This window comes from Staphylococcus borealis (genome assembly GCF_001224225.1).
Classification (GTDB): Bacteria; Bacillota; Bacilli; order Staphylococcales; family Staphylococcaceae; genus Staphylococcus; species Staphylococcus borealis.
The window spans coordinates 288357-346027 of the sequence record NZ_CUEE01000001.1 but is presented as its reverse complement, the minus strand read 5'-3'; the positions used below and the strand labels follow the sequence as shown (position 1 = coordinate 346027).

General features: G+C 34.9%; 53 protein-coding genes, 2 pseudogenes and 1 riboswitch (2 of these 56 cut by a window edge). Of the genes and pseudogenes, 40 read left to right on the top strand and 15 right to left on the bottom strand.

Going from position 1 to position 57671, the window contains the following annotated elements; genetic code table 11:
• Positions 1 to 27, top strand: partial view of an alpha/beta hydrolase fold domain-containing protein gene (locus AK212_RS01725; protein WP_053028831.1) — the 3' end only. The gene continues 945 nt to the left of window position 1, outside the view; 27 of the gene's 972 nt are visible here — the last part of the coding sequence; its start codon lies beyond the left edge, outside the window; the stop codon is at positions 25 to 27.
• Between the two features lie 108 nt (positions 28 to 135).
• On the opposite strand, the gene AK212_RS01720 is transcribed toward AK212_RS01725, so the two are convergent.
• Entirely contained in the window at positions 136 to 1050 is a 915-nt protein-coding gene (locus tag AK212_RS01720) for an EamA family transporter (RefSeq protein WP_231119745.1), read from the bottom strand.
• A 114-nt stretch (positions 1051 to 1164) separates the two neighbouring features.
• Between AK212_RS01720 and AK212_RS01715 the strand changes: the two genes are divergently transcribed.
• Positions 1165 to 2049 (top strand): AraC family transcriptional regulator, encoded by an 885-nt coding sequence (locus AK212_RS01715; RefSeq protein ID WP_053028829.1) that lies wholly within the window; start codon positions 1165 to 1167, stop codon positions 2047 to 2049.
• A gap of 17 nt (positions 2050 to 2066) precedes the next feature.
• Here the strand turns inward: AK212_RS01715 and AK212_RS01710 are convergent, their stop codons facing one another.
• On the bottom strand, positions 2067 to 2375 hold the full coding sequence (locus AK212_RS01710) for a hypothetical protein (RefSeq protein ID WP_231119793.1): 309 nt from the start codon (positions 2373 to 2375) through the stop codon (positions 2067 to 2069).
• 439 nt (positions 2376 to 2814) lie between these two features.
• Between AK212_RS01710 and pgsB the strand changes: the two genes are divergently transcribed.
• The 10 genes and pseudogenes from pgsB to AK212_RS13740 all read left to right on the top strand — a co-directional run.
• A complete protein-coding gene (gene pgsB / locus AK212_RS01705) occupies positions 2815 to 3972 on the top strand; it encodes a poly-gamma-glutamate synthase PgsB (protein ID WP_053028827.1) in 1158 nt (385 codons plus the stop codon).
• A gap of 1 nt (position 3973) precedes the next feature.
• A complete protein-coding gene (gene pgsC / locus AK212_RS01700) occupies positions 3974 to 4426 on the top strand; it encodes a poly-gamma-glutamate biosynthesis protein PgsC (protein ID WP_053028826.1) in 453 nt (150 codons plus the stop codon).
• A gap of 23 nt (positions 4427 to 4449) precedes the next feature.
• Entirely contained in the window at positions 4450 to 5523 is a 1074-nt protein-coding gene (locus tag AK212_RS01695) for a CapA family protein (RefSeq protein WP_053028825.1), read from the top strand.
• Entirely contained in the window at positions 5513 to 5674 is a 162-nt protein-coding gene (locus AK212_RS13560; protein ID WP_174841346.1) for a hypothetical protein, read from the top strand. The genes AK212_RS01695 and AK212_RS13560 overlap by 11 nt, the downstream gene beginning before the upstream one ends.
• Position 5675: 1 nt before the next feature.
• The gene (locus tag AK212_RS01690; protein WP_053028824.1) at positions 5676 to 7271 is read left to right on the top strand and encodes a gamma-glutamyltransferase; all 1596 of its coding nucleotides are present in this window, start codon (positions 5676 to 5678) and stop codon (positions 7269 to 7271) included.
• A gap of 357 nt (positions 7272 to 7628) precedes the next feature.
• Positions 7629 to 9122 (top strand): xylulokinase, encoded by a 1494-nt coding sequence (gene xylB / locus AK212_RS01685; protein ID WP_156304893.1) that lies wholly within the window; start codon positions 7629 to 7631, stop codon positions 9120 to 9122.
• A 519-nt stretch (positions 9123 to 9641) separates the two neighbouring features.
• Entirely contained in the window at positions 9642 to 10688 is a 1047-nt protein-coding gene (locus tag AK212_RS01680; protein WP_053028818.1) for a PTS sugar transporter subunit IIC, read from the top strand.
• Positions 10689 to 10690: 2 nt separating this feature from the next.
• On the top strand, positions 10691 to 11377 hold the full coding sequence (locus AK212_RS01675; protein WP_053028817.1) for a serine dehydratase beta chain: 687 nt from the start codon (positions 10691 to 10693) through the stop codon (positions 11375 to 11377).
• 13 nt (positions 11378 to 11390) lie between these two features.
• The gene (gene sdaAA, locus AK212_RS01670; RefSeq protein WP_053028816.1) at positions 11391 to 12287 is read left to right on the top strand and encodes an L-serine ammonia-lyase, iron-sulfur-dependent, subunit alpha; all 897 of its coding nucleotides are present in this window, start codon (positions 11391 to 11393) and stop codon (positions 12285 to 12287) included.
• A 179-nt stretch (positions 12288 to 12466) separates the two neighbouring features.
• Positions 12467 to 12634, top strand: a pseudogene (locus AK212_RS13740) (hypothetical protein); the annotation flags it as partial.
• Between the two features lie 232 nt (positions 12635 to 12866).
• On the opposite strand, the gene AK212_RS01660 reads toward AK212_RS13740, so the two are convergent.
• Positions 12867 to 13361 carry a GNAT family N-acetyltransferase gene (locus AK212_RS01660; protein WP_053028812.1) on the bottom strand — a complete coding sequence of 165 codons (495 nt, stop codon included), beginning with the start codon at positions 13359 to 13361 and terminating at the stop codon, positions 12867 to 12869.
• A 157-nt stretch (positions 13362 to 13518) separates the two neighbouring features.
• Here AK212_RS01660 and srtA point away from each other — a divergent pair, with 157 nt between their 5' ends.
• Both srtA and AK212_RS01650 read left to right on the top strand, forming a co-directional pair.
• Positions 13519 to 14121, top strand: a complete 603-nt coding sequence (gene srtA / locus AK212_RS01655) for a class A sortase SrtA (protein ID WP_053028810.1) — start codon at positions 13519 to 13521, stop codon at positions 14119 to 14121.
• A gap of 270 nt (positions 14122 to 14391) precedes the next feature.
• Positions 14392 to 15189 (top strand): Cof-type HAD-IIB family hydrolase, encoded by a 798-nt coding sequence (locus AK212_RS01650; protein ID WP_053028808.1) that lies wholly within the window; start codon positions 14392 to 14394, stop codon positions 15187 to 15189.
• Positions 15190 to 15255: 66 nt separating this feature from the next.
• Here AK212_RS01650 and AK212_RS01645 read toward each other — a convergent pair whose 3' ends face one another.
• Positions 15256 to 16248 carry a D-lactate dehydrogenase gene (locus AK212_RS01645; protein ID WP_053028806.1) on the bottom strand — a complete coding sequence of 331 codons (993 nt, stop codon included), beginning with the start codon at positions 16246 to 16248 and terminating at the stop codon, positions 15256 to 15258.
• A 318-nt stretch (positions 16249 to 16566) separates the two neighbouring features.
• Here AK212_RS01645 and AK212_RS01640 point away from each other — a divergent pair, with 318 nt between their 5' ends.
• The 3 genes from AK212_RS01640 (at position 16567) to AK212_RS01630 (ending at position 20004) form a co-directional block, all read left to right on the top strand.
• Positions 16567 to 17223, top strand: a complete 657-nt coding sequence (locus AK212_RS01640; protein WP_053028804.1) for an NAD(P)H-dependent oxidoreductase — start codon at positions 16567 to 16569, stop codon at positions 17221 to 17223.
• 222 nt (positions 17224 to 17445) lie between these two features.
• The gene (locus tag AK212_RS01635; RefSeq protein ID WP_053028802.1) at positions 17446 to 18939 is read left to right on the top strand and encodes an aldehyde dehydrogenase family protein; all 1494 of its coding nucleotides are present in this window, start codon (positions 17446 to 17448) and stop codon (positions 18937 to 18939) included.
• A 156-nt stretch (positions 18940 to 19095) separates the two neighbouring features.
• A complete protein-coding gene (locus tag AK212_RS01630) occupies positions 19096 to 20004 on the top strand; it encodes a phosphate/phosphite/phosphonate ABC transporter substrate-binding protein (RefSeq protein WP_053028801.1) in 909 nt (302 codons plus the stop codon).
• Between the two features lie 211 nt (positions 20005 to 20215).
• On the opposite strand, the gene AK212_RS01625 is transcribed toward AK212_RS01630, so the two are convergent.
• Together AK212_RS01625 and AK212_RS01620 are read right to left on the bottom strand one after the other, a co-directional pair.
• Complete coding sequence (locus tag AK212_RS01625) at positions 20216 to 21022, bottom strand: VOC family protein (RefSeq protein ID WP_053028799.1); 807 nt, start codon at positions 21020 to 21022, stop codon at positions 20216 to 20218.
• A gap of 421 nt (positions 21023 to 21443) precedes the next feature.
• Positions 21444 to 21726 (bottom strand): annotated as a pseudogene (locus tag AK212_RS01620) (GNAT family N-acetyltransferase).
• A 173-nt stretch (positions 21727 to 21899) separates the two neighbouring features.
• Here AK212_RS01620 and AK212_RS01615 point away from each other — a divergent pair.
• The 5 genes from AK212_RS01615 to mhqD all read left to right on the top strand — a co-directional run bounded on the left by AK212_RS01615 (position 21900) and on the right by mhqD (position 26025).
• Positions 21900 to 22862, top strand: coding sequence for a metal ABC transporter solute-binding protein, Zn/Mn family (locus tag AK212_RS01615; protein WP_053028797.1), 963 nt, complete (start codon positions 21900 to 21902; stop codon positions 22860 to 22862).
• A gap of 168 nt (positions 22863 to 23030) precedes the next feature.
• Complete coding sequence (gene mhqR, locus AK212_RS01610) at positions 23031 to 23465, top strand: MarR family transcriptional regulator MhqR (RefSeq protein ID WP_053028795.1); 435 nt, start codon at positions 23031 to 23033, stop codon at positions 23463 to 23465.
• A gap of 63 nt (positions 23466 to 23528) precedes the next feature.
• A complete protein-coding gene (mhqE, locus tag AK212_RS01605; protein WP_053028794.1) occupies positions 23529 to 24497 on the top strand; it encodes a ring-cleaving dioxygenase MhqE in 969 nt (322 codons plus the stop codon).
• Between the two features lie 15 nt (positions 24498 to 24512).
• The gene (locus tag AK212_RS01600) at positions 24513 to 25418 is read left to right on the top strand and encodes a VOC family protein (protein ID WP_053028792.1); all 906 of its coding nucleotides are present in this window, start codon (positions 24513 to 24515) and stop codon (positions 25416 to 25418) included.
• A 13-nt stretch (positions 25419 to 25431) separates the two neighbouring features.
• On the top strand, positions 25432 to 26025 hold the full coding sequence (gene mhqD, locus AK212_RS01595) for a methylhydroquinone degradation carboxylesterase MhqD (RefSeq protein ID WP_053028791.1): 594 nt from the start codon (positions 25432 to 25434) through the stop codon (positions 26023 to 26025).
• A gap of 60 nt (positions 26026 to 26085) precedes the next feature.
• Here the strand turns inward: mhqD and AK212_RS01590 are convergent, their stop codons facing one another.
• Complete coding sequence (locus tag AK212_RS01590) at positions 26086 to 27120, bottom strand: YkvI family membrane protein (protein WP_156304881.1); 1035 nt, start codon at positions 27118 to 27120, stop codon at positions 26086 to 26088.
• Positions 27121 to 27376: 256 nt separating this feature from the next.
• Here AK212_RS01590 and AK212_RS01585 point away from each other — a divergent pair, with 256 nt between their 5' ends.
• Entirely contained in the window at positions 27377 to 29158 is a 1782-nt protein-coding gene (locus tag AK212_RS01585) for a cation:proton antiporter (protein WP_053028789.1), read from the top strand.
• 109 nt (positions 29159 to 29267) lie between these two features.
• On the opposite strand, the gene AK212_RS01580 is transcribed toward AK212_RS01585, so the two are convergent.
• The 7 genes from AK212_RS01580 to AK212_RS01550 form a co-directional block, all read right to left on the bottom strand.
• Positions 29268 to 31232 (bottom strand): fructose-bisphosphatase class III, encoded by a 1965-nt coding sequence (locus AK212_RS01580; protein WP_053028788.1) that lies wholly within the window; start codon positions 31230 to 31232, stop codon positions 29268 to 29270.
• A gap of 184 nt (positions 31233 to 31416) precedes the next feature.
• Positions 31417 to 32031, bottom strand: coding sequence for an undecaprenyl phosphate transporter UptA (gene uptA / locus AK212_RS01575; protein WP_053028787.1), 615 nt, complete (start codon positions 32029 to 32031; stop codon positions 31417 to 31419).
• Between the two features lie 189 nt (positions 32032 to 32220).
• Positions 32221 to 33219, bottom strand: a complete 999-nt coding sequence (locus AK212_RS01570) for a ThiF family adenylyltransferase (RefSeq protein ID WP_053028786.1) — start codon at positions 33217 to 33219, stop codon at positions 32221 to 32223.
• On the bottom strand, positions 33219 to 33986 hold the full coding sequence (locus AK212_RS01565; RefSeq protein WP_053028785.1) for a thiazole synthase: 768 nt from the start codon (positions 33984 to 33986) through the stop codon (positions 33219 to 33221). The genes AK212_RS01570 and AK212_RS01565 overlap by 1 nt, the downstream gene beginning before the upstream one ends.
• Position 33987: 1 nt before the next feature.
• Positions 33988 to 34188 (bottom strand): sulfur carrier protein ThiS, encoded by a 201-nt coding sequence (gene thiS / locus AK212_RS01560; protein ID WP_053028784.1) that lies wholly within the window; start codon positions 34186 to 34188, stop codon positions 33988 to 33990.
• The gene (gene thiO / locus AK212_RS01555) at positions 34172 to 35287 is read right to left on the bottom strand and encodes a glycine oxidase ThiO (RefSeq protein WP_053028783.1); all 1116 of its coding nucleotides are present in this window, start codon (positions 35285 to 35287) and stop codon (positions 34172 to 34174) included. The genes thiS and thiO overlap by 17 nt, the downstream gene beginning before the upstream one ends.
• Entirely contained in the window at positions 35280 to 35870 is a 591-nt protein-coding gene (locus AK212_RS01550; protein ID WP_174841358.1) for a thiamine phosphate synthase, read from the bottom strand. The genes thiO and AK212_RS01550 overlap by 8 nt, the downstream gene beginning before the upstream one ends.
• Before the next feature lie 269 nt (positions 35871 to 36139).
• Positions 36140 to 36249, bottom strand: a riboswitch (TPP riboswitch).
• Between the two features lie 647 nt (positions 36250 to 36896).
• Here AK212_RS01550 and AK212_RS01545 point away from each other — a divergent pair.
• From AK212_RS01545 to AK212_RS01470, 15 genes are all read left to right on the top strand, one after another.
• Complete coding sequence (locus AK212_RS01545; RefSeq protein WP_053028781.1) at positions 36897 to 38177, top strand: pyruvate MFS transporter; 1281 nt, start codon at positions 36897 to 36899, stop codon at positions 38175 to 38177.
• Positions 38178 to 38486: 309 nt separating this feature from the next.
• Entirely contained in the window at positions 38487 to 38771 is a 285-nt protein-coding gene (locus AK212_RS01540; RefSeq protein WP_053028780.1) for a putative quinol monooxygenase, read from the top strand.
• A gap of 166 nt (positions 38772 to 38937) precedes the next feature.
• The gene (locus AK212_RS01535) at positions 38938 to 40875 is read left to right on the top strand and encodes an FUSC family protein (protein ID WP_053028779.1); all 1938 of its coding nucleotides are present in this window, start codon (positions 38938 to 38940) and stop codon (positions 40873 to 40875) included.
• Between the two features lie 69 nt (positions 40876 to 40944).
• Positions 40945 to 41367, top strand: a complete 423-nt coding sequence (locus AK212_RS01530; RefSeq protein ID WP_053028778.1) for a DUF2188 domain-containing protein — start codon at positions 40945 to 40947, stop codon at positions 41365 to 41367.
• 168 nt (positions 41368 to 41535) lie between these two features.
• Entirely contained in the window at positions 41536 to 42237 is a 702-nt protein-coding gene (locus tag AK212_RS01525) for a GTP pyrophosphokinase (RefSeq protein WP_053028777.1), read from the top strand.
• A gap of 141 nt (positions 42238 to 42378) precedes the next feature.
• Positions 42379 to 43254, top strand: coding sequence for an alpha/beta fold hydrolase (locus AK212_RS01520; RefSeq protein ID WP_053028776.1), 876 nt, complete (start codon positions 42379 to 42381; stop codon positions 43252 to 43254).
• 92 nt (positions 43255 to 43346) lie between these two features.
• The gene (locus tag AK212_RS01515; RefSeq protein WP_053028775.1) at positions 43347 to 44069 is read left to right on the top strand and encodes a MerR family transcriptional regulator; all 723 of its coding nucleotides are present in this window, start codon (positions 43347 to 43349) and stop codon (positions 44067 to 44069) included.
• Between the two features lie 173 nt (positions 44070 to 44242).
• On the top strand, positions 44243 to 44887 hold the full coding sequence (locus AK212_RS01510; RefSeq protein ID WP_231119792.1) for a GntR family transcriptional regulator: 645 nt from the start codon (positions 44243 to 44245) through the stop codon (positions 44885 to 44887).
• A 21-nt stretch (positions 44888 to 44908) separates the two neighbouring features.
• Positions 44909 to 46447 (top strand): gluconokinase, encoded by a 1539-nt coding sequence (gene gntK / locus AK212_RS01505; RefSeq protein WP_053028773.1) that lies wholly within the window; start codon positions 44909 to 44911, stop codon positions 46445 to 46447.
• A 40-nt stretch (positions 46448 to 46487) separates the two neighbouring features.
• Positions 46488 to 47846 carry a gluconate:H+ symporter gene (locus AK212_RS01500; RefSeq protein ID WP_053028772.1) on the top strand — a complete coding sequence of 453 codons (1359 nt, stop codon included), beginning with the start codon at positions 46488 to 46490 and terminating at the stop codon, positions 47844 to 47846.
• Between the two features lie 386 nt (positions 47847 to 48232).
• Positions 48233 to 49099 (top strand): UTP--glucose-1-phosphate uridylyltransferase GalU, encoded by an 867-nt coding sequence (gene galU / locus AK212_RS01495; RefSeq protein ID WP_053028771.1) that lies wholly within the window; start codon positions 48233 to 48235, stop codon positions 49097 to 49099.
• Positions 49100 to 49964: 865 nt separating this feature from the next.
• Positions 49965 to 50366 carry a (deoxy)nucleoside triphosphate pyrophosphohydrolase gene (locus tag AK212_RS01485; protein ID WP_053028769.1) on the top strand — a complete coding sequence of 134 codons (402 nt, stop codon included), beginning with the start codon at positions 49965 to 49967 and terminating at the stop codon, positions 50364 to 50366.
• Positions 50359 to 53223: a DEAD/DEAH box helicase gene (locus AK212_RS01480; protein WP_053028768.1), complete on the top strand. Its 2865-nt coding sequence runs from the start codon at positions 50359 to 50361 to the stop codon at positions 53221 to 53223. The genes AK212_RS01485 and AK212_RS01480 overlap by 8 nt, the downstream gene beginning before the upstream one ends.
• A 115-nt stretch (positions 53224 to 53338) precedes the next feature.
• Entirely contained in the window at positions 53339 to 54607 is a 1269-nt protein-coding gene (locus AK212_RS01475; protein ID WP_154392005.1) for an MrcB family domain-containing protein, read from the top strand.
• 478 nt (positions 54608 to 55085) lie between these two features.
• Positions 55086 to 55277: a hypothetical protein gene (locus AK212_RS01470; protein ID WP_053028767.1), complete on the top strand. Its 192-nt coding sequence runs from the start codon at positions 55086 to 55088 to the stop codon at positions 55275 to 55277.
• A gap of 151 nt (positions 55278 to 55428) precedes the next feature.
• On the opposite strand, the gene AK212_RS01465 is transcribed toward AK212_RS01470, so the two are convergent.
• A complete protein-coding gene (locus tag AK212_RS01465; protein WP_053028766.1) occupies positions 55429 to 55695 on the bottom strand; it encodes a DUF1413 domain-containing protein in 267 nt (88 codons plus the stop codon).
• A gap of 189 nt (positions 55696 to 55884) precedes the next feature.
• On the opposite strand from AK212_RS01465, the gene AK212_RS01460 reads away from it, so the two are divergent.
• Complete coding sequence (locus tag AK212_RS01460) at positions 55885 to 56580, top strand: SDR family oxidoreductase (RefSeq protein WP_053028765.1); 696 nt, start codon at positions 55885 to 55887, stop codon at positions 56578 to 56580.
• 114 nt (positions 56581 to 56694) lie between these two features.
• A protein-coding gene (locus AK212_RS01455; protein WP_053028764.1) for an acetylornithine deacetylase crosses the window boundary here: on the top strand, positions 56695 to 57671 show its 5' portion. The gene runs 256 nt beyond the window's last position; 977 of the gene's 1233 nt are visible here — the first part of the coding sequence; the start codon lies at positions 56695 to 56697; its stop codon lies beyond the right edge, outside the window.

The window sequence follows — 57671 nt, the reverse complement described above, 5'->3', positions numbered from 1 at the left end:
ACACAACTTAAATCTATTATTCTATAAAAGAAAGCGCCTAGGACGAAATGATTCACCGCGTGGACAAATCAATGCATCGTAAATGCTATCCCACTTGTGTTAATCATGGTAAACGTCTTAGGCGCTTTTCGTTGGTTATATCTCTTCAGGTTGTTTCTTAAGTGATAACATTAAAATTAAGATCAGAATTAATACAATGCCGACCACTTGTATCGATTGAAACGTAACATCAAGCCATAAGGCACTTGTTACAACTGCAATGACTGGTTCGATGGTACCTAATAATGTTGTCTCTTTAGGTGATAGGTATTTGAGACTATCGATAAATAAATAGAATGCTAAAGCAGTCCCAGCAATAATACCAAATATCAAATAAACGATTGTAGACGCGCTCATAGTATTAAAGCTAACATCCCAAATAGGTTGTTTAAAGTTCATGGCACAACCAGAAATGATCATTGCCCATCCAACGATTAAAATAGATGGAAACTTATCAAGCAAACCTGTGGCATAGATCGTGTAAAACGCAAGTGCTAAACCTGCGATAATGCCCCAGAATAAACTTGTAGGAGATACAACTAAATGAGAAATCGATCCATTTGTTAAAAGTAAAAATGTTCCAATTAATGTCATTGCAATGGCTAAAATATCAAATGGACGGAATACATCGAGACCACGTATAACGAACCAAATGATAATATACACAGGTGCAATGTATTGTAAAAGGGTAGCTACAGCAACATTACCAGTTGCGATCGATGCCATATAGGCGTATTGAACAAATAGCATACCGATTAAACTATAAACAAACAAACTAACGATTGTTCTAGGATTTCGAAAAACAATAAAAATAGATTGTTTAGGGCGTCGTATTTTATAAAGACTGAGTAAGAAGACGCCGCTGATTAATAGGCGTGCAGTGACATACCAATCAACATCTAAACCGCGTTGATTGAACAGTAGATCTGAAACCGTTCCGCCTAATCCCCACAAAGTAGCACCTATAATTGCAAATAACACACCTTTTAGTCTATGTTGTGTGTGAGTCATACAATGCACCTCCATCTGTATTTTGTTTTATTATAAATCTCATAATATAATGTTTATGAAATGGATAATACTCAAATAATGAGTAAAAGTATCAAAATATTGAGGTGATTACAGATGACGTCTGAAATGACTGTAAATGCAAATTTAGAAGAAAAGATTAATTATCCTGATCGTCGTTGGCCACATGTTATTTTACATACGACGCTAAATAAGACATTACTCGGCTATATACCGCTACATTGGCATTATGCATTACAATTTATGTATGTGACAGATGGGATAATTCAGGTGAAGTTAGCAGAAAATACACTAGTGATTCATGAGGGTGAAGGATTATTTATTAACTCCAACGTTGTACATGAAATTCATGATGTAGATGAAGGGGCACGTTTTTATTGCTGGAATATTGGATTACCTAATGTTACAGAATATATTAACTTTACGTATGTTAGTCATATTGTAGATCAAGCGCAGTCTATTCCGTTTATTAAATTAAGTCCAAATGATGAAGAGAGCATCCATTTATTGAAACGGATTGAGAAAGTAGGGCAAATTTATATCGCTCAAAAAGGTTATTTTCAACTACAAATTCTTAGTGAATTTTATCAATGTTTAAATCACCTGTTAAATATCTTTGATCAGTATCAACAAGTCACTCAATATTTCTTTGATCCAAGAGTGAAGCAATGTATTCAATACTTACAAAGTCATTATTATAAAAAAGTTAAACTTAGCGAATTAAGTCGTATGGTTCATATGAGTGAGGCGGAAACAATCAAGTTATTTAAACGATTTGCAGGGGACACACCATTGAACTTTTTACAAAACTATCGCCTAGAGCAAAGTGCAAAGCAGCTGATGTATCATCATCGAAATGTGACTGAAGTAGCGATGGACTGTGGTTTTTCAACAACAAGTTATTTTATACAAAGTTTTAAACATAAATATTCGCTTACACCGAAGCAATTCCAAATCAAATATGCGAAACACTTAAAATAAAGTAGGTGCAATGTTCATCAATCTGATGAATGTGCGCCTACTTTTTCGGTATCTGTATTTAAAATTGTATCATTTGAATTTAAAGTCATTTCTTCTTTTGCAACATCATCACGCGTTGCAGATACTTTGTTTAACTTTGTATCATCAATGCCTTCGTTAGAATCTTTAGTAACACTATTAATGTGTTGATGGTCTGTGTCTAAAACTGAATTACTCATATCGTTTCCTTGTAAGCTACCTACAAGAATAAATACTAAATAGCTAGAACAAACGAATAATACCATTGCTAAATAGATGCCAATTGCTATTTTCACAGGTTTAGTCAAAGGTTTACCCATCAGTATCCTCCTAAAGTTGTATCTTTATTTAACTTTAAAGTAACATCAGAATTTTAATCTAATGTAAATATGGCGTAAATATTTAATGATTTATCAGATAACACATAGTAAATATTAAATTTAGAAAAATATTTTTAAAATTAGTCTTTATTTGTAATTTTAAATTATTGAACATTTCTAAAAAAATTAATCTTTGTTAATATAATTTTACATTAGATTTACAATATTAAAACTGACTAAATACGTAAATGATAGCATACCCTTATTAGAAGTAATAATTCGTTTAAGGTGTTCATGATAGAAAAGACGTTTTATTAATTAACAACTTCTATAGAAAGTGTTGAAACATCACTTTTGATATACATATTAACGCAATACGTGTTTAGACAACTTAATATTAAAAACAATCAAAGAGAGGGACTATACTGTGATTCTCATTATAATTTGTATCGCATTGATTTTATGGCTCGGTATTAAAGAGAAAAAGCGTCATACAAATCGACTTAATAAGATTCCGATTAGAATCAACATTAACGGTATTCGAGGTAAATCAACTATCACTAGAATGATTTATAGCATTCTAAGAGAGGATCATTATCATGTGATAGGTAAAACGACAGGAACAGATGCCCGAATGTTATATTGGTTTACTGACAAAGAATATCCAGTCATTAGGAAACCCCAAGGTGCTAATATTGGGGAACAACGTGACATCGTGCGCAAAGTGGTTAAACAAAGAGCCGAGGCGCTAGTGAACGAATGTATGGCAGTTAATCCAGATTATCAGATTACCTTTCAACAGGACTTAGTCAAAGCCAATATTGGCGTTATCGTCAATGTTATGGAAGATCACATGGATGTGCTTGGACCTACGCTTCAAGATGTTGCACAAGCGTTTACTGCAACAATTCCATACAAAGGGACATTAGTTGTGATGAAAGATGATTATACTAAATTTTTCGCAAAAGAAGCTAAAAAACGAAAAACGAAGTTAATCGTTGTCGATAAAGATAAAATTCCTGAATCCTATTTAAGAAAGTTCCCTTATCTTGTCTTTCCAGATAACGTTGCGATCGCATTAGGCGTTGCGCAAGCTGTTGGGATAGATAAGGATACTGCATTAAGAGGTATGTTAAATGCACCACCAGATCCTGGCGCAGTAGAAATTAAATATTTTAATGCAAATCGCACACGAAATGTATTTGTTAATGCATTTGCTGCCAATGAACCACAATCGACGAAAGCGATTTTGAACAAAGTTGAATCTTACAACTATCCATATACTAAAAAAGTAGTTATTTTAAATTGTCGTTCAGACAGGGTAGATAGAACACGTCAATTTGTTGAAAACTTTATTGACGATGTAGACTTTGACACACTGATTTGTACCGGTAAAAGTACGCAAATGGTGACAGACTTAATGCAACACTTACCTGACAAAAAATATCTTAATTTTGAAAACCGTGAGTTCCCAGAAATTGAAAAAGCCATCATGCAAGAATCACACAATGCACTCATTTTCTGTGTAGGTAATATTCATGGTCCAGGTGGTAGAATAGCAGAATTTATAGAAGGGATAGAATAAAATGATAGGTTCAGAATTATACTTCTCCCTATTTGTCGGTATCGTATTAAGTTTAATATTTGCCGAGAAATTTGGGATTAATCCAGCAGGGCTCGTTGTACCAGGCTATTTAGCACTTATATTCGATCAGCCCATCATGTTATTATCTGTGTTAATCATTAGTTGTTTAACATTTTTCATCGTTACATATGGTATTAGTAGATGGGTTATTTTGTACGGAAGAAGAAAATTTGCGGCGATGATTTTAACTGGGATGGTTCTTAAATTCCTATTCGACTTGATTTATCCATTGACGCCATTTGAAATGGTTCAAGTGTCTGGTATTGGTGTCGTTATTCCAGGAATCATTGCGAATACAATTCAAAAACAAGGTGTCGTGATTACGTTGTCAACAACGATGTTACTTACTTGTATCACGTATGTCATCTTATTCTTATATAGCTTTATTAATTAATCGCGAGCAAGGAGCGCAGAGTAATGAAAAAGAAAAAACGGTTATCAGCGAGCGAATGGTTACTTAAGCAATCTAAACGACACAAACGCCTTAACTTCATTTATACACTTATCGTTTTAATTGTTGCACTTGTACTTCTGGTATTCGCTATTAGAGCTGTGAAAGTTGAGCCAGTTGAGGCTATGCCAAGCTCAGGTAATGATTATATTCGTAGTACATATTTAGGTAATATCACATTGAATAAACATTTTAGACAAATGGATCTTAACGATGTGTTTAATGGCTTGAAACAACCACTTCAACACAGTGACTTCTCAACGGCGTCACTCTTAGTAAGCCATTTCTCAAATGATCCGAAAACGAATATTAAGAAAAATATTGAGAATATTATGTTCTTGAAAAAGCAAAATATTAAAAGTGTCAATTTAATCAATAACACGATTGATAATGTGCAAGCCCAAGATTTGAGTAAACAAGTGGAAGCGCAAACCGATTATAACTTTATGACTGGCAACGGTTCGAATCCAATTAACAGTAAAACGGTACAACAAACGGTAAAAGGCAAAAAAATAGCCAATGTGTCATTTACGGATGTAGGTTCGAATTATGAAGATCCACTTAAAAATACAACATCTATTAGTTTAGATCCTAAAATCTTTGTTCCGCTGATCAAAAATTTAAAGGAAAATAATGATTTAGTTGTTGTTAACGTGGATTGGGGTATTACGAATGAACGTAGTGTAACGGATCGTCAAAAAGAGTATGCACATGCTTTAGTGCAATCTGGCGCAGATGTCATCATCGGCCATAATTCGGTCGTTCAAAAAGTTGAAAAATATAAAAATGCGAGTATCTTTTATAGTTTAGGTAATTTAACGTCAGATTCATTCCTATCTAAAAATCAAAAAGGGATGGTCGTTCAACACGATTGGAATGGACAACATCATAAATTCAGCATTACGCCAGTACGTGGCGCAGATGGCAAGATAACAAAAGACAACATGAACAAGGTAGAGGCACAACGTTATTACAATAATATTAACGACAAATCAATTCACCTTAAAAAGGAGAATGGAGGATATACCTTTGAATATTAAAAAGCATTGGTTAGGTATTGTAACAACGCTCATTATAATTGCAATTCTGTTAATGGTAACGTTTGCCAAAGCGAACGAAGGCCTTGATAATTTTGAGAAAAATGAATTAAAAGATGCAACGGAGCAATATTTATCTAAAGGGGCCAGTTAGTATGAATATTTATAGTAAAGTGACATTATCAGTCATTTTAGTTATCACCATTTTGATATCCTTTGTCTTTTACTATTTCAATAAAGAAGACAATCCTGATAAAGATACACTATTCGAAAATAAAATTGCAGATCATAAATCCTCTGGCAGTAGTAAAAAATATGGTGTAGCATCAAATAACCCTATTGCCACACGTGTCGGAAATAAAATTATTGAAGATGGTGGTAATGCAGTAGATGCGGCTGTAGGTGTTTCCTATGCATTAGCAGTAACGGAACCACACTCATCAGGATTAGGTGGCGGTGGTGCCACACTTACATACAATGGTAATGATGGTGAAGAACCTAAGATGTATGAATATAAAACATTGTCTTCTTATAATTATAAGAAAGGCGATGAAATGGGTACGCCAGGATTTGTTAGAGGTATGCATGATATGCATCAACGTGAAGGTAAAATGGACGAGAAGAAAATATTCAGTTATATTGTGCCATTAGCCGAAGATGGTTTCGAAGTGGATTCAGAATTGGAACGTAGTTTAAAAATTTATGGATCAGATATCGACCGTAACTCTCCATTCTTTAAAGGAAAACGTACGGTACGTGAAGGTGATGTGGTGAAACAACCTGCATTAGCTAAAACAATTAAAGGTATTAGAGATAAAGGGCCTGATTATTTTTATAAAGACATCGCTAAAAGTATATCTAAACAAGTCGATAGTGAATTAACTGAAAAAGACTTTTCAACATTTAAAACTGAAGAAAAACGACCTGTAGCAACCAAATATTTCAATAACACAATCTACTCTGCTTCAAACCCTTTAGGTGGTGCTTTAATGTTACAAGGATTGAAAATTGATGAAAGCGCCAATTCAAGTAATGATAGAGCAGATTACATTAATGGTATTGTTAAATCACGTGATGTAATGTATCGAAATAGGGATATCGTTAATGGTCAAGAAGCAAATAGTGATTCACATTTATCAGAAGACTATTTATTAGATAACTTAAATAATGTTAACAGTGGTGGCAATGAAACGAACAGTGACTTTGATACGTCACTTGATACTACGAGTACAACGCATTTCGTAGTGATTGATAAGAATGGTAAAGTCGCTAGTACAACGAATACATTATCTAGTTTCTTTGGCGCAGGTAAATTTATGAAGCAAGGCTTCTATATGAACAACTCGTTAACAAACTTCTCAAGTGATCCGAATAGTCCAAACTATGGTGATAAACATAAAGCACCACGTTCATATACGTCACCATCGATTGTTGTCGGACCAGATTTCTATATGGGTATTGGTACACCAGGCGGAAACAAAATTCCTACGATTTTAAACGAAGTACTTATTGACTACCTTAGAGGAAATGGTACGTTACAAGAATCTATTGATAAACCACGTTTCTATAATGATGGTGGTACGATTTATTATGAAAATGCAACGAGCGATGAAGATATTAATATCTTCAAGAGTATGGGCTACGGTGTTCAAGAAAAACGTAATGACGCTAACTTTGGTAGTGTTCAAGGCGCCATTTATAATAAAAATGATCAAACGGTTGAAATTGGCCAAGATGTGGGTAATAGATAATAGTTGATCTATTAGAAAAAGCATCGTAAGCAATTAGTTCCAAAACGTTTGATAGTTTAGTATCAATGTGCATGTGTTGGCTAAACTGAGAAGCAATGTATATCAACATAATCGATGTTTAGTCATTATTATGGGGGTGGGACAATGAATTCAAAGCGGATTCTGTTCCACCCTTGCTTCATTTTTGATTGAAAAAGATTTGAAATCTTAGTTTACTATTGAAAATATCAGCAGAATCGATATGATAAATATAAAGGTTTTAAATTTAATTTAAAATTTATATAAAATAAAAAGATATTGAATTGCTTACTTAATATGTAATAAAATGTGCGCTTACAATTGATTGATAAAGGTGGAATGGTTGTGGAAGACGTAGTATTAGGAATTGACTTGGGTACCAGTGCAGTTAAAATCATTGCGGTTAATCGACAGGGTGAAGTGATTGCTTCGACAAGTGAACCTTTAACCTTGATACAAAGCCGTGCTGGCTATAGTGAACAAGATCCAAATGAATGGTTTGAAGCGGTGAAACAAGGGATTAAACGTATAAATCAAGCACCTGAAATGGCAAATTATAGTGTTAAAGGGCTATCATTTTCAGGGCAAATGCATGGCTTAGTGCCTCTAGATAGCAATCATCAACCGGTACGTCACGCGATTCTTTGGAATGACACACGCAACTCCGAACAATGTATGCAAATCAAAGACATATATGGAGAAAGATTAAATGGCAATCCAATACTTGAAGGATTTACGTTACCTAAGATGCTTTGGATGAAACAACATGAGCCATTATTATGGGAACAAGTGAGTGTCTTCGTATTGCCTAAAGACTATGTGCGTTATTGTTTAACAGGCCAAATACATATGGAATATTCAGATGCGGCGAGTACACTATTATTAAGTCCAAAAACACATGATTGGACTAAAGATGTTGGTGAACGTTTAGGTATTGGGGATATTTACCCACCTTTAGTGCGTTCGACAGAAGCGGTTGGCGAAGTACGCTCAGAACTAGTGGAAACACTTGGTTTTAAATCACCTGTGAAAGTTTATGCTGGTGGGGGAGATAATGCCTGTGGCGCAATTGGAGCGGGTATCATCAATGGTAATGATACGCTTTGTAGTATCGGAACTTCTGGTGTTGTCCTTAATGTAGAAAGTGAAGGTTATACTGAATACACTAACAATATCCATTTCTTTGATCATAGTGTGCCTCAAACATTTTATGCTATGGGTGTGACGTTAGCTGCGGGTTACAGTTTAAATTGGCTTAAACAAACCTTCTTTGAACAGGATAGCTTTGATGATATTGTTCAACAAGCCAGTACGTCAGCCATTGGCGCGAACCATTTATTATTTGCACCATATTTGGCAGGTGAACGTACACCACATGGAGATGCATTTATACGTGGCAGTTTTATTGGTATTAATGGCAGTCATAAGAAAGCGGATTTTGCGAGAGCAGTGCTAGAAGGTATTACCTTCTCATTATATGACTCTATACAATTAATGCGAGAAGCAGGTAAGACGATAACGCATATCACTTCAATCGGTGGCGGTGCCAAAAGTTCATTTTGGTTACAAATGCAAGCAGATATTTTCAATGCGACGATCAGAAAATTGAAACATGAAGAAGGGCCAAGTATGGGCGCGGCAATGATTGCAGCTTATGGATTGAACTGGTTTGACAGCTTTGATGCATGTGTTGAGAAATTTATTGATGTTGCTCAAACCTTTGAACCAGACGCTACAAGACACGCGCAATACGAAGCATATTATAAAGTATACAAAGACATTTACCATCACACACATCAATTAACAGAAGCTTTATTAAAGATTGAAGATTAATCATTCAAATCGACAATTAGGATAGAACCAAATGAGCGTTAGCCTTTTAGGAGAGAACGCAATAAAAAGATGATAAGAAGAAATGCTACAAGCCAAGCAAGTTGGGCGTGGAACAATGAATTCATAACAAATTCTGCTCCACGCCCGTTTATTGTGCTAAAAACTTAATAATTTAAATTTTACAATTTTTTCATTTGTGAGCAGTTTGTTATGTAACTACAAATTGACACGTTAAAGTGAATATATAACAAAATAAATGTGTACAATTTAACTAATTATTACAAATATTAGTGTTGCCTTGAAAAGGATTACAAAGGTAGTTTTAGCGGTGTAAAATAACTAAAATTATTTAGATTTTTTCAAAAGATTTCAAATTAAAAATATTTTATCCTCAAAAAGTCTCTTAATGTGATTTATTTCACAAATTTACATTTTTGTCACTGAATAAGTCTTGAAATCGTTTTCTAGAGGGTGTAGTATGACTATGGTTCTTAAATAAATTGAAAGAGGTTTTGGGGAATGAATATTATTTTAGGAGTGGGTACACTCGTATTAGTGCTTATCGTTATGACGCTATTCTTAAACTTTGCGCCATACGGTAAACAAGGACTACAAGCATTATCAGGAGCTGCTTGTGCGACTTTCTTACCACAAGCATTCCTAAGTTACGCTATTGGTGGCGTATTCCATATTGAATTTTTACAAACTATAGGAGACTTAGCAGGAAGTCTTGCAGGTGTTGCAGTTGGTATCTTAACTTGTTTGAAAATGGGTATCTCACCTGTATTTGCAGTCATTGTTGGTCTCGTATTACATGACTTTAAATTATTACCAGCATTTATCGCAGCGTACCTTATTTCATTCGGTATTAAATTTATCGAGAAAAAAGTACCAGAAGGCTTGGACTTAATTGCTGTGATTTTAATTGCTCCAGCAGTTGTATTTGGTTTAGCAACAGCTATTAGCCCAGGGGTTATGGCTGTATTACATCAAATCGGTGGCGCAGTTACATCAGTAGGAGACAGCAATCCATACGCATTAGCAGTTATTTTAGGATTAGTTATTCCTGTAACGGGTATGACACCACTAAGTTCAATGGTATTAACGAGTTTATTAGGACTAACTGGTATACCAATGGCTATCGGTGCATTAACATGTACAGGTTCATCATTTGTTAACTATGTATTATTCAGCAGACTTAATATTGGCGGAAGTAAATCAAAAGCATTCGCAGTATTTGTTGAACCATTAACACAAATTGATTTAATTGCAAAATACCCTCTACAACTATATGGTACAAACGCAATTATCGGTGTAGTAAACGCATGTATCGTAACATTTAGTGGACTTGTTATCGGTGTTAAAGGTATGGCAACACCAATTGCAGGTGCAATCGTATTATTCGGATTTAACGATGCTACAAAATCAATTATCACAATCATTACAGTTGCAGTTGTAAGTGTTATCTTAGCATTTATCTTCAGTACATTAATTAAAAAATTCAACCTAATGGACATGAGTATTAAATTGCCTAGTAAACAGAAACAACCTAAGGAGAGTGTTTAATTATGGCTACTAAAAAAAGCTACGATTATCAAAGCGCATTTGATATTATTGGGCCTGTCATGATGGGACCTTCAAGTTCTCATACAGCAGGAGCAGTTAAAATTGGTAATGCTGCATATGCAGTATTAGGTGGCGTACAGCCAGATAAACTCACAATTCATTATTACGAATCCTTTGCGCAAACACATCAAGGACACGGTACGGATTTAGCCATCGTTGGTGGTGCAATGGGTTACAGCACTTTTGATAGTCGTATTAAAAGTTCATTAGCAATTGCTAAAGACCAAAATATCGAAGTGAACATTATTGAAGAAGAAGGCGACAGTATTGGTGAACATCCTAACTGTGCGTATCTTGTTGCAGAAGGTAATGGACGTCACATTGAAGTCATTGGGAATTCAATCGGTGGCGGTACAATTAAATTAAAACGCATTAGCGTAGAAGGTCTAGACATTGATTTTAACTATGGTTTACCTATCTTAGAAATGGATGGGGCGGCAAATAAATCAGAAGTTAATCATTTTATCAATGATGTAAGTGAACTTGGTGCTGACATAAAAGAAGAAATGACACAAACGGGCGATAATTTCAGTTTAGCAGTATTACCACTAAACAAGGCATTATCTGAATCAACGTTAGATCAAATTAAAGAAAAATATAGTCACTTAAATATATCCTATATTAAATAGAGGGGGATTAAAGATGTTTGATTCAATTAGAGAAACAATAGACTACGCAGTCGAAAATAAAATGTCTTTCGCAGATATTATGATCCAAGAAGAGATGGAACTTTCAGGTAAAACACGTGACGAAGTTAGAGAAACAATGAAACAGAACTTAGACGTCATGAGAGATGCTGTAGTTAAAGGATCAACTGGCGAAGGCGTTAAAAGTGTAACAGGTTATACTGGTCAAGATGCGATTAAACTTGCTAAATATAATGAAAATAATCATGCTTTATCAGGCCATGAAATGGTTGAAGCAGTGAAAGGCGCCGTTGCTACTAACGAAGTAAACGCAGCAATGGGTATCATTTGTGCAACACCAACAGCTGGATCCTCCGGAACGATTCCGGGCGTATTATTTAAATTAGAAAAAACACATGACCTTACAGAAGAACAAATGATAGATTTCTTATTCGTTTCATCATTATTTGGTCGCGTTGTTGCTAATAACGCAAGTGTTGCAGGTGCTACAGGTGGTTGCCAAGCAGAAGTTGGTTCAGCTTCAGCAATGGCTGCAGCTGCTGCGGTATCCATCTTCGGTGGTGAACCTGAGGCATCTGGTCACGCAATGGCACTAGCGATCAGTAACTTACTTGGTCTAGTATGTGACCCAGTAGCTGGTTTAGTTGAAATTCCATGTGTAATGCGTAATGCAATTGGTTCTGGTAACGCATTAATCTCTGCTGACTTAGCATTAGCTGGTGTTGAAAGTAGAATTCCAGTGGATGAAGTTATCGAAGCGATGGATAAAGTAGGACGTGGCTTACCAGCTGAATTAAGAGAAACAGGACTTGGTGGTTTAGCAGGTACACCAACTGGTGAAGCAATCAAACGTAAAATCTTTGGTGAAGCAGAAGTGAATAGCTTCTCATAATCCCACCATAGTTATAAGTCATTCTTGAATGTCTGTGAGGCATTTGAGGATGGCTTTTTTATTTAGTCATAGGTGTGTCATGTAAATGATTTAAAATTGCATATATTTATCAGAAAATTAAAAAAGTTATTGCAAAATTTCACCAATACAGATAAAATAACTCAAAAGGGGATGATGATATGCTAAGGTTATGTATCATCTTTTTTGTATTCGTAACTAACACAACTATCACACAATTATGGACTGTCGAGGGAACATGGGAGAATCTCTTACTACAATCAATGTCATTAAGTATGATTATTGTATTCCTATTTTATTATGTGGGTTTTGTGATTGCGGAGAAAAAGAGGAAACAAATAGAAACGTTATTTAAAAAAGAAATTTTTCACGAGAAAGAAGACCTTTTTGAAAAAGACGATAAAAGAAGGGAGCGGGACAGAATTCTTTTGAATTCGTCGTCCCACCCCCGCAAGGATGACTAGAACTGAGAAAAGCTTGATTTAAGCGCCTTCTCAGTTCAGTCAGCTACTGCGAATTTGCTAAATAGCATTATTATATTATTTATGTCCCAGACTGTTTTTATTTTGCATGTAAATCATATTGGTAAAATGCTAGGTCTAACCATTGATTAAATTTGTAGCCAACATTCGTAATGGTGCCTGCATGTTTAAAGTTAAACTTCTTATGTAATTGGATACTACTGTTATTCGACGCATCGATACCGGCTACAATGGTACGATAATTCTTCGATCTCGCATCGTCAATAAGATGTTGTAGTAATTGGGAAGCAATGCCTTTGCCACGATTCGATTGATCAACATAGATTGAATGTTCAATAGAATATAAATAGGCAGGCCAATTTCTAAACTGACCATAAGTCGCAAAACCCACGGCTTTACCTTCATATTCAAATACAAATATCGGTTCTTGTGCTTGATGTTTTGCATCAAACCAAGCTTTTCGTTCATCTAGTGTTTGGACATCATAAGTATAAACGGCTGTTGAATGTAATATTGCGTCATTATAAATAGCTAAGATTGCCGGTAAATCTTCAAGTACTGCTTCTCTAATCATTATGGCACCTACTTTTCAAAGTTTGTTTCAGTTTATAGCGAGAATTGTTTTGTTGCAACTGTATGTCATTAAATATGACACGATGAATTAAATTAAACTTATGAAGTAAAAGTGATATACTATGACCTAAGAAAGCACGTTAAAGGAGTAACACATAATGAAGAATTGGATCAATCGATTGATGACAATCATTGGGGTCATCCTCATTTTAATAGCAATATATTTATTTGCTAAGCCACACATTGATAATTATTTACATGACAAAGATAACGACAACAAAATTGAACAATATGATAAAAACGATAAGTCAAATAGTAAGCAAACGCCGACAATTCCTAAAGACAAATCTAAAATGGCTGGTTATATTTCAGTACCAGATGCAGAAATTAAAGAACCTGTTTACCCTGGTCCCGCGACACCAGAACAGTTAAATCGCGGTGTGAGCTTTGCTGAAGAGGATGAGTCACTAAGTGATCAGAATATTTCTATTGCTGGTCACACATTTACCGATCGACCACATTACCAATTCACTAACTTAAAAGCAGCTAAAAAAGGGAGTAAGGTTTACTTTAAAATAGGGAATGAAACACGAGAATATAAAATGACAAGTATCCGTGATGTTAATCCAGACCAAGTGGAAGTCCTTAATGAACATAAAGGCGAGAAGAATCAATTAACATTAATCACTTGTGATGATTATAATGAACAAACTGGCGTTTGGGAAAAGCGTAAAATATTTGTTGCGAAACAAGTGAAATAATGAATTACCTTAAAAGTTAAAGCATTTAAGTGTTTAGATTTAAGCATTACTTAAATTTAGAAACGTAAGTTAATCGGAGTGAAACAGTACATTCATTAAGGATTCTGTTTCGCTCTTTTTAATTTAGCTATCAAAATGAAGGACGTTATTTTTAGCGTTTGTATACAATTTCAGAATGTGAATATAGTTTCATCATGAAAGCGTAAACTTCAACCTTAAAGAGATGACAGATATAATAAATGTGAATACAACGGACTAGGGGGAGTACACATGGTTAAAGCAATAGCAGTAGACATGGATGGCACGTTTTTAGATTCAAATAAGCATTATGATAAAGACCGTTTTGAGAAAATCTTCAAAGCATTAAAAGAACGTAATATAGAATTCATAGCCGCAAGTGGCAATCAATTTGCGAAACTAAAATCTATATTTGGCGAAAGAGATATGTTCTTTATTTCTGAAAATGGTGCAGTGATCTATAAAGGAAATACGCTATACAATTATCGTAGCTTTAATACATCGAATTACAAAGCAGTGGTTGATTATTTAAATATTGAGCGAAATATTAAAGAATTTATAGTTTGTGGATTGAAAAGTGCCTATATATTGAAAGACACGAGTGAAGCTTTTAAGAAAGATGCACATTTCTACTATCACCAGTTAGAGGAAATTGATTCTTTTCAGCCTTTGCCAGAAGATGAATATGTCAAAATTGCATTAAATATCAACAGAGACACACATTCAACATTAGATGAGGATCTAGAAGAAAAATTTAGCGACATCATTAAACTCGTATCTAGTGGACATGATAGTATTGATATTATTATGCCAAACATGACAAAAGGCCAAGCACTTCAGCGTTTGTTAAAAGCGTGGGATATGTCTGCTTCTGATTTGATGGCATTTGGAGATGCGAACAATGATAAAGATATGCTTGAATTAGCTGAGCACAGCTATGTTATGGCTAATAGTCATGATGAAACATTATTTGAAATCGCAAAAGCAGTCGCACCTAGCAATGATGAACAAGGCGTCTTACAAGTGATAGAACAAGAAGTATTGAAATAACTAAAAAAATCAGGAGAATACGCAACTTAAAGCGTTCTCCTGATTTTTATTTATTAAACACATATCTTAGTTTAATTGAGTTTCACATTTACCAGTATTAATAACTGATAATGCTGCGTTTAATCCGCCTTCAACTAAATTTCTCACAGCTTCATCAGAGAAGAATGCGATATGTGGAGTGACCAAAATACTTTCATGTTCAATTAATTCTAATAAAGTTTCATCTTTGATGTCTTTACCAGTCCAGTCATAAGTGAAGTAGTCTGCTTCGTTTTCATAAGTATCAATCGCAGCACCGTATAATGTACCATCGTTAACTGCTTTAATTAATTCTGGTGTATCAATAACAGCACCACGAGCCGCATTTACTAATACTGCACCTTTTTTCACTTTAGCGAACATATCAGCATCGAATAAGTGGAAACTTTCTTTGTTTGCTGGTACGTGTAATGAAATGATATCAGCATCAGCAATTGCTTCTTCAACTGAATCTTTATATTCTAAGAAGTCTAAAGAATTGTTAGGGTATGCATCGTAACCTACTACTTTAGCTCCGAAACCAGCATAAATTTTACCAGTTGCAGCACCGATACGTCCTGTACCGATAATCGCTACTGTCATATTTTTAACAGGTGTAGACATGATAGGCGCAGCCCATTTGAAATTATGTTCTTGAACACGTTTTTCAATTGCAGGGAAACGACGTACTAATTGTAAAGCGATAGACACTGAATATTCAGCAATTGTTTCTGGTGAGTAGCTAGGTACATTTGAAATGATGATGCCATGTTTTTTAGCTAATTCTAAATCGTACATGTCGAAACCAGCAGTACGTTGAGCAATTTGTTTAATTCCATATTCTTCAAGTTTTGGATAAACAGATTCTGCTAATTTACCAAATTGCATTGTAGTGACACCATCGAAACCTTTAGCTAAATCAACTGTATCTTCACTTAAGATTTCTTCAGTTGTAACAACTTCAACATTGTTTGCTTTACCCCAGTTTAAAGCGTCATTTTTCTCGTAGTCACGAGTTCCATAAAACATAATTTTTGTCATTTTAATAACCTCACTTCATTTTGTATGAATTTATAATTAATAAATAAGTTTTCCTAAGTTGTCTATAGAAATGTGAATTATTAATAGGAATAATGATTTGAAACATCTCTATTACTTAACTTACAAATATATTATATTGTGAATTTATTCACAAATCAATAGGGAAATTGAAATTTATTTTTCAATTGTTAAAAATTTCACATAAAAATGGTAAATTTCCATTTATTTTTAATTGATGACAATTGTAAGCGTATAACTTTAGGCTAAAGGAAACGTCTTATATAATCAAATTAATATAATCTAAGGAGGAAATATTTTATGAGTTCGATGCAAGATACAATCCTAAACGCGTTTAATTTCAGACATGCAACGAAGGAATTTGATCCAGAGAAACATGTGAGCAATTCAGATTTTCATACAATATTGGAAACAGGGCGCTTATCACCAAGTTCATTAGGGTTAGAACCTTGGCGTTTTATTGTTCTAGAGGATGAAGATTTAAAAGAGAAATTAAAACCTTATAGTTGGGGTGCACAAAAACAACTCAGCACTGCTAGTCGTTTTGTTATTATTCTTGCACGCAAAAATGTGACTGCTGACTCAGACTATGTGCAACATATCGTTCGAGGTATCAAAAAATATGAAGAAAGTACGATTCCAGCAGTAGAAGACAAATACAATGACTTCCAAACAAGTTTCCATATTAACGATAACGAGAGAACATTGTTAGATTGGGCAAGTAAGCAAACGTATATTGCTTTAGCTAATATGATGACATCTGCAGCATTATTAGGTATTGATTCATGTCCTATGGAAGGATTTGATTTAGATAAAGTTACTGAAATTTTAGCTGAAGAACAAGTTATAGATACAGAACAGTTTGCGCCATCTGTAATGGTTGCGTTTGGCTATCGTAAACATGATCCTAAAGCTAAAGTACGTCAACCAGCCGATGATGTCATCGAATGGGTTTAATAAAGTGTAAAGAGAGCGTCTTGGACATCAATCAATGTCTCAGACGCTCTCTGTTCTTAACGTTTAACTACTTACAAATATGGAAACGAGATACAAGCAAGTTAGTGTATTTAAAAATTTAAATAAGGTAAAATAGCATTAGCTTTAAGCAAACGCTTACATTTGATGTAAACACAACGCACATATGGTTTTTCATAAATTTTTATAAAGGGATGATGAAAAATGACAAAAGTAAACGTTAAAGATTTCTTAGAGGAACAATACGGTTTATTTATCAACGGTGAATTTCAAGCAAGTGAAAGTGGAGACACATTAACTGTAACTAACCCCGCTAATGGTGAAGATTTAGCTAAAGTAGCCAAAGCAAGTAAATCTGATGTTGATAAAGCAGTTAAAGCTGCACAAGATGCTTTTGACAGTTGGAGTAAAACATCTAAAGAAGAACGTGCGGATTATTTATTAGAAATTAGTCGTCGAATTCACGAAAAGGTTGAACACTTCGCGACAATTGAATCACTTCAAAATGGTAAGCCTTATCGAGAAACATCAACAATTGATGTGCCATTAACAGCCAATCAATTTAAATATTTCGCAAGTGTATTAACGACTGATGAAGGTTCAGTCAATGAAATTGATGACAATACAATGAGTTTAGTGATCAATGAACCAGTTGGTGTCGTTGGTGCTGTCGTTGCATGGAACTTCCCAATTCTGTTAGCTTCTTGGAAACTAGCGCCAGCATTAGCTGCAGGTAATACGATCGTAATCCAACCGTCGTCTTCAACACCTTTATCATTAATTGAACTTGCAAAAATTTTCCAAGACGTATTACCTAAAGGTGTTGTGAACATCTTAACAGGTAAAGGTTCTGAATCAGGTGACGCGATTTTCAATCATGAAGGCGTTAATAAATTATCATTCACAGGTTCTACGGATGTAGGTTATGGTGTTGCTAAAGCAGGTGCTGAACGCATTGTACCAACAACATTAGAACTCGGTGGTAAAAGTGCAAATATCATTTTTGATGATGCTAATTTAGATTTAGTGATTGAAGGCGTTCAATTAGGTATCTTATTTAACCAAGGTGAGGTTTGTAGTGCAGGCTCACGTTTATTAGTCCAATCATCAATTTATGATAAAGTAATGCCGAAACTTAAAGAAGCGTTTGAAAATATTAAAGTAGGCGACCCATTCGATGAAGATGTCAAAATGAGTGCGCAAACAGGTCCAGAACAACTTGAAAAAATTGAAAGTTACGTTAAAATTGCAGAAGAAGATAGCAATGCTAATATCTTAACAGGTGGTCATCGCTTAACTGACAATGGACGTGATAAAGGATATTTCTTCGAACCAACAATTATTGAAATTAACGACAATAGCCATCAATTGGCACAAGAAGAAATTTTCGGACCAGTTGTCGTTGTTGAGAAATTCGAAGATGAAGCAGAAGCAATCCAAATTGCGAACGATTCTGAATATGGTTTAGCAGGTGGTATATTCACGACAAATATTAATCGTGCACTAAACGTGGCTAAAGCGATAAGAACAGGTCGTATTTGGATTAATACGTACAATCAATTCCCAGCTGGTGCACCATTCGGTGGTTACAAAAAATCAGGTATCGGTCGAGAAATTTATAAAGATGCAATCAAAAACTATCAACAAGTTAAAAACATCTTTATCGATACAAGTAATGAAACTAAAGGCTTATACTAAGTTAATACGTATATCAATTACAAACTGAATCAGGGCTATCTGCAAAGTCAAAGACTTTGTGGATAGCTTTTTTATACATTTACACTTCTTTATAATAGAAATACGTTATAATACAATTTAAGTCTTTAAAATTTATATTTTACAAAAGGAAAAATGATGAAAAAAATAATTGTATTATTCATGAGCTTTATCGTGCTCGTCGTCGCAGTCAGTGGTTGCTCACCAAAAGAGGACAAACGTTCAAACGATTATAAACCAGAAACGCTAAATGTTGAATTTGTACCTTCACAAAATGCAAAGACATTAGATGCTAAAGTTAAACCTTTACAACAACTGCTATCAAAGGAATTAGGCATTCCTGTGAAGGTACATATAGCAACTAACTATAATACGATGGTAGAAGCATTAAAATCAAAAAAAGTAGATGTGGCCTTTATTTCACCTGTGTCTTATACAATTGCGCATGATCAAGGTGCTGCAGATGTACTATTAAAATCTAAAGGTTATTTGGTAGATGATAAAGGACATCCAACTTCGAAATTGGTCGACTACTATCGTTCGCAAATTGTAGTACGTCAAAATAGTCATTTACAGACGTTAGAAGATTTAAAAGGTAAGAAGGTAGGGTTACAAGATCCAGAATCTACGTCTGGATATATTTATCCTATGGCTAGCTTAAAAAAGGTACATATCCATCAAAATGACATTGAAATTGCTCAAATCAAAGGTCATGATCAAGCATTGATAGCATTGTTAAATGGTGATGTCGATGCTGTAGCAACATACCAGGATGCACGTGCAGATTTAAAACGTGATTACCCAAATATCTATAAAGATACTAAAGTGATTTATAGAACGGAAAAAATACCTAATGATACGATTTCAGTGCGTAGTGATATGGATCAACAATGGAAAACAAAAATCAGTAACGCATTTTTAGAGATGAGTAAAACAAAGAAAGGTCAAACAATACTGACAGATATTTATGGACATCAAGGCTATGAGAAAGCGAAAGATAGCGATTTTGACACAGTAAGAAAGTATCGAAAGCTTGTTGAAGAATAAAAAATAAGGGAGCGGGACAGAATTCTTTTGAATTCGTCGTCCCACCCCCGCAAGGATGACTAGAACTGAGAAAAGCTTGATTTAAGCGCCTTCTCAGTTCAGTCAGCTACTGCGAATTTGCAAAATAGCTTCATTATATTATTTATGTCCTGGACTCTTTTAAAATGACATGTTTATTAAACGATGGCAAGTAGTGATTAAACGAATCATTCTATCCAGGAACTACGCTTGTATCACTATGAATTGTAATATCGAAACCTTCAGGTGACGTTATATTTTCTTCTTTAGCGTTTGGTTTATAGATATCAAAGTGAACTAAGCCGTAAGTATTGTCATTATCTGTTCTAACTTGATTTGATTGCCAAACATTAGCGGCGATATGATGATGATAATTTTGTGTAGACATGAATAAGGCTTGTGGGAAATTAGAAATATGTTCTAATCCAATTTGTTCAATATAAAAGTCACGTGCCTGTCCTAAATCGTGTGTTTTAAGATGTAAGTGACCGATTTTGCCATCAGCTGGCCAACCAGCCCAACCGTCTTCTGTACGTTGCGCAATTAAATCATCCGCATCTACAGCAAGTGTATCCATTTTTACGAAATGACCGTCCCATTGCCATTCTTCAGATGGACGATCTTGATATACTTCAATGCCGTTACCTTCTGGATCATTAAAGTATAATGCTTCACTAACAAGGTGATCGCCACCACCTACAGGTACGTTTAAACGACTAGCGTGGAATAAAAAATTTGCTAAATCTGTACGTGTAGGGAGTAAGTAAGCAATATGGAACAAACCAGCTTCTCTAAATCCTGGACGACGTCCATCTTCAAGATAGTGTAAAGTTAATGTATGTCCATTTGCGCCAACATTGAAAATTACGTGTTGGTCGTCTTGTTCTTTAATTGAAAATCCAAGAATGTTTTTATAAAAGTTAGTCATTTTAGTTAAGTCTTCAACGTTCAATGTAATATTCGTAACTTGTGTTGCTTCAGTAGTGTGAAATGCATTCATAATGTAGTGCCTCCTAAGATGAATGGCTCATCTTTATTTATTATTTATATTAAGTATAATAAATATACTGCTAATCATTAAATTAAGCAAGAAAGTTGTTTTCTAAATTTAAATGCATGAAAAAAGGGAGAGGGACAGAATTCTTTTAAAATTCGTTGTCACTCTCCCAGCTTGCTTTGCTTGTAGAATTTCTTGAGTGAAATTCTCTTTGTTGGGGCCCCGCCCGCAAGGATGACTAGAACTGAGAAAAGCTTAAATTAAGCGCCTTCTCAGTTCAGTCAGCTACTGCGAATTTGCAAAATAGCATCATCTTATTATTTATGTCCCAGGCTCACTATACAAGCCTGATTATAGCCTAAAAGCTCTGTATCGATTTAATGTGCGTGAACGCTTATGTGCGCGTCGTTATATTTGCAGTGGATTATCCTAGATAAACATCTTGATAATCTTCATTTTTTTTCTAATACATTTTTCGCAAATGGACAAGATGCGATAATTTTTAAGTTGTTTTCTCTTGCATAATTGACGACAGCTTCAACTAATTGTTTGCCTAAACCTTGTCCACCTAGTTCATCTGCAACGCCAGTGTGATCAATATCAATTTCATTATTATCTACTTGTTTAAACGTAATGACTGCTTGCGCATTGTGTTCATCTTCTCCAACATAGAATTGTTGGTTACCTTGTTTAATGTCTAGTGCCATATAACGTCACTCCTTTAATAATGTCATATTTATATGTATCACTTTTGAAGCAATCCGAAACATGCATGAACTAAATATTAAAATACAAAATATATAATAAATATAAATATTGCATTATTACATTATTAAAGCTATAGTTGTAAACGAATTTGCTACGTCTTGGAGGGGTCTGTGTGAAGAGGATAATCTATTTCTTTATTGTTTTGTGTCTCTGTATGGCTGTAACGGCTTGTAGCACAGAACAATATTCGAGTGCCAAAAAGAAAGATATTTCAATGGATAATAAATTAAATATTTATACTACAGTATTTGCATTTGAAAGTTTCGCTAAACAAATTGGTGGCAAATATGTCAATGTTGATACGATTTATCCTCCGGGTGCAGACACGCATACATATGAACCAACACAAAGAGATATGATTAATATTGCAAAAAGTGATGTGTTTATCTATTCAAGTGACGACCTAGATCCAGTTGCCAAGACGATTACAGAATCAATGACGAATAATGATATGAAATTAGCCGTTGCGGCTGATTTAAACCACCATACATTACTTGAAGAAGACCATGATCATGATGAACACGAGCATCAACATAATCATGAAGCGGGCAGTCATGATCCTCATGTTTGGCTAGACCCAGTACTAGATAAGCATTTTGCAGAAAAAATTAAGAATGATTTAGTCAAAAGAGACCCTCAACACAAAGCATATTATGAACAGAATTTTAAAAAATTAAATCAAGATTTAACAGATTTAGATCAAAAATTAAAAGTAATTACTGAACATCCTAAAAGGCATAAAGTTATTATTTCACATGATTCATTAGGTTATTTAGCAGAACGTTACCACTTCCAACAAGAGGGGGTAAGTGGTATGAATAATGAAGAATCAAGCCAAAAGGATATTCTTGCACTTATTAAACAAATTAATCAATCGAAGCAACCCTATATACTCTATGAACAAAATATTACTTCTAAGATAACGGATGTGATTCGTGACGAGACTAATGCAGAACCATTAAGTTTTAATAATTTGTCTGTATTATCAAAAGAACAAGCTAACGATAAAGATCTAACTTTCCAATCAATCATGAAGAAGAACATTAAAGCATTAGATAAAGCATTAAATCATTAAAAACAGTCATTAGTATTCCCTGTAACCACCATTTCCATGCTTATTTCTTTTTGAAAAAGATAGTAATCAAACGCGCATAAATTTATAATAAAACTAACATATTGACGATAAGTTGAAATACGTGTACAATTTATCTCGAAATCGAAATAAATTAAAGGTGGTGCGTTAATGGATCGCACGGAACATTCATTGAAAGCATTTATTGGTCTTAATAGAGCATTAGATAGATTAGAAAAAATCGTACAACAAGATGTGAAAAACTATGGACTGAATGTCACAGAATTCGCAGTATTAGAATTACTTTATAGTAAAGGCCCACAACCGATTCAACGTATTAGAGAAAGGGTGCTCATCGCAAGTAGTAGTATTTCATACGTAGTGAGTCAATTAGAAGAGAAGGGTTGGATTACGCGCGACAAAGACCCATCAGATAAGCGCGTATATAATGCAACGCTTACCGACAAAGGGCAACAATTTATGGCAGACATTTTCCCGCAACATGCTGCTACGTTAGAACAGGCGTTTTCTGTTCTATCAGAAGAAGAATTGATGACGATTCAACAAGCATTCAAAAAATTAAGTGCACAAACAACAGAAGTGTAGACCTGTGCACTTTAATTTTTTAACTTAATTTATCTCGAAATCGAAATAAATGGAGGATGACTTATGACAGACACTAATTTGTTAGGTATTCATCACGTAACGGCGATTACAGATGATGCTGAACGTAACTATAAATTTTTTACTGAAGTACTTAGTATGAGACTTGTTAAGAAGACGGTAAACCAAGATGATATTCAAACGTATCACACCTTTTTTGCAGATGATGAAGGGTCAGCAGGTACTGATATGACATTCTTTGACTTTCCTGGTATACCACAAGGACGTAAGGGGACAAATTCGATTACGAAACCATCGTTCCGTGTGCCAAATGATGAGGCTTTAATCTATTATATGAAACGTTTTGATGCGTTTGGTGTGAAGCATGAAGGAATCCAAGACGTATTAGGTAAGAAGGTATTGCCTTTTCAAGAAGCAGATGGACAAGATTATCAATTAGTATCAGATGAGGGCGATAGCGGCGTGTCACCTGGTAAACCTTGGAAGAACGGCCCGGTTCCTGAGGATAAAGCGATTTATGGTTTAGGACCAATCGAAATTACGGTCAGCTACTTTGATGATTTCAAGCGTTTGTTAGAACGTATTTATGGCATGCGAACAATCATAGATGAAGACAATGTAGCATTGCTCGAAGTTGGTGACGGTGGTAATGGTGGTCAAGTGATTCTAAGAAGAGATGAAGATGGCCCAGTTGCTGTTCAAGGATATGGTGAAGTACATCATGTATCATTTAGGGTTAAAGATCATCAAGCGATTGAACAATGGTTGCACAAATACAATGACATAGGTATTCCTCATTCTGGTTTAGTAGATCGCTTTTATTTTGAAGCCTTATACGCACGTCTAGGCCACATCTTGTTGGAAATTTCTACTGATGGTCCTGGATTTATGGAAGATGAACCATATGAGACGTTAGGTGAAAAATTATCATTACCGCCATTTTTAGAGGATCGAAGAGAGACAATCGAATCTCAAGTACGACCTTTTGATACTACGGGTAAAAGTGATAAGTAAAGGAGGGATTCACTGATGGAACCTATTACACATATTCATCATATTTCGGCGATTGTTGGCGATGCGCAAGAGACGTACGATTTCTATACGAATGTATTAAACTTATCGTTAATTAAACAGACAGTAAATTTTGATGATACGTCAACGTATCATTTGTATTTCTCAAATCACAAAGAACATCAAGATATGGTGCTCACTTTCTTTAATTGGCCAAATCGTTATAGAGGGCGTATTGGTTCAGGTCAAGTTGGACGATTAGCGTTTAGCATACCGAAAGATAGTATGGCGCATTGGGAAATGAAATTACATGCGAATGGTATCCAAACCCGTCAGACGGTCTCTTTCAATCAAGCCACATTGGAATTTGAAGATCGTCATGGATTGACATTAGCAATGGTTGAAAGTCATGAAACACATGCGAACAATGACATCATAGGATTTCACGGTGTTACGATGTTATCAGCTGATCCACAAGCAACAGAAGCATTACTACGTGATGATTTGGGACTAGAATACATTCAAGAAACAGATGACAATGTACAGTATCAAACTGTGGGTAGTGTGCACCATCAAATTATAATTCAGAAATTTATAAATCCACAACCTGTACGTTGGGGTGGCGGCACCTTCCATCATATTGCGTGGTCAGTCCCAAATGACGAGGTACATGTACAATGGCGTGACTATCTTCTAAATAAAGGAATGCATGTGACGGATGTGAAAGAACGATTTTATTTCCATGCGATTTACATGAAAGAACCTGGCAAATTAATCTTTGAATTTGCGACTGCTGGTCCTGGCTTTATGATCGATGAAGATGTAGATGAGTTAGGTAAACAACTACAGCTACCACCATTTTACGAGGACAGACGATACGACATTGAATCTCAATTAACACCGTTAAGACTAAATGAAAAATAAGGAGTGTGGATTGATGGAACATATTTATAGACCAGGTAAAGATAATGCACCGACATTAATACTGTTACACGGAACCGGTGGGGATGAAACAGATCTGATTCCACTCGGCACAGCTTTAAATCCTGATTTTAATCTATTAGGTATTCGCGGAGAAATTAATGAAAATGGTATGAATCGTTATTTCAAACGCCTTGCAGAAGGTGTCTACGATGAAGAAGATTTAGACTATCGTGGTCAACGGTTGTTAGATTTTATATATGACGCCGCTGAACGTTATCATTTTGATTTGACTACATCAGTCTTAGTTGGGTTCTCTAACGGCGCTAATATTGCGATTAACTTAATGTTACGAGACACAGCACCATTTAAAAAAGCCTTGTTATTTGCGCCACTGTATCCCATTGAAGTAACCACATCAAAAGATATGAGTGACGTAGAAGTATTATTATCTATGGGCAAACATGATCCAATTGTTTCAATGAGTCAGAGTGCGCACGTGATGAATTTATTTAAACAACAGGGCGCACATGTAACTGAAGTATGGGTGAATAGTCATGAAATTACACAAGCCGGATTAATGCAAGGACAAGAAATCCTGAATTCATAATGAAAAAAGACTCAAAGATGTATGGCTAACGTCTTTGAGTCTCTTTCAATGTATTTTCAATTATTTAGATAATACGACGTGTTTAAATCCTTGATACAAAATTGGGATAAGGAGTATGAAACCAAATAATCCCATGATGGGGAAGACTTTTCCGATTAAAGAAATAAAGCCGATAAATGTACATATAAATGTAACGATAGCCATCGCAATGATGAGTACAAAGTACCCTTTGGTGAATGGCTCTGTAAAACGCGATGCAAAAGCATACATAAGACCAACAATTGTATTATAGATAACTAAAATCATTATAATCGACATCATTGTACCTAATAACGGTGAAATATGATTAGCCAGTAGTAGCGTTGGCAATGCAACAGATTGAATGTGTTCAAATTCTGTAACGAGCCCTAGATTAATCATCAATAGTAGTAATGTAATGATGATACCGCCTAAGATGCCACCCCATAACGCCGACTGACGATGTTGCATGCGACCGCCCATTACACTTAAAAAACTAAACGCGGCTGCGATTTGTAGGCTCGCATAATTTAATCCATCAAACCACCAACCGAGTGATAAACCGTGTTGTTCATTGAAGCGGTTCGCTGCACTAAAATTAACATTTCCTGTAATAAAATAATAGATGGCGATAATAGAAACAACAATGACTAGGAAGGGTGTCACCATACCTAAGACGGTAATCAGACGTTCAAATTTAAGAAACAGTGTCATTAGAATAAATAATACTAATAGCAATGAACTTAACCAATAAGGTAATCCGAAACTTTCATGTATGGTTGAGGCCCCACCTGCAGTCATAATCATTGCTAAAGAGAATAAAAATAAAGTTAAAATAATATCAAAAATACGTGCAATCATTGGATGTAAATAATATTGAATAGACTCTGAATGGTTATGAGATTGAATCGTAAAGCCAGTGTTTAAGACGAAGACGCCTGCTAACGTAATGATTAACCCCGTAACGATAATACCAGCAATACTATAGCTACCATGACTCGTGAAGAACTGAAATATTTCTTGACCAGTCGCAAAACCAGCCCCAACGACAACACCCACAAATGCGAAAGCTACCATTATAGACTCTCTAAAAAGTTGCACAATAAAAATTTCCTTTCAAATCATTACTTAATTCATATAGTTTAAACGCAATTATCTATTTTAGACGAAATGAGGTTAGAAATAAATAGGAAAGTTTACCCGAAGTGAACATTGTGTGTCCGACAAAGGCATTAACAACTTGTTTATAAATTGGTAATGCAGGTGTAACCAAAGTTTGATAGTATGACACAGTATTGAAAAAAAGTTGATTCTTATTGAGGAAGGTGTAGGTATGTCATTAGATTTACCTGTCATGTTAATCATTGTGCTATTTTTAGCGTTGGGCATATTTAGCCAATGGTTAGCGACGCAAATTAAGTGGCCATCCATTGTAGTGATGTCGATTGTCGGCTTACTCATTGGGCCAATCTTGGGACTAGCAAACCCTCAAGAAACATTGGGGGCTGAGGTCTTTAGTCCTATCGTGTCATTAGCTGTAGCGGTAATCCTATTCGAAGGCAGTAGTAATTTGGATTTTCGTGAATTAAGAGGCATTTCTAAAGCGGTTATTCGAATTATTACCATCGGCGCAGCTATCGCTTGGGTGCTCGGTGCGATTGCATTACATAAAATTTTAGATTTCCCAATTGCTGTAGCGATTGTGATGGGCGGGTTGTTCTTAATTACTGGCCCAACTGTGATCCAGCCATTGTTAAAACAAGCGAAAGTGCGTAAGAGCGTAGATTCTATTTTAAGATGGGAAAGCATTATCTTAGATCCTATTGGTCCTATACTCGCATTAACTGCGTTTTATATTTATCAAATATTTGAACAGGGCTTCGGTGTTCAAGTCATTTTAATTTTCATTTTGAAAATTATAGCAACAGCCATTATTGGTTTTGGCGCATCATTCATTTTCAATTGGTTAATCCAACGTGATTTCATCCCGCAGAATTTGATGCCTTCGATTCAGTTAGTGTTTATTTTGTTAGTATTCAGTATTTGTGATCAAATATTACAAGAATCTGGCCTATTAGCTGTAACAATTTTTGGTTTAATGATGGCGCGTTATAAGAGACATGATTTAATTTACAAGGAGTCAGATCATTTCATTGAAAATGCATCCTCTATTCTTGTATCGACTGTCTTTATTTTAATTACATCATCATTAACATCATCGGTATTAATGGATGTTTTATCATGGCAATTAGTAGTCTTTGCGATTGCAATGATTGTCTTGGTACGTCCGATATCAGTGTTACTATCAACGATAGGTACAGAAATCACGAAAAGAGAACGTGCGATTGTTGCTTTAATGGCACCACGAGGGATTGTTGTTTTAACTGTTGCGCAATTCTTTAGTGGGTTATTTCTAGATAACCATGCTAGAATGGCGAGTTATATTACGCCTGTAACCTTTGGTCTTGTGTTTATTACGGTAGTTATATATGGATTTAGCTTTATTCCTTTAAGCAAGTTGTTTGGTCTAGCAAGTACGGAACCACCAGGTGTCATCATCGTTGGTGAAAGTGAATTCTCATTCCACTTAGGTACAAAACTACGTGAACATGATATACCAGTTATGGTATTTAATCTATTTGAGAATACATCAGATAAAGCGGAAGAACTTGGCTTTGAGGTGTTTAAAGGGAATCTATTATCAAGTAGTGATCGAATATATGCAGATTTAATTCGTTACAATAAATGTTTATTAATGACCAAGTCATTTATTTTTAATAGTTTAGCTTTTAATGAGTTGGTACCGGAGTTCGGCTTGAATCATGTGAGTATGATGCCTGTGTCCTTTACTGACGAACAGGCACGTAATAATTTAAATGGACCGCTGCGCAATCACATTTTATTCGATGAATTACATAGTCCAAGATGGTTTGATAATACGATAGCTAATAAAAATATTGTTGAAATATCTGCGGAAGCATACGATAACATTACTGATAATGACATGATTCTTTATCATATTGATGATAGTAGTGTGGTGTCATTTAATAAGAGTACTAAACCGATACCGCAATATGAACATGGGGTATACGGCATCTTAAGAGATGTATATTAGAAAAGGATTATGATGAGTTTTTAAATAATGCTTAATAGGGAGTGAGACAATGAATTTAAAACAAATTCTGTCCCACTCCCATAATTTTGTATATCAGTCTAGTCAAATGTTAGTTCAAATATCTATCGTGCATTAATAATTTTAAGATGCGGATTTGTTCTTGGAGTACTTTACCATCGTTGGTATCTCTAATTTTTTTACGTTGTAATTCTTCATCAACCACTCGGCGAACAGATAATTCATCTGCGCCATCTGATAATACTTTATCTCTTGAATCGAAATGTTGATGAGCGACTAATTGCATGCCGAATGAATTGTACAGTAATGTATAGCCAGCAATGCCAGTTGTTTTTTGATATGCTTTCGAGAAACCACCGTCGATTACTAACATTTTGCCATCTGCTTTAATAGGGTCTTCACCATCTATTTCTTTTACAGGTGTATGACCATTGATGATTCTACCTTCATCTGGATTAAGACCAAAGTCTTTTAACATTTTACGAATCATATCCACATCTTCTCGTAAATAGTAATATGGATTTTTAGGCTCTTTATGAGAAGCTTTGTCTTCGATGAAGTAACGTTCGAATGTTGTCATGGCTCTTTTACCAAATAAAGAACTATATTTACCAGTCCATAGATACCATACTAAATCAGTAGATAAGTCATCTGTTATATCTTTGTAATCGTACGCGTAACGTACATGTCTTTCGAAGACATCTAATAGGTCACGTCCTTTATGTTGTTCACCTTCAATTTCAAACGACTCCATTTCTCCGTGTTCATCAACAGGTATACAGCCATGGATGAGTAAATTGCCGTTATATGGAAGGTAAAGTTTGCCTTTCTTCATCAAGAAGGACATGTGACGTTTTAATTTCTCAGATTGTTGGAATGAAAGCAACAATTTATTCATTACTTCTTCTTCTTCAGGTAATAATTTACCAGGATCTTCTGGATCTACGGTACTGAAACATGTATCTTTTAAAGGATATGTTTTCCCATAAATGGTGATTTCATTTGTATCATAGTTAATCTGTTCCAAGACTAAGCGATCTTCCATTTCAAAGCTAGGACGACGTTTAATGATTGGCATTTCTAGTTTGAATTGAATCATCGCAATCGCTTGATGGATTTTAGTGATTTGATTCTCTTCAAGTTTAGATAATCCAACTGGTTTATCAGGACGTTTCTTCGGTTTGAATGATGGATTATTGCCGCTATAATGTTCTTCTGCAAGTGTTAATAACGGACGTAAATTAATGCCATAAGCATCTTCAATGATGTCTAAATTGTCATAGCGTGCACATATGCGAAGTAGGTTAGCTAAACAGACTTTAGAACCTGCATAGGCACCAATCCATAAAACATCATGGTTCCCCCATTGAATATCAACAGAGTGATAGTTGATTAACGTGTCCATAATCTTATCAGGTTGCGGACCACGGTCATAAATATCTCCAACCACATGTAAATGGTCAACGACAAGACGTTGAATACTATAGGATAATCCAATAATTAAATCATCTGATTGCTCTAACTCGATAATTTGATTTACCAATGTTTCATAGTAGGATTTCTTATTGTTAAATTCGTTATTTTTATAAAGTAGTTCTTCAACAATATATGTATATTCTTTAGGCAATGCTTTACGTAATTTTGAACGTGTATATTTTGATGAACAATAGGTAATCAAATCAATTAATTGTTCAATTGTAGTGATATACCAAACATTTAATTTACCTTTTGAGTCGAAATTATTTTTAACGAGTTTTAATTTTTCTTCAGGATAATAGACAAGCGCAGCTAAGTCATCAATTTCTTTTTGAGATAACTTTTTAGCATAAAGGTCATTAATTTTAGAACGAACGTTACCAGAGCCATTACGCAATACATGTTGGAACGATTCATATTCACCGTGAAGGTCACTGACGAAATGTTCTGTGCCTTTTGGTAATTCTAAAATCGACTCTAAATTGACGATTTCTGTTGCCAGCTTTTCAGGGCTATCAAATTGTTGTGATAATAAATCTAAATACTTCTCTCGTAATTCACTTTCAGTCGTTTGTGTCATCGTATTTCACTCCTGTTTGGAATTGATATTCATTGTAGATCGTTTATAAAACCGCTTACATTAATTATCTTTAAAACGCCTCACTTTTTCAATGGTGATGCTTAAAATGTCAGAATTAATTCTTAAAATACGACTGTTAAACAAAAAAGCCTCAGTCACCAATGGATTCTGAGGCTTTCACGTATTACTTAACGCGGTTTCTATTTTTAAAGAATATTCTATAAAGCACGTAAAGAACTGCAAGAATAATAATCACGTACATAATGTATGAGTATGTGTGTAAACCGGCCATTAAGGCGTCGAAACTACCGCTTAACATACGACCGAGTAAGATTAAGGCAAAGTTCCAAATCGTCGTACCTAATAATGATAAGACGACGAACGTAACAACATTCATTTTATTAATACCAGCTGGGATTGTGATGAGTACACGTAATACTGGGATAAAGCGACATAGCAGTACAGCCCATGCACCATAACGTTTAAACCAATCATTAGCGCGCTTAACATCTTTACCTTTCAGCTTAAACCATTTACCATGTTTGTCTACAAAGCGATAAATACTGTCTTCATTAATTAGACGGCAAAGATAATACAAGATGAGTAACCCGATAAATGATGCGATTGTTGAAATTAAGAATAGGAATGGTATAGATAAACCAGATTTAACCGACATCAAACCAGCAAACGTAAGTATAATTTCAGAAGGGACGACAGGTAATACATTCTCTAATAAGATAAGAATGAATATGGCTGTATAACCCCATTTACTAATAAAATCAGTAATTAATTGTTCCATTTATATATAAGAACTCCTTTTAGAAGCGTTCGAGACATCACAACGCAATAACTGCGAAAGCCATATACGGCGTCGAAAACATCTCGATCACATTAATTTTTACCATTTGATTTCAAAAATAAAAAATTCATAGTAAATTCATTATAATAAAATTTACTATGAATTGCTTGTATAAACTAATGACAACCGTTATTTCATTGCTTTTAAATAGTGTTGATAGAGTTGCGTTGCCTCTTCATCATCTTCGACACCATAGACATTCATACGGCCATCTTTAAATAAAGTGATTTCGTAATGGTCATCTTTAATTAATTTTGCGAAAGACGTGGCCTTCACAATTGCTCCAGGAAGATGATGTGCATGTTGAAAGACATTGGGCTGATATCGGAAAAGGTAGGTACGGCCACATAAACTTTCAATATGGTGTTGTTGTTTTGTTTCTAAGAGTGAATAGTGTCGATTGGCACATACGTCACAAGCAGGGTCGTGTAATATATCGACGTTCATCGCTTTGTAATCGATCCGCCATGTATCAATCGTAATTAATTTCTTTGAAAAGCCTTCCCCTGATAAGTAACGTAGCACTTCAGAAACTTCGTAACTCGCCACTTGTGAAATAATAGGGGGTAAAACACCGTTAATCGCACAACTCTCACCACTGGATGGCATGTGTTTTAAAAGACATTTTAGGCAAGGGCCTTTGAAATCAATACCATAAACGGTTCCTTTATTGCCAACAGCTGCGCCATAAACCCAAGGGATTTGGTGCTTATGACATACTTCATTTATGAGATAGCGGATTTTGAAATGGTCCATGCCATCAATGATGATATCGGGTTTAACGTCGGTGATAATATCTTCAATATTAGATGAAGTGATTTCTTGATAATACGTTTGTACATCTACATGATGATTGATGTCTGCGATATGTTGTTGAACAGCATGTACTTTAGGCACCATATTGAATGCATCTGCCTCAGTGTACAATGCTTGTCGATGTAAATTAGACGTTTCAACAATATCCATATCAACAATTGCGATGTGATGTGCACCCATACGAGCAAGAAGTTCAGCAACATGACTACCTAATGCGCCGGCACCTAAAATAAGCAACGTTGCATCCGATAAAGCATGTTGGCCATTCGCACCAAACGGTGAAAATCTCATTTGCCGATTGTATCGTTGCATTATAAGAATCCTAAACCTTCAGTTGGGCTTGATGCTTGGGCAGTGTATTTTACTGGAATTCGTCCTGCTTCATAAGATAAGCGACCAGCGTGAATGCCTAACTTCATTGCTTCTGCCATTTTCACAGGGTCTTTCGCACCTGATACTGCCGTATTTAAAAGGATGCCATCAGCACCTAATTCCATCGCATGACATGCATCTTTAGGTGAACCAATACCTGCATCAACAATAACTGGTACATTTGAATTCTTAATAATGTAGCTCAAGTTCAGTTGATTATTAATACCGCGACCTGTTCCAATAGGTGAGGCTAACGGCATAACGGCGTGCACACCTAAATCTTCTAAACGTTTAGCTAAGACAACATCGTTAGAAATGTAAGGACATACAATATAACCGCGTTCAAGTAATACTTTACAAGCTTCGTAGGTTTCGAAAGGATCAGGTAATAATGTTTCATCATCACCTATAACTTCTACTTTAATCATGTCACATACACCCGCATGTTTAGCAATTTCTGCAATACGAATTGCTTCTTCAGCTGTTTTAGCGCCAGCAGTATTTGGAAAAGTGATAAAATCTTTTAAATTTATATTTGCAAGTGGGTTAGGTAAATTTTTATCGTACAGGTTCATACGTCTAACTGCGAACGTAAGTACATTTGTTTCCGATGCTTTAATCGCTTTAGTTTGGATGTCTTCATTTTCAAACTTTCCTGTACCTAATAACAAACGAGAGTGTAATTCTAAATTGCCGATTTTAAACATTTTATCCGCCTCCAACAAATTCTAATAATTCTAATTGATCATCTTCACGCACAGTGTGTTGATGATAATCATCTTGCTTAATCAATGTTTTATTATGTTCAACAATGACACGTTGTGGGTCTAACTCGAGTGATTCGAGCACTTGATGAATCGATTGTTCCGAATCGAACGTGAACGTGTCACCATTAATGATACATTTCATGATTTAACCTCCTTGAGACATTGAAAGATTCATATTGAGCTGGTTTGACACCAGTTAATAGCCAATTTGCGATGTCACGTCCAATCACAGGAGATAATAAAATACCGTTACGATAGTGACCGGTAATCACGTATAAGCCATCGTCAATTTGGTCCATAATTGGTAGTTCACCCTCTGTGTACGGACGTACGCCAGACCATTGTTTGAGTACACGTGCGTTTGCAAGTTCAGGAATGCGTGCTGTTGCATAATGTTTCAACCAGGAAATACCTTGCGTTGTATTACCTACTGAATAATTATCAAATTCACTCGTAGCACCAATTAAATAACGGTTTGGTTGTTTTGGCACAACATAACATCCATTAGTCATAAATAACGTTTGATCTAAATGTAAATCATCGTGTTCCACAAGTAGGACTTCACCTTTGACGCCAACAACCTCACGTGGCAGTTGATACTGCTTTAATAGTTGAGATGACCATGCACCACCTGCAACAATGACCTTTTTAGCATATAAATCACCTTTAGATGATGCGATTTGATAATAGCCATTCTGACGATGAATGCCAGTAACATCTGTATTAAAGTAGCGCGTAATGTGACGTTGTTGCAGAGATTTAAACAATGCTTTCGTATAACGATTCGCATTGATTTGTCCATCATTTGGGATATAAATAGCCATGTCTGCTGCTGAGACATTGCCATTCGTTAAATCGGCCAAGTCATTGTCTGAGAGCGCAACAACATTGTGATCTAATGCGTGTAGGAATTGATATTGTGCACGTAAATGGTCTACATCACTAGGTTGATTCGCAATTTTAATTAATCCAGATGCTTGATATTGAATATCAATGCCCGTTTCATCTTGTAAAGATTGGCATAATTCAGGAAAGAGGTCTCGCGACTCGAGTGCAAGTCGAAATAAATCACTATCTTCTGTAAATTCATTCTGAGCACCTAACATGCCACCAGCTTTATAGGATGCATGTTTACCAGGTATATCTCGGTCAACGATTGCGATGTCGAGATGCGTGTGACTAAGGTGTCTTGCAATGGACATTCCGATGACACCAGAACCAATAATAAGAACGTCATGCATCTTTCAACCACTCCTTTCGTAGATGTTGAATTTGTTGTAAAGATGCGTTCATAAAGTATGAAATTGCACAAATACCTGCAAAGCCAGGCGGTAGTTGATGTATCGTATCTTCCGTCATACCACCTATGGCATATATCGGGATAGGCACGTGCAATACATCGTTGATTTCGGACGATGTTCTAGGTTGTTGATTTGGCTTAGAAGCGGTTGGAAATATATGACCATAAAAGACATAATCCAAGTGATGTTGATAAGCCTGTTTAACAGAGTCAACCGAGTGCGTTGACATGCTAACCTGCACCTCTGGATGGTGTTCTTTATAGTGGAATGCCAACGTGTCCATCTCGCGACAATGTAAACGTGTAAGATTTAGCACTTCTAATAATTCGATATCGCTATGGACAATGATTTTATCTCTAGGGAATCCAGCAACGATTAATCTGTTGAGAAAAGAACACAACTCATCTCTAGACATAGGGGTACGAAAGAGTAAACCATCAATCCCCTCACTAATATCAAGAAAATGTTGTAAATCTGACGCTGTTAAATGTTTGTAAGTTGTTATCGCTATAAAGATGGCTATCACTCCTAATAAATGAAAAAAGAGCCTGGGACATAAATAATATGATGATGCTATTTTGCAAATTCGCAGTAGCTGACTGAACTGAGAAGGCGCTTAAATCAAGCTTTTCTCAGTTCTAGTGGGGCCCCAGCAAAGAGAATTTCATCAAGAAATTCTACAAGCAAAGCAAGCTGGGGTGGGACAACGAATTTAAAAAGAATTCTGTCCCACTCCCAAATGAAAAAAACGCTATCTCCTTCGTAGGAAATAGCGTTGGTCTATATAGAACGTTATTTAGCAAGCCACTTTCCTACGCCAGTGCAAACTGGATCAGGTTCCAGGAATTATAAAGTTCTTTCTTTACTCTCAGCCTTAAACAAAGGCACTTCCAGTGGATAAATTATCTATTTAATTTTTAATAATTATGATTCACGTTTGATTTCAAATTCATTCTACAATTTTTTCGAATAGAGTTCAAATTTTAATAGGAAGAGCAAGGGACATCAATCATATAATGATCCTATTTCATCAATTCTCAGTAGCTGACTGAACAAAGAGGGTGCTTAAATTAAGCTTTTGTCGGTTCTAGTCATCCTTGGGTGCGGGTCTCACCACAAAGAACGGCATTAAGAAATTCTACAACCAAAGCAAGCTGGGAGTCGGGGCCCCAGCAAAGAGAATTTCATCAAGAAATTCTACAAGCAAAGCAAGCTGGGAGTCGGGGCCCCAACACAGAAAATCACGAAAGTGATTTTACAAGCTAAGCGAGTTGGGGTTGGACAACGAATGTGAAAAGAATGTTGTTCCACTCCCAAATGACGTAATTAGTGAATAAAGTAACGAACGATGTACAATTTAATAAAAGAACTTTTAAATAAGATATTGAAAACGATTTCAAAACCTGGTAATATAAATAAAAATAAATGCTAAAAACCCTATGATGGTAAGGGTTATAAGGGAGTTATTTTTATATAATAGGGAGTCTTGTGAGTATATTAGACAACATATTTAGAATCAACAAATTAGAGGAAGTAGGAAAAAGAGGTTATGGTACAAAGACAAAAGAAAAGTAGTGTTCGTTGGTTTTTTGCATTAGCATTTTTTATTATAGGTGTAATCGCCTATATGGATAGATCCAACATTTCGTATATTGCCCCGCAAATGATGGAAGATTTACATATGACAAAACAACAATTTGGTCTATTAGCTTCATTCTTCTCGTTAGGTTATGCTTTAATGCAAGTACCTTCAGGTATGCTAGCTGAGAAATTCGGACCACGTAAGATGATTACAATTGCTTTAGTATGGTGGAGTGCTTTCACTATTTTAACAGGTATGATTAAACATCACGGTTTATTATATTTAGTTCGTTTCTTATTTGGTATCGGGGAAGCGCCTATGTATCCATCAAACGCCGTGTTTAATGCAAACTGGTTCTCTAAAGATGAGAAAGGTAGAGCATCAAGTATGTTACTTGCTGGTTCATATTTTGGACCTGTATTAGCACCTGTCATTACAATTGCTATTGTAAACGCATTTAACTGGCAAGCGGTATTTTATATCTTTGGTGTGGCAGGTATCTTAATTGCAATATTATGGGGAATTATTGCGAAAGATTTACCTGAACAACATCGTATGGTTAATGACGCAGAGAAACATTTCATTATGGAGAATCGTGACCTTGTTCAAACAACGAAATCATTACCACCATGGAATCAATTCTTCCGTCGTATTAGTTTCTATGCGATTGCAGGTCAATACTTTGTAGTACAATTTGTTATTTCATTATTCTTAATTTGGTTACCAACGTACTTAACTGAACAATATCATGTAGAATTTAAAGACATGGCGATTAGTTCATTACCTTGGTTCATTATGTTTATTTTAATTTTATCTGCTGGTGCGATTTCAGATAAAATTTTACGCAGTGGTCAATCAAGATTTGTTTCAAGAGGTTTGATTGCTATTGTAGGTTTCATCGTATTTGCAGTTTCAATTTTCTTTGCAGTACATACTGATAATTTATATGTAACTATTTTCTGGTTATCACTTGGTTTAGGCGGTATGGGTGTATCAATGGGTATGAGCTGGGCTGCAGCGAATGACATTGGTAGAAACTTCGCAGGTACTGTATCTGGTTGGATGAACTTATGGGGTAACATTGGTGCGTTATTAAGTCCATTCTTAGCTGGTGCATTAGTAGCATCACTTGGTTGGACAATGACTTTCCAATTGCTAATTATTCCAGCAGTTATCGCAGCAATTTTATGGTTGTTTGTATCACCAGATAAACCATTGATTAAAGATGAAAGTCGTGAATTAAAATAATTTCATATAAACTAGGGCATCATGCCTAGATAAATAGTCGAGACTGGGACATAAATAATATAATTATGCTATTTTGCAATTTCGCAGTAGCTGACTGAACTGAGAAGGCGCTTAAATCAAGCTTTTCTCAGTTCTAGTCATCCTTGCGGGCGGGGCCCCAACAAAGAGAATTTCATTAAGAAATTCTACAAGCAAAGCAAGTTGGGAGAGGGACGACGAATTTAAAAAGAATTCTGTCCCACTCCCGGTTTTATCTATGTGGAAGTGGTAAGATGATAGTGAATAAATCACAAATTGAGGGTGGAATGTATGATTATTATTAATGCAAAACTTAAAGTAAGTGAAGAACATCGTGATGCCTATTTAGATTTAATGACGAATTTAGTCAAACATGCACGTGAAGAAGAAGGTAATACATTTTATAGTCACTATGAAGATGTAAGTGAACGTAATACGTTCGTAGTTGTAGAGAACTATAAAGATCAAGCTGCTGTTGAAGCACACAATCATTCAGATCATTTTAAAGTGTTTAGTGAAAATATCGGTAACTATATTACAGAAAAACCAGTAATCGACGTAGCTGAAGTAAAATAATTAAAGTTAATTTCATAACGTAAACATTACTAAGGTAGGATAAGAAGTCAATTGCGAAGCGATGATTTTAATCCTACCTTTTTATTATTTAAACAATCACTATCATATGAACGAATAAAAAGTGTTATCATTGAATATGTATGTTTTATAGAAAGGAAAGATAACATTGGGAAATGTTTTAAAATCACTTATCACATTTGATACAAGCAAAGTTGACCCGATGAAAGGTATTAGACAGGGCTTGTTATTAATAATCCCAGCACTATTAGGTTATTTCCTAGGTAATTTCGCACTAGGATTGCTCGTGTCAACTGGGACATTGGCACATATTTATGTGTTCAAAAGCTCACCACGCTCAATGATTAGAACAGTTATCTTATGTTCGCTCTCATTTGCGGTATGTATGATACTGGGAACACTTACGGTTACTGAACCGATTCTATATGGTGTGACATTATTATTAGTTACGGTCATTCCATACTATATCTTCAGTGCATTGAAGATTGCTGGACCGTCTTCAACTTTCTTCCTTGTAACATTTTGTTTACCCAGCAACTTGCCAGTAGCACCAAATGAAGCACTGTACCGCGGTGTTGCCATTCTTATTGGTGGTGCGATTGCTACATTTGTAGTTATTTTGACAATCCTTTTCCAAAAGCAAAAGATTGAAAATAGAGCAATTAATGCTGACTTTAACATGATTAAAGAATTAATGCACAATTATAACGATGTTGATAAGTTTAAAGAGAGTGCCAAAGCAGCAGTAACACAATTCAAGAACTCTGATGAATTGTTAATCACTGCAACAGCTGGGGCTGATCAAAAATTAAGTCCTCGCTTCCAAAGATTGTTATTGCTACATACCTCAGCACAAGGTTTGTATTCAGAGCTATTGGAATTACATGAAAAAGGTATACGCCCAATTCCAAATGAATTAGTTGAAATGATGGACGTTGCAATACGCAATGCATATCGTACATCAGCAGCTCGAGAAAAATGGACAAAAGAAGTCAATGTTGATGAAGCGTTTGACGATTTATGGCAATATATCTTGAAAATCGATGAAATTACAAACTTAGATTCTAACCAAATTGAACATGAAGCGAGTGTTCGTAAACCACTTTACAGTCAACGTATCATTCATAATTTAACGTTAGATTCGATCGTATTTCGAAATACTTTGATTTATGCCGTAATTATGGCAGTGGCCATTTTTATTTCATTAGCATTTAATATCCAAAAATCTTACTGGATTCCATTAACGGCGCATACCGTCTTATTAGGTATGACAACACGACGCATGTTAGACCGTTCTGTAGCCCGTGGCTTAGGTACCATATTAGGTACACTCGTATTATCAGCAATACTATATTTCAATCCACACTTGATTATTGCAGTCATTATTATGGGTCTTGCGGCAATGGTTACTGAAACATTTGTAGGTTCTAACTATGCCTTTGCGGTAATCTTTATTACAATCCAAGTTATATTATTAAATGGTTTAGCGTCAGATAACCTGTCCATTTCAATTGCCTATACACGTATCTTTGATGTATTGATTGGTATTGCCATCGCAGTTGTTGGGATCTTACTTATTAATCGACAAACAGCATCCGCCATGTTACCACGTACGATTGCAGAAGTGGTTCGTAAAGAAGCCGTTATCTTCCAATATTTATTCTCAGAAAATCATTACCAAGATGATTTACGTGAAAGAGATGAAAGCTTAGCTTTATCAGTGAAAATGAGTAACATGACACAAATTAATAATTCAGCAAGTGGTGAATTATTCTCAAATCAAGAAGTGATTCGTTATTATTATCCAAGTATCTTCGCATTGGAAGAAATTAACTTTATGTTAATGCGTGCAATGCAAGATCATCAACGTCAACGTATTTCTGATCATCAAATGGGAGAATACCTTGTTACCTTTGAGAACTTAGCGAAACATTTCGAACTTCAAAGCAGACTTGAAATTAATGAACTTTCCGATTTACCGCAATATAATTACATTAAATCGGCATTAATGCGACTGCAAAATAATTGTGTGCATACACGTAAAGATATTAATGAAGTTGAAGATGGAGCGGCAATTAAAGCATAATATCATCATCGAGTTTCACTTCTGGTGATAGTGTTAAAGCTAACTATCAATGAAAAGGAGATTGATACCATGCCTTGGACAATGGACGATTATCCGAATACGTGGAAGCACTTTGATGAATTAGAACGAAAAAAAGCCATCGATATTGGTAATGCGATGTTGAAAGATGGCTATAAAGAAGGCGATGTTATACCGATTGCAACACAACAAGCTAAAGATTGGTATAAAGATGCATCGAAAGCAGAGCTTGATGAATTAAAGCACAAGCATGTCACACAACACCAAAAGGATCAATCAGCGAATCCAAAACTCAATGACAAAAATGTACATGTATATTTTGAAGAGGACGAATGGAAAGTGAAAACAGAAGGGGCGAAACAAGCGTCCGATACTTTTGAGAAGAAAGCAGACGCCACGAAACGCGCGCAAGCTATTGCTGATAATCGTGGTACGACAGTCATTGAACATAAAAAAAGTGAATCATCGCAATAAAATCAATGCACGAGGCTGAAACAATGCGTTCAAACAGAATGCTGTTTCAACTTCGTGCGTTTTCATTATCAATTGAAAGTTCTAAAATAAGCTGCAATAAAAGAGTATTATTTTTAGTTTATTTTGTAATTCGATATAATAAGCAGTGATGATTAAGGAGGAAATACTATGTATGTAGAAAGAAAACCATCATTGTATATAGAAGAATTACGAAGTGAATTTAAAGATAACTTGCATCATTTCAAAGATGGAGATGAAGCTTTTGATAGATTAATTGGTTTCGTAGAACTCGATCATTTATACGCCTCAGCTTTAAAAGAAATCAGTACCAAACTAGATATTCTCGATGACAACTTTAACTATGTTTATAAACATAATCCGATTCATCATATGGAACGACGTGTAAAAGAAATGAATAGTCTAATAAAAAAACTACATCGCAAGCAAGTCGAAATTAGTGCAGAAAGTGCGCGTAAACATATTCTTGATATTGCGGGAATTCGTGTCGTTTGTAACTATTTAGAAGATATATATGTTATTGAGAAGATGCTCCTAAAACAAGAAGACGTTAAACTTCTCAAACGTAAAGATTATATTAAAAATCCGAAAGAAAATGGGTATCGTAGTTTACATATCGTTGTGACAATTCCCGTATTCTTATCCAATAAAGTGGAAACATTACCTGTAGAGATTCAAATTAGAACCATTGGCATGGATATGTGGGCAAGTTTAGAACATAAAATTCGTTATAAAAATAACGCTAATACAGAAGATTATAGCGATATGTTAAAAGACTGTGCCCTTGAAATTTCAGATGTAGAATCTAAAATGCAATCCATTCATTCTGCAATTTCAGATAATAATGAATAACGTTAAACGATATAGCGTAACTTATTGAATTGTGCGTAACTTGTAACAATTTTATAAGTTATGCTTTTTTAATTTGTCTCTGTTTTGATAATTTTATGATAAAATAATAATTTAGTAATATAGGGATTTTTGAGGTTGATTATGAACAGAAAACATTTTAAAACACAAATTTATCAATTAAAAAATTATCATAACGAACAAGTAGAAGTCGCTTTCGCGGGCAATCCAACATCAAATAGAGCAATCGTATTTATACATGGTGCGATCATGACATACCGTATTATGACCATGTTCGAACCCTACTTCAGAGAGTATAAAATGATTTTCATTAATTGTCCTAGTCGTGGTAAAAGTTCAAAGATTGATCGTAATAACCATACTTTAGATGATTACTCTGAACGAATTGAAGATGTTTTGGAACAAATCGTTGCCACACAACACCTTGAAAAGGTCATGATTATTGGGTATTCAATGGGAGGGATGATTGGCACACGTCTATTGAAATTTAATAAACTACCGATATCTCATCTTGTGTATTTAAGTAGCGCAGCTAAAATTACGCCAAACACGAGTATGCTTGCACGTTTATTCTCAACAGATAGTAAGCGTGACCATTTCAAAGATGAAATTACTGCCATCAAAAACTTGCCACAATACATCTTAAAGAAAACAGTTTACGCACGAAAAGAAAACGGACTAGATATCTTATCCTTTGTCGCCCCGATTAAGACGATCATCACTGATTTATTATATACAATTAAAGCAGATTATCTTCCAGATATTGAAGAAATTGAACAATTTCCAAAGTTACTATTTATCTCTGGTCAAGATGATGAAATTATCCCGTATACAGATTCACAAGCCACTATGGAGCAGTATAAGCGCTACGGCGGTGAAACGAAGGAAATCGTCTATCCAGGTATCGGTCATATGGACTTTCCTTCTGTCCTTGAACAATTACCAAATGGTACTGTAGGGATTATTGATCATATAAAATCATGGATTGAAGATAAATAAGACTGCCTTTAGACTTACTTTAAATTATATGTAAAAATGTCTTGCTCGTGACGTAGCGTCATGAGGTAGATTCAATGTAGGAGGTGTACACTATGTCACATTATACAGTTGGAGAGCTAGCCAATCATTTAGGAGTTACAGTTCGAACACTACAATATTATGATCGTAAGGGTTTATTAACAGCTGAACGTGCATCAGAATCAAATCGTAGATATTACAATGATGATCATATACAACAACTACAGTTGATAGTTTTGTTGAAGCAATTTGGTTGTACATTGGATGAAATTAAAACATTATTATACGAAGATAGCGATATGCAGACGCTTAAAGCAATGTTGCAACTGCATAAGAAAGAATTAGAGACAAGCATACATGACCAAACAAAAACACTAAAACATTTGAACAACGTTGACCAATATATTTCAAATTACTCAAGCGCTCCAATAAATCATTTATCTGACATAGATAAAGCAATGAAACAATCGACTACATTGAAATCGTTTAAAAGTAAAGTATGGATTAGCGCAGGTATCATTGGCATGATTCAATACACAGGACTAATTGCAAGTTTGCTAAGAAGTTCGAGTAAGCCTTTCGTTTCAATCTTGCCTATCTTAGTAACCTATGCCATAGGATTAACAACATATTATTATAAAAACATTTCATATCTGTGTCCCAATTGCCAACATACGTTTAAACCATCTGTGAAACAATTTATAGTGGCACGACATACTATGCAAACACGTAAATTAGAATGCCCTAAGTGTCACGAAACACATTACTGCATCGAAGTTTCAGATAAGAAGAAATAGAATTTTAATCATGGTTTTCCCGGTCCATCTGTGGCCGGGTTTTTTAATTTTATAAAAAGAAAACGTTTGCAAAAACGTAACTTATATATTAATATACTTGTATACAAGTTGTAATTGAATGAATAGGAGTGATGCATGTGAAAGAAAGTTATCCAACACAATGGTTTGGAGGCATGTCCAAAGGTGAAGGTGTCGCAGCAGAAATACGTTTACAAATTGTAAGTGGTGAGATTGAAGCGGGCACACTACTTACAGAGAATCAAGTGGCTAAACAATTTGACGTTAGCCGTTCGCCAGTTAGAGATGCCTTTAAATTATTACAAACAGATCAACTCATTCAATTAGAACGCATGGGCGCTAAAGTATTGCAATTTGGTGAGCAAGAGAAGAAAGAACTGTACGATTTACGATTAATGCTAGAGTCGTTTGCATTCGCAAAGATAAAACATATAGATAGAGAACCGATTATCAAAGAGATGCGTAAACATCTTGAAATGATGAAAGTAGCAGTTAAATTCGAAGATGCTGAAGCATTTACACAACATGATATTCAATTTCATGAAGCAATGATACATGCATCAAATCACCAATATTTACAAACATTCTGGAAACATTTGAAACCAGTGATCGAAACACTCGTATTGTTATCCATGCGACAACGTATGGACCATGATAAAGCAGATTTTGAACGCATTCATCACAATCATAATGTGTTTGTTGAGGCGATTGAACACTATGACTCTACAAAATTAAGAGAAGCCTTCCACTTAAATTTCGATGATGTTGGCGAAGATATTGAAAGCTTCTGGCTAAGATAAATAGAAGAAAGAAGGAATAATATGAACTACATGATTGGTGTTGACATAGGGACAACAAGTACGAAATCCGTATTATACGATGAAAATGGACAATTTATCATGAAACATAGCATTGGCTACCCCTTACATACGCCCAATGTTGATGTATCTGAAGAGAACCCTGACGAATTGTTTGATGCCGTTCTTATGACTGTGAAATATGTTGTAAGAGAAGCAAATATTAAAAAAGAAGACATCAAACTCATTGCATTTAGTGCACAAATGCATAGTCTGATTGCACTCGATGCACAACATCATCGTTTGACTGAAAGTATTACATGGGCAGACAATCGCGCGAGTAAATACGCAGAACGTATTAATAAGGAACATCATGGCTCAGACATTTATCAACGTACAGGAACACCTATACATCCAATGTCACCATTATCTAAAATCTTCTGGATGAAACATGAACAACCTGATATTTATAAACAAACGGCGATGTTCGCCGATATTAAAACATACATATTTTATCAACTATTTGAAACATACGTTATTGACCATTCAATGGCATCCGCGACAGGTATGTTTAATTTAGAAACACGCCATTGGGATGCAGAAGCACTCGAATTACTGGGTATCACTGAGGCACAATTACCACAATTGGTACCTACCACACACATACTTAAAGGCATGAAAAAACGCTACGCCACACTAATGGGCATAGATGAGGATACGCCTATTATTGTTGGCGCAAGTGATGGCGTACTATCAAACCTAGGTGTAAACAGCTACAAAAAGGGCGAAGTCGCTGTCACAATCGGTACATCTGGCGCAATTCGCACAGTAATTAACAAACCACGCACAGATTATAAAGGTCGTATCTTTTGTTATGTATTGGACGAAGACCATTATGTCATTGGTGGACCCGTAAATAACGGCGGTGTCGTACTAAGATGGTTGAGAGATGAATTACTCGCGAGTGAAGTGGAAACGGCGAAACGTTTAGGCGTTGACCCATATGATGTACTAACTAAAATCGCTAGCCGAGTTAAACCAGGTGCAGAAGGACTTATTTTCCATCCTTACCTTGCAGGGGAACGTGCACCATTATGGAACGCAGATGCGCGTGGGTCATTCTTCGGATTAACGCTCTCTCATCAAAAGGAACATATGATACGTGCCGCATTAGAGGGTGTGCTTTATAACCTGTATACAGTCTATCTTGCACTTGTGGAAGTCATGAATGAAACACCAAGCACAATCAAAGCAACAGGCGGCTTTGCTAAGAGTGAAGTGTGGCGTCAAATGATGGCAGATATCTTCGACACTGATCTCATTGTACCTGAAAGCTATGAAAGCTCTTGTTTAGGTGCATGTGTATTAGGTCTGAAAGCATTAGGCGACATTGAAGACTACTCAATTATTGAACAAATGGTCGGGACAACGAATGCGCATCAACCTGATCCAGACACAGTTCAAGTGTATCAACAGTTAGTATCCATCTTTATCAACTTAAGTCGTTCATTAGAAGAACGTTATGCAGAAATTGCAGACTTTCAACGTAAACACATGGAGTAAATCATTAAATTAGAAAAAGAAAACATTAGGAGGGTTTACGATGTTTGGAGATATTTGGCCAATTATCAGTGTTGTTATTGGGATTTTATTACTTTTGTCATTAATTATTTTCTTAAAATTGAACACGTTTATTTCATTAATCATCACTTCTGTTGTCACTGCGATATTACTAGGTATGCCATTAAATAAAATTATGGAAACCATAGAAGCGGGCATGGGAAGTACGCTCGGTCACATTGCGCTAATCTTTGGATTAGGTGCCATGCTTGGTAAATTACTTGCTGATGGTGGCGGTGCCAATCGAATTGCCGACACATTGATTGCTAAATTTGGACCGAAACACGTGCAATGGGCAATGCTAATCGCAGCCTTTATTGTAGGTATCGCACTATTCTTCGAGGTAGGGTTAGTTCTATTAATTCCATTAGTATTTACAATTGCTAAACGTGCGAAAGTCTCACCACTTAAATTAGGTTTACCAATGGTGACGGCTTTATCAGTAACACACGGTTTCTTACCACCACACCCTGGCCCCGTTGTTATTGCAAAAGAATTAAAAGCGAACGTTGGTCAAGTATTGCTATTTGGTATTATCATTGCCATTCCAGTAACGATTATCGCTGGACCAATATTTAATAAAATCGCACAAAAAATCATTCCTTCTGCCTATACGCGTGAAGGGGATATCTCAGCATTAGGATCTCAAAGAGAATTCAAAGAATCTGAAATGCCAAGCTTCGGATTAAGTTTATTTACAGCTGTGTTGCCAGTTATCTTAATGTTAATTTCAACTATTGTACAATTAATCACAGGCCATGAAGCAGCTACAAATTTATTTGAACAAATCGTTTACTTCATTGGTACTGCAGGTACAGCAATGTTAATTTCAGTTATCTTTGCGATCTTCTCTATGGGCTTAAATCGTGGCAGAAAAATGGACGACATTATGAAGTCAGTTACCAACGCCATCTATCCAATAGGTATGATGATTTTAATCATTGGCGGTGGTGGTACTTTCAAACAAGTACTGATTGATGGCGGCGTAGGCGATACCATCGCGAAAATGTTCGAAGGTTCAACCATGTCACCAATACTACTTGCTTGGATTGTAGCAGCTGTATTACGTATCGCATTAGGTTCAGCTACAGTAGCTGCCATTTCTACCACAGGTATCGTTTTACCATTATTGCAACACTCTGACGTAAACGTTGCACTCGTTGTGCTCGCAATAGGCGCCGGAAGTGTTATCTTATCTCATGTTAACGACGCAGGCTTCTGGATGTTTAAAGAATACTTCGGTTTAACCGTAAAAGAAACATTCCTAACATGGTCATTACTTGAAACCATTATTTCTGTATCAGGTATCATCTTTATATTATTCATTAGTTTGTTTGTGTAATGTGTAATAATAAAGCTGGGACATAAATAATATAATGAAGCTATTTTGCAAATTCGCAGTAGTTGACTGAACTAAAAATACGCTTAAATCAAGTTTTTTTCAGTTCTAGTCACCCTTGCGGGGGTGGGACGACGAATTCAAAAAGAATTCTGTCCCACTCCCTTAACCATAGGTTATAAGTCTAGATAGCAATACCAAAGAAAGATATAATGCGCGTTTTAAATAGCGAACGATATTGATTTAGATTTGTTACAAAATTCTAGAATAGAACTTAAAAGCATCCTCAAACAATGGGGTATCATAGGCTATCACTAGGAAAGACTTCCAAAGTGTGATAAACTAAAAAATGATATAAAAGACACAATGTGCAAAGGAGTTACTTGAGTTTGAAACAGATAAAAAAAGCAATCATACCTGCTGCTGGTTTAGGGACGCGATTCTTACCAGCCACTAAAGCGATGCCGAAAGAAATGCTTCCAATCTTAGATAAACCAACAATTCAATACATAGTGGAAGAGGCTTCACGTGCAGGAATTGAAGATATTATCATCGTAACTGGTAAACATAAACGCGCAATTGAAGATCACTTTGACAACCAAAAAGAATTAGAAATGGTTCTTGAAGCCAAAGGTAAAGATGAGTTACTAGAGAAAGTACAATATTCAACAGACTTAGCAAACATCTTCTACGTTCGACAAAAAGAACAAAAAGGATTAGGTCATGCGATACATACCGCTCGTCAATTCATAGGGAATGAACCCTTCGCAGTCTTATTAGGTGATGACATCGTTGAATCAGAAACACCTGCAATTAAACAATTGATGAACGTTTATGAAGAAACAGGCCATTCAGTCATTGGTGTTCAAGAAGTGCCAGAGAGTGTTACACATCGATATGGTATTATCGATCCACTAGGAAAAGAAGGTCGCCGTTACGAAGTCAAACAATTTGTTGAGAAACCGAAACAAGGTACAGCACCATCGAACCTTGCTATCATGGGTCGTTACATCTTAACACCAGAAATATTTGATTACCTCGAAACACAAAAAGAAGGCGCAGGAAACGAAATTCAACTCACAGATGCGATTGAACGTATGAATAGTGATATTCCTGTATATGCATATGACTTCGACGGTGATCGTTATGATGTTGGCGAGAAATTAGGATTCGTTAAAACAACAATCGAGTATGCCCTGAAAGATCCAAAGATGAAAGATGAACTGGTTCAGTTTATTAAAGAATTAGGATTATAGCCGTAAATGCAAAAGAAGACCCCATAAACACTTAAGTGATCAGCTTAAATGTTTATGGGGTTCAACTTTGATGTATCCCCATACATCACGCTCATATTTCTCTAAAAGCGATTCCGCTTTAATTAATACTTAGATAAAGCATCAGAGAGTAAGTATTAATTAACATCATGTAATTGCGTATTCCTCGAAACACCGATCATAATACATCCTGACATTGAATAAAGAATTATGGGTTCTTCTTTAGATTACGTAATCTAGGCTGTTGATTCATGTTGAGTTGACTGACTTGTCAAACGTATTATGAACAAATATTTCAAAAACTATAAAACCAACTCATCCCAGTTTCCGCTAAGATGAGCTGTCGGGAAATACAATATGTAATGGTTATATTTCCCAGCCTCTTCAAAACCTGTGTGTATTAGATATATATCTAATACACTTAAATTGTACAATATATTATTCGAATAGAATACCTCTCCCGATATCAAAACTTTAGCTAAAAATATCAAACTTTTTACTTCATTCAAAAAAATATAGAAAAAAAGAAAGAGACCCATCTTACTCTCCAGTTAAGATGAACCTCTAACGAATTTTATCAATTGAGGACCTCATATCCTCGTACATCAGATCGATCTAATGTAAGTTAATTATAAACCAAACATTAAGGTATACGTTATCAAAAAATGGACTGAAAGTATCAATAAATTGTTGAGTTATCATTATGTAATATGATTTCAAAATTATAATTTAAAAAGATTGATATAAATTTTGAAAAACAAATGTGAACTTTAAATTAGAGCATTGATGATCATATAAGTTTTGATAAAATTATAATTAATAAAAGTAAAAGGTGTGGGTGTTTTCTATGAAAAAGGTTATAAATGTTGTTGGTGCAATAATTTATTCAGAGGATAAAGTTTTATGTGCACAACGTAGTGAGAATATGTCATTACCGTTAATGTGGGAATTTCCAGGTGGCAAAATTGAGTCTGGAGAATCAGAAAAAGAAGCATTAATCAGAGAAATAAAAGAAGAAATGAAATGTGATTTAGTAGTTGGGGAAAAAGTGACTACAACAGAACATGAATATGAGTTTGGTATTGTAAAATTAACGACATTTAAATGTACCTTAAATAATCAAATGCCGACGTTAACTGAGCACAAAGAGATCAAATGGTTACATACAGATGAATTAAAGGCACTTCAATGGGCGCCAGCAGATATTCCTGCTGTCGAATTGATTTCGACTGGTGAAAAAAATGAATAATAATATTGTAGAAAATTTAAAGCAGTCTTTAAATAAGGGTTTTATAGATAAAAATGTTGTTCATGAAGGCAATCTAAACCCTAAAATATTAATTAATGATAGAAATCAAAATGTATTAACTACGATTTTAAATGAGTTAAATAAATGTAAGGCATTTTATATTTCAGTAGCCTTTATTACTGAAAGTGGGTTAGCGAGTATAAAATCAGTACTCTATGATTTAAACAAAAAGGGCATAAAAGGAAAGTTAATTACATCAAATTATCTAGGATTTAATACGCCAAAGATGTATAAAGAGTTATTGAAGTTAAATAATGTTGAAGTACGTTTAACAGATATTGAAGGTTTTCATGCTAAAGGTTACATTTTTGAGCATGATAACTATTCTTCTATGATTATTGGAAGCTCAAATTTAACATCAACTGCGATGAAAGTAAATTATGAACATAATGTATTGTTATCAACTCATAAAAATGGGGATTTAATATACAACATTAAATATCAATTTGAAGAGTTATGGGGTAATAGTACACCTTTAAATGAGCAATGGATCGAAAACTATGAGCAATCATTTAGTCCAAAACTTTATAAAAACTTATTTGAAATCAATAATGAACAAAACACTTTATTAAATAGATTCGAAAAAACAAATGAAATCAAACCAAATATAATGCAAGAAGAGGCCTTAATGTCTTTAAGTCAATTAAGAGAGACAGGTGAACATAAAGGGTTAGTTATATCAGCTACTGGTACAGGTAAAACTATTCTATGTGCTCTAGATGTGAGAAATTATAGACCTAATAAATTTTTGTTTATTGTTCATAATGAAAGTATCTTAAAGAAAGCGCGTCAAGAATTTATCAAAGTATTTCCTCATGAAAGTCAGCAATCCTTTGGTTTATATACAGGAACTCAAAAAGAAGATACTGCAAAATATGTTTTTGCAACTATTCAATCATTAAGTAGAAATGATAATTATAAAAATTTTGAAAGTGATGAGTTTGATTATATTGTGTTTGATGAAGCACATCGAACTGATGCTAAAACATATCAAATGATTTTCAACTATTTTAAACCTGATTTTATGTTAGGAATGACAGCAACGCCCGAGAGAACAGATGATGGTAACATATTTGAATTATTTGATAATAATATTGCATATGAAATTAGATTACCTAAAGCTTTAGAAAGTAAAATACTTTGTCCGTTTCATTACTATGGAGTGACGGATTACGTACACAATGGAGTAGAAAGTGATGATTTTACAGATTTGAAAGATTTAACCTCTGAAGAGAGAATTAATCATATAGTTGAAAAAGCTGATTATTACGGTTTTTCAGGCGATAAGTTAAGAGGTTTAATATTTGTTAGTAGAAAAGAAGAAGCTATTGAAATAGCAGAAATGCTGACAGCTAGAAATATTCCAAGTAAGTCATTAATTGGTAGTGATAGCCCTAATAAAAGAATGAAAGTAACAAATGAGCTAATTAATGGTGAAATTAATTATATCGTTACAGTCAATTTATTCAATGAAGGTATAGACATACCGGAAGTAAATCAAATTATAATGTTAAGGGGCACGCAGTCTAGTATTATATTTATACAACAGTTAGGTAGAGGATTGAGAAAAAGTTCTGAAAAAGAATATGTTACAATCATAGATTTCATAGGAAACTATAAAAATAATTATCTCATTCCAATAGCATTATCAGACAATCAATCACAAAATAAAAATGCATACCGTCAATTTCTAAGCAACCCTAATCAAATAGAAGGTATATCAACGATTAACTTTGAAGAAATAGCTAAGAAAAAAATCTATGATTCAATCGATAATGCTAAATTAAATAGTGTTAAGATTATTATCGATGCTTTCAAGACAGTCGAAGAGCGAATAGGTCGTATGCCATTGCTCATGGACTTTATTAAACAAAATTCAATTGATCCACAAGTTATATTATCTAAATTTAGCAGTTATCATGAATTTTTGAAAAAATATAACTATACGCAATTGAAACTCTCAGATGATGCAACAAAAAATTTATGTTTCTTATCAAGAGAAATATCACCTGGATTAAAAAATTCGGATTATTTAGTACTTGAATATATAATCAATAAAGGTCAAATAGGTGAAGAAATATATGATGAATTGAATCATCTTAATAATGAGGATATTAACACTTCTTTAAAAATATTAACATTAGAATATTTTGGTCAAGCAGAACATGCGAGATATGGTAGTCCAATTATAACTAAGAATGGAAATAAATATAGTTTGAGCGCTTCATTTAAAAAACATTTGGCAGATATGCAATATCAATTATATGTAGACGATTTAATTAGTTTAGCTAAATATTATAATGAGAAGTTTCAAAATTCAGGGAATGACTTAATCCTTTATAATCAATATTCGAGATTAGATTTTCTAAAATTAGTAAACTGGAGAAATGATGAAAAAAATATGAGTAATAACATTTATGGTTATAGAGTGTTGGATGATCATATTCCAGTATTTATTACATATAAAAAATCTGAAGATATAGAAGATAATATTAAATATGAAGATCATTTTATTAGTCAAGATGAATTAGCTTGGGTTTCAAGAGCAAATGCATCATTAAAAAGTAATGAAATACAAGATATTATTAACCATAAAGAGAAAAATAAAAAAGTTTATATTTTTGTAAAGAAAAGTGATGCTGAAGGAAGACTTCATTATTATTTAGGAGAAGCAGAATACATCCAAGGAACAGCTAAAGAAGAAATTCGAGATATTGGTGATAGAGTAGTAACAATGAATTTTACTATGAAGACATCAATTAGAGATGATATATATAGATATATTGTAGAAGAATAACATTAATGTTCACCATAGTGTAATTAGTTAGATATTAAATTGCACTATGGTGTCTTTTATTATTTTGAATATATAATAATATATGTAATATACATAATGATTAGAGGGATTCAAGATGATAAAAGATATAAAAAATGTTTTGAATTTGATAAAAATGAAAAATAGTGAAGATGTCAGAACGAATAAAGATTGGGACCTAAGTGACAAGTATTCATCAATTATTGAAGAATTATTGCCAAAACAGCTAGAAAATTTATCTAATAATAAAGACCTTTTAACTACTGGAAGTGTTGGAAAGGGAAATTATAGTATGGTTCCATGGGTTACTACCTTTAACACTAATATAACTAAAAGCACTCAAAAAGGTTACTACATTGTTTATTTATTTCACCCCGAAGGCAAAGGAGTATATCTCTCTCTAAATCAAGGTTGGAGCGAAATAAAAGAAAAAACTTTGGGTGTGAAAAAAGCTAAAGAAAAAGCACTTGCCCTTTCAAAGTATTTAGCGTCATATCTGGATGATAATAACTTTGAAGTAGGTAGATTTTATTATTCAAATAATAAGGATAGTAAATATGATAAATCGGATTTGCCAAGTGGATATGCTCACGGTTCAATTATTTATAAGTATTATGATTTTGAGACTGAAGTGTATACCGAGGAGATGATGATTTCAGACTACAAAGAAATGATTAAATTACTTAACGGTTTAGTAAATAAAATTAATATAAATGAATATAACGCTTTATTATTAAATATTAATGAAATAGTAACAATAATAGAGACTAAAGAACTTAATGAAAGTATTAATGAAAATAAAAATATTCAAATGTCTCAAATAGATAAACCCAAAGCTTCCACGTATGCAAAAAAATATAAGACCTCTACTAAAAAACAGACTGATGACGACATTGAAAAAGCCCATAAAGAAAACAAAATAACGGGGCAAATTGGAGAAAAATTAGCTTATCAATATTTTATGAATTTAATTGAAAAAAATATATCTGATAAAAATTTACAAGAACAATTTATTAATACAATTGATACGTCTATGGGTGAACTGCACGGATATGGATATGACATGACTGCTTTTGATCCTCAAAATTTAGATAGTCCAGTTGAAAAATATATTGAAATTAAAGCCACTAAATCTAAAAAAGAGGATGAACCTTTTTACTTATCATTAAATGAAATATATGCCATGTATGAGAACCCTCAAAAATATTTGATATTCAGAATTATAGGATTAAATAGTAAAACACCTAAGTTTTATATTATTGATCCATATGAAAACTATGATGAATTTGAAAGTGTAGAGGATTTAATAGAGAAAGTCTTTAATGCCGAGTGTATTCAATTTAAAATATTTAATGTTAAATCATGATCTTATATTTTAAATCGTAAAAATTTTAAGTGTTACCATATTAATCAAACTATAGAATATACATCATAGTTAAGAGGGGTAACATAAAAGTATAATTATCTGAACCTAAGTGCTTTAGCACATTGGTGAGTAGTTCTAAGATAGATAACGTAGCGAAGTTATAAGACTCCTAGCGGAAAAGAAAGTGTCTCAAGACTACAGGCTTGAGCCTTTCCCGCAGGAAAGCGAAATAACTTAAGCAAGTGAATATCTATCTAAGAACTACTTTTTAGTTTTTTTTCAATATGAAATCGTCCCAACAAAAATAAGCAAATATTAATACTGGATGCCATTTATATTCCACATACATAAGCATCTTCAATTATTATCATTTTCAAAAAAGTGAACTATTTGTGAAAAGTATCACAAAAGGCTTTAAAAATTTTTAAAAGGGTGTATGATAAGAATTGTAAGGAATAAGTAATGGGAAGTGATACTGATGAGAAAAGTAATTGAAGAAGTTGTTTTTTCTGATGAAGGCAGTTACGAAATTTATTTAAAAACTGGTGTTAATCAAGGAATGATCGGTGATATTAAAGATGGCTACTTGACTATCGATTCTATTCCGTACATTGATGCAGAACGACTATATTACTATGGACTCGAACGTAAAACACTCGTTACAAATTAATTCAAATTGAATGGCCTCCTATTAACATTCAAGAACCTTATATGCCTTCGTTGGTGAGCAGTCGAAGGCATACCATAAATATACCCCTAATCATTCTGGAATAATGTGTTGAAAGCCCGTATCTTACCATAGAGATACGGGCTTCAGTGTATTATAAGTTTTTGAAATTCTTCTTAACTTCATTGTATTGGTATTCTTGATTATATAACTTGAATTTATACCCTTCTTGACTAGAGAATGGCATTCTTACACGTGGTATTTCGTCCAATTGTGCGATAAATTCTCTTTCTTGGCGTGTGCGTTGTTTCACACTCATATTCATCCATTCGTCCTCACTATATAAATCGATGAAATGGAATGAGAAACTTGTTCTACTCTTTTCAGCGCGTAACGCTTGAATACGTTCTTCAAATGTCATTGCGTCTCCTCCTATCTTTCTATATGCCCAATGATTTACGTATATACATTAACTTTAATACGTTTTCATAAAGATTACAATTCTTCTCAGTATTTTCATGATAATATTTCCCGGGAACAATCATGAAGGTTTAATGTATATGAAATAAGGTAATGTATTCAATGAATCTATAGTAAAGGATGAAGTAAAATGACAGAATTAAATGGACGTGTAGCAATTATTACCGGTGCAAGTAGTGGTATCGGAGCAGCAACAGCGAAAGCACTTGCGACACAAGGTGTGAAAGTCGTCTTAGCTGGACGTAGTGAAGATAAATTAAACCAAGTCGCACAAACATTAAATGAAGAGGCCGTACACATTGTACCTACAGATGTAACCATTCAAACAGATGTTGATGCATTAGTCGCTCAAGCCATCGATACATTTGGACAGGTCGATATCTTTGTTAACTGTGCAGGCCTTATGCGCTCTTCTAAAATTACAGACTATCAAGTTGACGCATGGGATGCAATGGTAGATACAAATATTAAAGGCCTTCTATATAGTCTGAATGCGATATTACCTAAATTCGAGGCACAAGGATCAGGACATGTTGTGAATTTAGCTTCAATATCTGCGAATGAAGTTTCTAAATCCAGTGCCTTATATAGTGCAACGAAATCTGCCGTACTGATGATTTTTAATGGCTTAGAAAAGGAATTAGCCAAAACAGGTATTAAAACGACAAGCATCTTACCAGGTATGGTGGATACACCAATGACAGAACATAGTGACTTTGGTGGTCGTAAGAAACTAGATCCTGAAAACATAGCAGATGCGATTGTTTATGCACTAACACAACCAGCACATGTCAATGTAAACGAAGTAACTGTGAGACCGGTATAATAGTCATAGGTGTTTCTTGTCATTTGGCAAGAAACACCTTTTTTGTAATCTTTATCGTGATACACTGGTAATGAAGGACGTAGTGGGGGATTATGATTTAAAGGAGTGACGAAGATGGAGGAACGTCTTTATAACTTGTTGGAATTGCTAGTAAATTACAATACGGAGAGTCCACCGGGACGTAATACCGACCCATTACAAGATGAGATAGAAACATTATTAACACGTTATGGCTTTAGCATTCAACGAGAACAACTGTATAAGAATGATAGTATTATTGTCGCAACGTTAAAGGGTGAGGACCCTGAAGCACCGAAACTCATATTAAATGGACATGTTGATGTAGCGTCAGTCGATGATGATTCGAATTGGCAGTATCCGCCTTTTCAATTAACTGAAAATGAGGGCTGGTTATATGGACGTGGTGTCAGTGATATGAAAGGTGGTATGGCATCGTTATTCTATGTACTTGAACAGTTACATCAACAAGGTCGACAACCTAAAGGCGATATCATTGTACAGTCTGTTGTAGGCGAAGAAGTTGGCGAAGCAGGTACAAAGCGTGCCTGTGAAATTGGACCTCAAGCAGACTTAGCACTCGTGCTTGATACAAGCGAGAATATGGCACTTGGTCAAGGTGGCGTCATTACGGGTTGGATTACTGTGAAGAGTAAGAATACCATTCATGATGGTGCACGTAGTCAAACCATTCATGCTGGTGGTGGGTTATTTGGTGCGAGTGCCATTGAGAAAATGACAAAAATTATACACGCTCTAAATGACTTAGAACAACATTGGGCAGTGATGAAACATAGTCCGGGTATGCCACCTGGTGCCAATACGATTAATCCAGCAGTCATTGAAGGTGGACGCCATCCTGCCTTTATTGCAGATGAGTGCCGTTTATGGATAACCGTTCACTATTTACCAAATGAACGTTATGAAGATGTTGTCGCAGAGATAGAAGATTATTTGAATCGTGTAGCTGAAGCGGATATTTGGCTACGTGAGAACCCATTACAATTTGAATGGGGCGGTGAATCAATGATTGAAGATAAAGGTGAAATCTTCCCAAGCTTCACTATTCCGCT

Bases quoted from the DNA above. Each gene is read 5' to 3' on its own strand.
- AK212_RS01720 (WP_231119745.1), bottom strand. From the start codon at position 1,050: ATGACTCACACACAACATAGACTAAAAGGTGTGTTATTTGCAATTATA.
- AK212_RS01715 (WP_053028829.1), top strand. From the start codon at position 1,165: ATGACGTCTGAAATGACTGTAAATGCAAATTTAGAAGAAAAGATTAAT.
- pgsC (WP_053028826.1), top strand. From the start codon at position 3,974: ATGATAGGTTCAGAATTATACTTCTCCCTATTTGTCGGTATCGTATTA.
- AK212_RS01695 (WP_053028825.1), top strand. From the start codon at position 4,450: ATGAAAAAGAAAAAACGGTTATCAGCGAGCGAATGGTTACTTAAGCAA.
- AK212_RS01690 (WP_053028824.1), top strand. From the start codon at position 5,676: ATGAATATTTATAGTAAAGTGACATTATCAGTCATTTTAGTTATCACC.
- xylB (WP_156304893.1), top strand. From the start codon at position 7,629: ATGGTTGTGGAAGACGTAGTATTAGGAATTGACTTGGGTACCAGTGCA.
- AK212_RS01680 (WP_053028818.1), top strand. From the start codon at position 9,642: ATGAATATTATTTTAGGAGTGGGTACACTCGTATTAGTGCTTATCGTT.
- AK212_RS01675 (WP_053028817.1), top strand. From the start codon at position 10,691: ATGGCTACTAAAAAAAGCTACGATTATCAAAGCGCATTTGATATTATT.
- sdaAA (WP_053028816.1), top strand. From the start codon at position 11,391: ATGTTTGATTCAATTAGAGAAACAATAGACTACGCAGTCGAAAATAAA.
- AK212_RS01660 (WP_053028812.1), bottom strand. From the start codon at position 13,361: ATGATTAGAGAAGCAGTACTTGAAGATTTACCGGCAATCTTAGCTATT.
- srtA (WP_053028810.1), top strand. From the start codon at position 13,519: ATGAAGAATTGGATCAATCGATTGATGACAATCATTGGGGTCATCCTC.
- AK212_RS01650 (WP_053028808.1), top strand. From the start codon at position 14,392: ATGGTTAAAGCAATAGCAGTAGACATGGATGGCACGTTTTTAGATTCA.
- AK212_RS01645 (WP_053028806.1), bottom strand. From the start codon at position 16,248: ATGACAAAAATTATGTTTTATGGAACTCGTGACTACGAGAAAAATGAC.
- AK212_RS01640 (WP_053028804.1), top strand. From the start codon at position 16,567: ATGAGTTCGATGCAAGATACAATCCTAAACGCGTTTAATTTCAGACAT.
- AK212_RS01635 (WP_053028802.1), top strand. From the start codon at position 17,446: ATGACAAAAGTAAACGTTAAAGATTTCTTAGAGGAACAATACGGTTTA.
- AK212_RS01630 (WP_053028801.1), top strand. From the start codon at position 19,096: ATGAAAAAAATAATTGTATTATTCATGAGCTTTATCGTGCTCGTCGTC.
- AK212_RS01625 (WP_053028799.1), bottom strand. From the start codon at position 21,022: ATGAATGCATTTCACACTACTGAAGCAACACAAGTTACGAATATTACA.
- mhqR (WP_053028795.1), top strand. From the start codon at position 23,031: ATGGATCGCACGGAACATTCATTGAAAGCATTTATTGGTCTTAATAGA.
- mhqE (WP_053028794.1), top strand. From the start codon at position 23,529: ATGACAGACACTAATTTGTTAGGTATTCATCACGTAACGGCGATTACA.
- AK212_RS01600 (WP_053028792.1), top strand. From the start codon at position 24,513: ATGGAACCTATTACACATATTCATCATATTTCGGCGATTGTTGGCGAT.
- mhqD (WP_053028791.1), top strand. From the start codon at position 25,432: ATGGAACATATTTATAGACCAGGTAAAGATAATGCACCGACATTAATA.
- AK212_RS01590 (WP_156304881.1), bottom strand. From the start codon at position 27,120: ATGGTAGCTTTCGCATTTGTGGGTGTTGTCGTTGGGGCTGGTTTTGCG.
- AK212_RS01585 (WP_053028789.1), top strand. From the start codon at position 27,377: ATGTCATTAGATTTACCTGTCATGTTAATCATTGTGCTATTTTTAGCG.
- AK212_RS01580 (WP_053028788.1), bottom strand. From the start codon at position 31,232: ATGACACAAACGACTGAAAGTGAATTACGAGAGAAGTATTTAGATTTA.
- uptA (WP_053028787.1), bottom strand. From the start codon at position 32,031: ATGGAACAATTAATTACTGATTTTATTAGTAAATGGGGTTATACAGCC.
- AK212_RS01570 (WP_053028786.1), bottom strand. From the start codon at position 33,219: ATGCAACGATACAATCGGCAAATGAGATTTTCACCGTTTGGTGCGAAT.
- AK212_RS01565 (WP_053028785.1), bottom strand. From the start codon at position 33,986: ATGTTTAAAATCGGCAATTTAGAATTACACTCTCGTTTGTTATTAGGT.
- thiS (WP_053028784.1), bottom strand. From the start codon at position 34,188: ATGAAATGTATCATTAATGGTGACACGTTCACGTTCGATTCGGAACAA.
- thiO (WP_053028783.1), bottom strand. From the start codon at position 35,287: ATGCATGACGTTCTTATTATTGGTTCTGGTGTCATCGGAATGTCCATT.
- AK212_RS01545 (WP_053028781.1), top strand. From the start codon at position 36,897: ATGGTACAAAGACAAAAGAAAAGTAGTGTTCGTTGGTTTTTTGCATTA.
- AK212_RS01540 (WP_053028780.1), top strand. From the start codon at position 38,487: ATGATTATTATTAATGCAAAACTTAAAGTAAGTGAAGAACATCGTGAT.
- AK212_RS01530 (WP_053028778.1), top strand. From the start codon at position 40,945: ATGCCTTGGACAATGGACGATTATCCGAATACGTGGAAGCACTTTGAT.
- AK212_RS01525 (WP_053028777.1), top strand. From the start codon at position 41,536: ATGTATGTAGAAAGAAAACCATCATTGTATATAGAAGAATTACGAAGT.
- AK212_RS01520 (WP_053028776.1), top strand. From the start codon at position 42,379: ATGAACAGAAAACATTTTAAAACACAAATTTATCAATTAAAAAATTAT.
- AK212_RS01515 (WP_053028775.1), top strand. From the start codon at position 43,347: ATGTCACATTATACAGTTGGAGAGCTAGCCAATCATTTAGGAGTTACA.
- AK212_RS01510 (WP_231119792.1), top strand. From the start codon at position 44,243: ATGTCCAAAGGTGAAGGTGTCGCAGCAGAAATACGTTTACAAATTGTA.
- gntK (WP_053028773.1), top strand. From the start codon at position 44,909: ATGAACTACATGATTGGTGTTGACATAGGGACAACAAGTACGAAATCC.
- AK212_RS01500 (WP_053028772.1), top strand. From the start codon at position 46,488: ATGTTTGGAGATATTTGGCCAATTATCAGTGTTGTTATTGGGATTTTA.
- AK212_RS01485 (WP_053028769.1), top strand. From the start codon at position 49,965: ATGAAAAAGGTTATAAATGTTGTTGGTGCAATAATTTATTCAGAGGAT.
- AK212_RS01480 (WP_053028768.1), top strand. From the start codon at position 50,359: ATGAATAATAATATTGTAGAAAATTTAAAGCAGTCTTTAAATAAGGGT.
- AK212_RS01475 (WP_154392005.1), top strand. From the start codon at position 53,339: ATGATAAAAGATATAAAAAATGTTTTGAATTTGATAAAAATGAAAAAT.
- AK212_RS01470 (WP_053028767.1), top strand. From the start codon at position 55,086: ATGAGAAAAGTAATTGAAGAAGTTGTTTTTTCTGATGAAGGCAGTTAC.
- AK212_RS01465 (WP_053028766.1), bottom strand. From the start codon at position 55,695: ATGACATTTGAAGAACGTATTCAAGCGTTACGCGCTGAAAAGAGTAGA.
- AK212_RS01460 (WP_053028765.1), top strand. From the start codon at position 55,885: ATGACAGAATTAAATGGACGTGTAGCAATTATTACCGGTGCAAGTAGT.